44 protein-coding genes and 1 tRNA gene (2 of these 45 running past the window's edge) are annotated in these 57,671 nt (G+C 42.2%); 36 read left to right on the forward strand and 9 right to left on the reverse strand.

Going from position 1 to position 57,671, the window contains the following annotated elements; translation table 11 throughout:
- The 27 genes from CDH51_RS15180 to CDH51_RS15310 all read left to right on the forward strand — a co-directional run.
- Positions 1-471, forward strand: partial view of a DUF3341 domain-containing protein gene (locus tag CDH51_RS15180; protein ID WP_026947002.1) — the 3' portion only. 63 nt of this gene lie to the left of the window's left edge; the window shows 471 of its 534 coding nt (coding positions 64-534); the start codon falls outside the window, past its left edge; the stop codon is at positions 469-471.
- Positions 472-482: 11 nt separating this feature from the next.
- Positions 483-1,109, forward strand: a complete 627-nt coding sequence (locus CDH51_RS15185; protein ID WP_100629315.1) for a c-type cytochrome — start codon at positions 483-485, stop codon at positions 1,107-1,109.
- A 2-nt stretch (positions 1,110-1,111) separates the two neighbouring features.
- A complete protein-coding gene (locus CDH51_RS15190; protein ID WP_100629316.1) occupies positions 1,112-2,407 on the forward strand; it encodes a quinol:cytochrome C oxidoreductase in 1,296 nt (431 codons plus the stop codon).
- A gap of 23 nt (positions 2,408-2,430) precedes the next feature.
- Positions 2,431-3,450 (forward strand): cytochrome c oxidase subunit II, encoded by a 1,020-nt coding sequence (locus CDH51_RS15195; RefSeq protein WP_100629317.1) that lies wholly within the window; start codon positions 2,431-2,433, stop codon positions 3,448-3,450.
- Between the two features lie 24 nt (positions 3,451-3,474).
- Positions 3,475-5,361 (forward strand): cytochrome c oxidase subunit I, encoded by a 1,887-nt coding sequence (locus CDH51_RS15200; RefSeq protein WP_100629318.1) that lies wholly within the window; start codon positions 3,475-3,477, stop codon positions 5,359-5,361.
- Positions 5,342-6,424 carry a COX15/CtaA family protein gene (locus CDH51_RS15205; protein WP_100629319.1) on the forward strand — a complete coding sequence of 361 codons (1,083 nt, stop codon included), beginning with the start codon at positions 5,342-5,344 and terminating at the stop codon, positions 6,422-6,424. Before CDH51_RS15200 ends, CDH51_RS15205 begins: the two co-directional genes overlap by 20 nt.
- Positions 6,421-7,326, forward strand: a complete 906-nt coding sequence (cyoE, locus tag CDH51_RS15210) for a heme o synthase (protein WP_100629320.1) — start codon at positions 6,421-6,423, stop codon at positions 7,324-7,326. Before CDH51_RS15205 ends, cyoE begins: the two co-directional genes overlap by 4 nt.
- Position 7,327: 1 nt before the next feature.
- Positions 7,328-7,909, forward strand: coding sequence for a cytochrome c oxidase subunit 3 (locus CDH51_RS15215; RefSeq protein WP_100629321.1), 582 nt, complete (start codon positions 7,328-7,330; stop codon positions 7,907-7,909).
- 25 nt (positions 7,910-7,934) lie between these two features.
- Positions 7,935-8,711 (forward strand): cytochrome c oxidase subunit 3, encoded by a 777-nt coding sequence (locus tag CDH51_RS15220; RefSeq protein WP_026946994.1) that lies wholly within the window; start codon positions 7,935-7,937, stop codon positions 8,709-8,711.
- Between the two features lie 18 nt (positions 8,712-8,729).
- Entirely contained in the window at positions 8,730-9,059 is a 330-nt protein-coding gene (locus CDH51_RS15225) for a cytochrome C oxidase subunit IV family protein (RefSeq protein ID WP_100629322.1), read from the forward strand.
- A 72-nt stretch (positions 9,060-9,131) separates the two neighbouring features.
- Positions 9,132-9,800, forward strand: coding sequence for an SCO family protein (locus CDH51_RS15230; RefSeq protein WP_100629323.1), 669 nt, complete (start codon positions 9,132-9,134; stop codon positions 9,798-9,800).
- Positions 9,787-10,338: a DUF420 domain-containing protein gene (locus tag CDH51_RS15235; protein ID WP_024283453.1), complete on the forward strand. Its 552-nt coding sequence runs from the start codon at positions 9,787-9,789 to the stop codon at positions 10,336-10,338. Before CDH51_RS15230 ends, CDH51_RS15235 begins: the two co-directional genes overlap by 14 nt.
- A 20-nt stretch (positions 10,339-10,358) precedes the next feature.
- On the forward strand, positions 10,359-10,604 hold the full coding sequence (locus CDH51_RS15240) for a hypothetical protein (protein ID WP_024283452.1): 246 nt from the start codon (positions 10,359-10,361) through the stop codon (positions 10,602-10,604).
- Positions 10,605-10,658: 54 nt separating this feature from the next.
- Entirely contained in the window at positions 10,659-14,363 is a 3,705-nt protein-coding gene (locus CDH51_RS15245) for an ATP-binding protein (protein ID WP_100629324.1), read from the forward strand.
- A 39-nt stretch (positions 14,364-14,402) separates the two neighbouring features.
- On the forward strand, positions 14,403-17,867 hold the full coding sequence (locus CDH51_RS15250) for a hypothetical protein (RefSeq protein ID WP_232724824.1): 3,465 nt from the start codon (positions 14,403-14,405) through the stop codon (positions 17,865-17,867).
- A 66-nt stretch (positions 17,868-17,933) separates the two neighbouring features.
- Positions 17,934-18,638 (forward strand): SDR family oxidoreductase, encoded by a 705-nt coding sequence (locus tag CDH51_RS15255; RefSeq protein WP_100629325.1) that lies wholly within the window; start codon positions 17,934-17,936, stop codon positions 18,636-18,638.
- 4 nt (positions 18,639-18,642) lie between these two features.
- Entirely contained in the window at positions 18,643-20,625 is a 1,983-nt protein-coding gene (ispG, locus tag CDH51_RS15260; protein ID WP_100629326.1) for a (E)-4-hydroxy-3-methylbut-2-enyl-diphosphate synthase, read from the forward strand.
- A gap of 70 nt (positions 20,626-20,695) precedes the next feature.
- Positions 20,696-20,890 (forward strand): DUF6728 family protein, encoded by a 195-nt coding sequence (locus CDH51_RS15265; protein ID WP_100629473.1) that lies wholly within the window; start codon positions 20,696-20,698, stop codon positions 20,888-20,890.
- A 280-nt stretch (positions 20,891-21,170) separates the two neighbouring features.
- The gene (locus tag CDH51_RS15270) at positions 21,171-22,586 is read left to right on the forward strand and encodes a sulfatase (protein ID WP_100629327.1); all 1,416 of its coding nucleotides are present in this window, start codon (positions 21,171-21,173) and stop codon (positions 22,584-22,586) included.
- A gap of 473 nt (positions 22,587-23,059) precedes the next feature.
- Positions 23,060-23,809, forward strand: a complete 750-nt coding sequence (locus tag CDH51_RS15275) for a MotA/TolQ/ExbB proton channel family protein (protein ID WP_026946985.1) — start codon at positions 23,060-23,062, stop codon at positions 23,807-23,809.
- 127 nt (positions 23,810-23,936) lie between these two features.
- Positions 23,937-24,194, forward strand: coding sequence for a hypothetical protein (locus tag CDH51_RS15280; RefSeq protein ID WP_317045954.1), 258 nt, complete (start codon positions 23,937-23,939; stop codon positions 24,192-24,194).
- Positions 24,195-24,196: 2 nt separating this feature from the next.
- Positions 24,197-24,829, forward strand: a complete 633-nt coding sequence (locus CDH51_RS15285) for an ExbD/TolR family protein (RefSeq protein ID WP_100629329.1) — start codon at positions 24,197-24,199, stop codon at positions 24,827-24,829.
- Position 24,830: 1 nt separating this feature from the next.
- A complete protein-coding gene (locus CDH51_RS15290) occupies positions 24,831-25,295 on the forward strand; it encodes an ExbD/TolR family protein (RefSeq protein ID WP_024283440.1) in 465 nt (154 codons plus the stop codon).
- Between the two features lie 58 nt (positions 25,296-25,353).
- Entirely contained in the window at positions 25,354-26,676 is a 1,323-nt protein-coding gene (locus CDH51_RS15295) for an MFS transporter (protein ID WP_100629330.1), read from the forward strand.
- The gene (locus CDH51_RS15300; RefSeq protein WP_100629331.1) at positions 26,673-28,145 is read left to right on the forward strand and encodes an NAD(P)H-hydrate dehydratase; all 1,473 of its coding nucleotides are present in this window, start codon (positions 26,673-26,675) and stop codon (positions 28,143-28,145) included. Before CDH51_RS15295 ends, CDH51_RS15300 begins: the two co-directional genes overlap by 4 nt.
- A gap of 61 nt (positions 28,146-28,206) precedes the next feature.
- Entirely contained in the window at positions 28,207-29,394 is a 1,188-nt protein-coding gene (locus tag CDH51_RS15305; RefSeq protein ID WP_100629332.1) for an MFS transporter, read from the forward strand.
- Between the two features lie 67 nt (positions 29,395-29,461).
- The gene (locus CDH51_RS15310) at positions 29,462-30,304 is read left to right on the forward strand and encodes a DUF3667 domain-containing protein (protein ID WP_100629333.1); all 843 of its coding nucleotides are present in this window, start codon (positions 29,462-29,464) and stop codon (positions 30,302-30,304) included.
- A 58-nt stretch (positions 30,305-30,362) separates the two neighbouring features.
- On the opposite strand, the gene asnS is transcribed toward CDH51_RS15310, so the two are convergent.
- Positions 30,363-31,814 carry an asparagine--tRNA ligase gene (asnS, locus tag CDH51_RS15315; RefSeq protein ID WP_100629334.1) on the reverse strand — a complete coding sequence of 484 codons (1,452 nt, stop codon included), beginning with the start codon at positions 31,812-31,814 and terminating at the stop codon, positions 30,363-30,365.
- Between the two features lie 176 nt (positions 31,815-31,990).
- Here asnS and rpoN point away from each other — a divergent pair, with 176 nt between their 5' ends.
- Positions 31,991-33,448, forward strand: coding sequence for an RNA polymerase factor sigma-54 (rpoN, locus tag CDH51_RS15320; protein WP_024283433.1), 1,458 nt, complete (start codon positions 31,991-31,993; stop codon positions 33,446-33,448).
- Positions 33,448-34,068, forward strand: coding sequence for a PA-phosphatase (locus tag CDH51_RS15325; RefSeq protein WP_100629335.1), 621 nt, complete (start codon positions 33,448-33,450; stop codon positions 34,066-34,068). The genes rpoN and CDH51_RS15325 overlap by 1 nt, the downstream gene beginning before the upstream one ends.
- 27 nt (positions 34,069-34,095) lie before the next feature.
- On the opposite strand, the gene CDH51_RS15330 is transcribed toward CDH51_RS15325, so the two are convergent.
- Positions 34,096-34,839, reverse strand: a complete 744-nt coding sequence (locus CDH51_RS15330; protein ID WP_100629336.1) for a porin family protein — start codon at positions 34,837-34,839, stop codon at positions 34,096-34,098.
- Positions 34,840-35,017: 178 nt separating this feature from the next.
- Between CDH51_RS15330 and CDH51_RS15335 the strand changes: the two genes are divergently transcribed.
- Together CDH51_RS15335 and CDH51_RS15340 are read left to right on the forward strand one after the other, a co-directional pair.
- A tRNA-Arg gene (locus tag CDH51_RS15335) sits at positions 35,018-35,091 on the forward strand.
- Between the two features lie 89 nt (positions 35,092-35,180).
- The gene (locus CDH51_RS15340) at positions 35,181-35,504 is read left to right on the forward strand and encodes a hypothetical protein (RefSeq protein ID WP_100629337.1); all 324 of its coding nucleotides are present in this window, start codon (positions 35,181-35,183) and stop codon (positions 35,502-35,504) included.
- Positions 35,505-35,534: 30 nt separating this feature from the next.
- On the opposite strand, the gene CDH51_RS15345 is transcribed toward CDH51_RS15340, so the two are convergent.
- The 5 genes from CDH51_RS15345 to CDH51_RS15365 form a co-directional block, all read right to left on the reverse strand.
- Positions 35,535-36,767: an MFS transporter gene (locus tag CDH51_RS15345; RefSeq protein ID WP_026946974.1), complete on the reverse strand. Its 1,233-nt coding sequence runs from the start codon at positions 36,765-36,767 to the stop codon at positions 35,535-35,537.
- A 105-nt stretch (positions 36,768-36,872) separates the two neighbouring features.
- On the reverse strand, positions 36,873-39,614 hold the full coding sequence (locus CDH51_RS15350; protein ID WP_100629338.1) for a hypothetical protein: 2,742 nt from the start codon (positions 39,612-39,614) through the stop codon (positions 36,873-36,875).
- Between the two features lie 110 nt (positions 39,615-39,724).
- Positions 39,725-43,159, reverse strand: coding sequence for a T9SS type B sorting domain-containing protein (locus CDH51_RS15355; protein WP_100629339.1), 3,435 nt, complete (start codon positions 43,157-43,159; stop codon positions 39,725-39,727).
- A 143-nt stretch (positions 43,160-43,302) separates the two neighbouring features.
- Positions 43,303-44,055, reverse strand: a complete 753-nt coding sequence (yaaA, locus tag CDH51_RS15360) for a peroxide stress protein YaaA (protein WP_100629340.1) — start codon at positions 44,053-44,055, stop codon at positions 43,303-43,305.
- Between the two features lies 1 nt (position 44,056).
- Positions 44,057-49,564: a T9SS type B sorting domain-containing protein gene (locus tag CDH51_RS15365; RefSeq protein WP_100629341.1), complete on the reverse strand. Its 5,508-nt coding sequence runs from the start codon at positions 49,562-49,564 to the stop codon at positions 44,057-44,059.
- Between the two features lie 83 nt (positions 49,565-49,647).
- On the opposite strand from CDH51_RS15365, the gene CDH51_RS15370 reads away from it, so the two are divergent.
- The 4 genes from CDH51_RS15370 (at position 49,648) to CDH51_RS15385 (ending at position 54,302) form a co-directional block, all read left to right on the forward strand.
- The gene (locus tag CDH51_RS15370; protein WP_026946969.1) at positions 49,648-50,694 is read left to right on the forward strand and encodes a PorP/SprF family type IX secretion system membrane protein; all 1,047 of its coding nucleotides are present in this window, start codon (positions 49,648-49,650) and stop codon (positions 50,692-50,694) included.
- Positions 50,695-50,703: 9 nt separating this feature from the next.
- Positions 50,704-51,933, forward strand: a complete 1,230-nt coding sequence (locus CDH51_RS15375; protein ID WP_100629342.1) for a M48 family metallopeptidase — start codon at positions 50,704-50,706, stop codon at positions 51,931-51,933.
- A gap of 195 nt (positions 51,934-52,128) precedes the next feature.
- Positions 52,129-53,307 carry a 6-bladed beta-propeller gene (locus CDH51_RS15380; RefSeq protein ID WP_100629343.1) on the forward strand — a complete coding sequence of 393 codons (1,179 nt, stop codon included), beginning with the start codon at positions 52,129-52,131 and terminating at the stop codon, positions 53,305-53,307.
- 110 nt (positions 53,308-53,417) lie between these two features.
- The gene (locus CDH51_RS15385) at positions 53,418-54,302 is read left to right on the forward strand and encodes a phytanoyl-CoA dioxygenase family protein (RefSeq protein ID WP_100629344.1); all 885 of its coding nucleotides are present in this window, start codon (positions 53,418-53,420) and stop codon (positions 54,300-54,302) included.
- Here CDH51_RS15385 and CDH51_RS15390 read toward each other — a convergent pair.
- Together CDH51_RS15390 and CDH51_RS15395 are read right to left on the reverse strand one after the other, a co-directional pair.
- Positions 54,299-55,375, reverse strand: coding sequence for an Ldh family oxidoreductase (locus CDH51_RS15390; protein WP_100629345.1), 1,077 nt, complete (start codon positions 55,373-55,375; stop codon positions 54,299-54,301). The genes CDH51_RS15385 and CDH51_RS15390 overlap by 4 nt on opposite strands.
- Before the next feature lie 54 nt (positions 55,376-55,429).
- Entirely contained in the window at positions 55,430-56,374 is a 945-nt protein-coding gene (locus tag CDH51_RS15395; RefSeq protein ID WP_100629346.1) for a Ppx/GppA phosphatase family protein, read from the reverse strand.
- A gap of 181 nt (positions 56,375-56,555) precedes the next feature.
- On the opposite strand from CDH51_RS15395, the gene CDH51_RS15400 reads away from it, so the two are divergent.
- Positions 56,556-57,671, forward strand: partial view of an acyl-CoA carboxylase subunit beta gene (locus CDH51_RS15400; RefSeq protein ID WP_024283416.1) — the 5' portion only. Its footprint extends 468 nt past the window's final position; 1,116 of the gene's 1,584 nt are visible here — the first part of the coding sequence; the start codon lies at positions 56,556-56,558; its stop codon lies off the right edge, out of view.

The raw sequence follows: 57,671 nt of genomic DNA on the forward strand, positions 1-57,671 counted from the left end.
GTAAAACAAGTAAGATCCAGTGGTGTGAAAATCCATGAGGTGTATTCCCCTTATCCTGTTCACGGCCTGGAGCATGTACTTGGTTATAAGAGAAGTAGACTTCCTATTGCAGCCTTCCTTTTTGGAATGCTGGGTACTTCCCTTGCTTTGACGATGCAGTTTTACATGATGAAATTTGACTGGCCAATGATCATTGGTGGAAAGGATTACGCAGCCTTCCCGGATTTCATTCCAGTTTCCTTTGAGATGACTGTATTGCTTGCTGCTTTTGGTATGGTAGGAGTTTTCATGGTGAGTTCTAATTTGAAGCCTTGGGCACAGCCACGAATCTTCGATGTAAGAATCACCGATGATAAGCACGTAATGGCAATTGACATTGCAAACAATAGCGCTATGGATCAGGAAAAAATCAAAGAGATTTTGAAGTCTTCCGGTGCTACTGAAGTGAATAATAAAAGTTTTGACGAGTAATTCCCGATAAAATGACGATAAAGAACACACTAGGAATCTTGGGAATGGCAGTTGTAGGAGCTGTGTTTGCTGGCTGTAGTGCCGGTGAAGACAATCCTGGATTGGAATATGCTCCACAGATGTACCATTCTGTAGCCTACGAACCACTTACTCAGATTAAGGATGAAAGTCAAGGCTCTTGGCTTTCCAATCGAGAAGATGGTAAAGGGGAGTTTTTCAACAGTAACGTACACAATCCCAATGGGATGAACATGCGCGAGCCTGTCGAAGGTACAGTGCCTCGAAATAAATATGATATGCTTCCGTACAGATTGAAGGCATTTGAATTGGAGGAAGCTGCTCTTATTGAAAATCCTTTGACTGTGGATGATGCAATTGTAAAAGAGGGAGAAACTCTTTACATCCAATACTGCTCATCTTGTCACGGAAAAGGAGGAGAAGGTGATGGAAAAGTAGGTGAAATCATCGGTGGTGTTGCTAACCTTAAAGGTGGAGCGTATATCAATTTGCCAGAAGGTCACATTTTCCATGTAATCACAAAAGGAAAAGGACGAATGGGAGCTCATGGTTCTCAGATCACTCCAGAAAATCGCTGGAAGATCGTTTCCTATGTTAAACAAGTAATTCAGAAGCAATAATCATGGCTCACGAAGTTCAAAATTTCAACCTTGATCAAAAATTTGATTTCACCCCAGGAATCAAAAAATCCATCATGACAGTCCTTTTGATAGGGGCTGCCTTGTTGGTTGTGGGAATTGTATTAGCTATGATGGGTGGTGGTCATGCAGAAGAAGGTGCTGAGGCTGGAGGACATGCATTCCACTGGTATCAGCGCTTGTATGCTAATATTTGGATCAACAATGTCTATTTCACAGGTATTGCCATTGTAGGTGTATTCTTCTTTGCTATTCAATATGCTGCTCAAGCAGGTTGGTCAGCACCAATCACCCGAGTGATGTTAGCGTTTGGAAACTGGTTACCAATCGCTGCAGTTTTGATGATCGTGACTTTCTTCGTAGCTGGTCATGATTTGTTCCACTGGTGGCATGCCGAATTATTTGATAAGAGTTCTCCTGAGTACGATAAAATCATCGATGGAAAAGGCGCATTCTTCTATTGGCCTATGGAAAAGGGTACTTTCCCTATTTTCTATATCGTCAGAATGGTTGTGTTCTTTGGATTCTGGGTTTTCTTCTTCTCAAAATTCAAAAAAATTGCAGCTGCTGAAGATCAATTAGGAGGAACATCACATTGGTTTAAGATGAGAAGCTGGTCAGCTTACTTTTTAGTATTCTTTGCAGTTTCCTCTTCTATTTCAGCCTGGGACTGGGTGATGTCAATTGACACGCACTGGTTCTCTACGCTATTTGGATGGTACGTATTCTCTTCTTGGTTTGTAGCAGGTCTTTCTGCGATCACACTTGCAGTGATCTTCTTGAAAGGTAAAGGCTATCTTGAAATGGTGAATGAAAACCATGTTCATGACCTTGGAAAGTTTGTATTTGGCTTCTCTATCTTCTGGACTTACCTGTGGTTTTCACAGTTCCTTTTGATCTATTATGCCAATATACCTGAAGAAACAGTTTATTTTGTTGAGAGACTTACTTCTGACGTGTATGGAGGGTTCATTTTCGTAAACATAGCGATGAACTTTGTCCTGCCGTTCTTAGTTTTAATGACAAGAGATGCAAAAAGACATGGAGTATTCTTAAAACTCGTTTGTACGCTTCTAATCGTAGGTCACTGGGTGGATTTCTTCTTGATGGTTCAGCCAGGTACCCTAGGTCATAATGGAGGTGTAGGATTGATGGAAGTAGGAATGTTCCTTGTTTATGGCTCAGCGGTGGCGTTGGTTGTGCTTGGAGGCTTAGCTAAAGGAAATCTAATCCCTAAGAATCACCCGATGCTTGAAGAAAGCTATCAACATCACATTTAAATCAAACCCGAAAAAGTAAAAATATGTACGGATTTCTAATTGCAGTAGGGGTTGTTCTCCTTTTATCAATTGTTTGGATGGTATACCGAATCCAGACATTGGTATCTGTTGTAAAAGGTTCTGACAAGAAAATCGCATCCGGAAGTAATAAGGTTAATGCCTTCTTGTTCCTGGTGTTTTTGGTGGCTGTTGGAGGATTAATGTTCTGGTATTCAATCAAGGAGTTTGATAACTACCAGTTACCAATTGCTTCAGAGCATGGAGTAGTTACAGATCGTTTGTTCTGGATCACGATGGCAGTGACAGGAGTGATCTTCATCATCACTCACATTTTGCTTTTCATTTTCCCTTACAAGTATCAATACAGAGAAGATCGTAAAGCATCCTTCTATCCAGAAAACAACAAGCTTGAGGTAATTTGGACTACAGTTCCTGCCTTGGTTTTGACTGTACTGGTTATTACTGGTTGGATGGCATGGTCTGATATTACAGCTCCTGCTCCTGAGAATGCTCACGTAGTCGAATTGATGGGTTATCAGTTCGCTTGGGATATTCGTTATCCTGGTCAAGATAAAGTATTGGGAGATAATGATTATCGATTGACTTCTGCAATCAATCCTATGGGAATCGATTTCACAGATCAAAAGTCTGTTGATGATTTTCCTTCTCCAAAAGTAGTAATTCCAAAAGGCGAACCGGTATTATTCAAAATTCGTGCACGTGATGTATTGCACTCTGTTTTTGCTCCGCATATGAGATTGAAAATGGATGCAGTACCAGGGATGCCTACTCGATTCTGGTTTGTACCAAATAAAACTACTGCTGAAATGCGGGCAGAGTTGAAGAATCCGGATTTCAATTTTGAGATTGCATGTACGGAGATTTGCGGTAGAGGTCACAATGCAATGCGAAGAGTGATCGAGGTGGTCGAGCCTGCTGAATATCAGAAATGGCTGACTGAGCAGAAGACTTTCCTTCAAATGAATCCTGCCTTGGCTGAAGGGATAGAAGTAGAAGTAAAAGAAGTGGCAGAAATTCAATAAGAAAACAACACAAAATAATTAATTATGGCTACAGCATCTGTTGCGACACATGACACCGCCCATGATCATCACGATCATGAGCATCATGATAATTTTGTGACCAAATATATTTTCAGTACCGATCATAAAATGATCGGAAAGCAATTCTTGATTACTGGTATATTCTGGGCACTTATAGGTGGTCTTTTGTCTGTACTTTTCAGACTTCAGTTGGGTTTCCCTGAAATGAATCTGGAGTGGTTGAGACCACTATTAGGAGGATGGATTACCGAAACAGGTCAATTGGATCAAACATTCTATCTGGCCCTAGTGACTATGCACGGTACCATCATGGTATTCTTCGTATTGACTGCAGGTCTTAGTGGTACTTTCTCCAATTTCCTGATTCCCTTGCAAATTGGAGCCCGTGACATGGCTTCAGGCTTTATGAATATGCTTTCATACTGGTTCTTCTTTGTATCCAGTGTGATCATGTTTATTTCCTTATTCATTAAAACCGGACCTGCCGGCGGTGGTTGGGTAGTTTACCCACCATTATCTGCGCTTGAGCAGGCTATTCCTGGTTCAGGATTGGGAATGACCTTGTGGTTGGTAGCAATGACTTTCTTTATTGCTTCATCACTACTTGGTGGTATTAACTATATCACTACTGTCATTAACCTTAGAACAAAAGGTATGTCTTTCTCAAGACTTCCTTTGACGATTTGGGCTTTCTTCTTGACAGCTGTAATTGGATTGTTGTCCTTCCCTGTGTTGTTTGCGGCAGCTCTTCTTTTGGTTTTTGATAGAAGCTTTGGTACATCCTTCTATTTGTCGGATATCTACATTGGGGGTGAAGCACTTCCAAATACCGGTGGTAGCCCAGTATTGTATCAGCACTTGTTCTGGTTCCTTGGTCACCCTGAGGTTTACATCGTATTGCTTCCAGCATTGGGTATTACCTCTGAGGTAATCGCAACCAATTCACGAAAGCCAATTTTCGGATACAAGGCGATGATTATTTCCATGTTGGGTATTACTATCCTTTCATTTATCGTGTGGGCTCACCACATGTTTGTGTCAGGTATGAATCCATTCTTGGGATCCATCTTTATGTTCCTGACTTTGATCATTGCGATTCCTTCTGCTGTGAAGGTATTCAACTACCTCACTACGCTATGGAGAGGTAACTTGATCTTTACGCCTGCGATGCTATTCTCTATCGGTCTAGTATCCTTCTTTATCTCTGGTGGTTTGACTGGTATTTTCCTAGGAAACTCAGCCATTGATATTCAGTTGCACGATACATATTTTGTAGTAGCCCACTTCCACTTGGTAATGGGTTCTGCTTCCTTCTTCGGTCTAGTGGCTGGTGTTTACCACTGGTTCCCTAAGATGTTTGGTAGAATGATGGATGCTCGTCTTGGATATGTTCACTTCTGGTTGACATTCGTAGGAGTTTATATGGTATTCTTCCCAATGCACTACATCGGTATTGCAGGATTCCCAAGAAGATACTATTCATGGACTGGGTTTGAATTCTCAAACATGTACACTGATTTGAATATGTTTGTATCCGTAGCTGCAATCATCACTTTTGCTGCTCAGTTTATCTTCCTATTCAATTTCTTCTATTCTATGTATCGTGGAAGAAAAGCATCTTCCAACCCATGGAGATCTACTACTTTGGAGTGGACAACTCCAATTGTCCCTGGACATGGCAACTGGCCTGGAGAAATTCCAACTGTTTATCGTTGGCCATATGACTACTCCAAGCCTGGAGCAGAAGAAGACTTCATCCCTCAGACCGTTCCACTTTCCGCTACGCCTGAATCTAACCTGCCACATGAGCAGGAGCAAGTGAAGACTGAAATGGAAATTATTAAAGACGAATCTGAGGCTCTAGTCGCCAATGAAGCAAAAGAATCTTAAAAACTTAAACAGCTTTCGCCGAACCGGTTTGGTGACGGTGATTGCTGTTTACTTTCTCATACTGGTTGGAGGCATTGTCCGGAGCACTGGTTCTGGAATGGGATGTCCCGATTGGCCAAAATGTTTTGGGAGCTTGGTTCCGCCTACCAGTGTGGATCAGCTCCCAAAAAATTATCAAGAAATTTATCTTGAAAAGAGGCTGGCTAAAAACGAAAGGTTTGTAGCTACACTTGACAAGCTTGGATTCGACAAAGCGGCTGAAAGAATCGCAAATGATAAGACAATCCTGATCGAGGAGGAGTTTAATGCTACCAAAACCTGGATCGAGTACATTAATCGATTGATTGGAGTAGTCATCGGATTCCTTATCATACTCACAGTCTGGAAATCTCTGAAGCTTTGGAACACAGATCGGACGATTCCGATTTTATCCATCGCATTATTAGTCTTGGTGTTATTTCAAGGATGGATAGGCTCTATTGTCGTGTCTACCAATCTCTTGGATTGGATGATCACCTTTCATATGATTCTTGCCTTGTTACTAGTTGTTTTGTTACTGTATATCAACCACAGGGCATTTCTCGTAAAGTATGAGAATCATAAAGAGGATCAGGTTCCAAGTAAAGTCAAATGGTTACTTGTTATTGGAACGGCCTTAATGGTGGTACAAATAGTATTTGGTACACAGGTGAGAGAGGAATTAGATCAAATTTCCTTTGCAATGGGAGGAATGATGCGAGATACTTGGATTGATCAGATAGGTATGACCTTCTTGATACATCGCTCGTTTTCTCTAGTGCTTCTGGGAATTCATCTACTCTATTTCTTCTGGGCATTTAAGTATACCCGAAGGAAATCGCCTGTCAATAAATGGTCTCAAGCCTTATTGCTTGTGATCGTCATGGAAATAGCAACAGGTATCGGAATGGCTTATTTTGCCATCCCTGCTTTCTTGCAGCCTGTTCATTTATTATTGGGTTCTTTAATCATTGGAGTGCAATTCGTATTGCTATTCCAACTTAGAACTCAAGAAGATGTGAATCTTATTACAAATCCCTCATGAGGACCGTTGGTATTTCGGAGTTAAGCTTTACAGAAGGACTTTTAGTCCGTGTTAAAGCATATGCAGATTTAATCAAATTGAGACTTTCCGCTTTGGTTACCTTTTCTGCTGTGTTTGGCTATATATTGGGTGATTCTGGTGTAAGCTTTGGATGGACTGGCTTCATCGGATTAGCTTTGGGAGGTTTCTTAATCTCCGGAGCATCAGGAGCTGCTAATGAAATCATGGAAAGAGACTTGGACAAGCTTATGAAGCGAACCCAAAACAGACCTCTTCCCCTTCAATTGATTAGTCTGAGAGAAGCCTACTGGTTTACTGTAGCTGTAGCCATTCTTGGTATCTCTTTACTTTGGATCTTTACGAATCCACTGACGACCTGGCTTGGAATCCTTAGTATGGTTCTGTACGCTTTTGTTTATACTCCTTTGAAGAGAGTAGGGCCAATTGCTGTATTTGTTGGAGCTATTCCTGGAGCAATGCCTCCGCTATTGGGGTGGACTGCAGCGACTGGTATGATTGGCTACGAAGCACTGATCATCTTTGGAATTCAGTTTATCTGGCAATTCCCACACTTTTGGGCTATTGCCTGGGTAAGTGATGAAGACTATAAGCGAGCTGGGTTCAAGCTACTTCCAAGTGGTGGTGGACAGGATTTGAATACTGCTATCCAAATTATGATATACACTCTGTTTCTGCTTCCTTTAGGATTGTTGCCTTCCTATTTTGGATTGACAGGGTTAAACTCCGGTATTGTTGCTACTGTATGTGGAGTACTCTTTTTGGCACAAACTTTCTCCTTGATGCGTGATTGCTCTAGGAAGTCTGCCTTGAAAATTATGTTCGGTTCCTTTTTGTATTTGCCTATCGTGCAAATAGCTTACCTTCTTGATAAGATACCTTAAAATGGAAAAAGAACTAAAATATATTGATTTGGTAGAGCAGCCCATCTCTATGCATCCCAAGAAGTTTGCCTTATGGCTCTTCATGGTGACTGTGGTGATGATCTTCGCTGCCTTGACAAGTGCTTATATAGTCCGTCAAGCAGAGGGGAATTGGCTTGAGTACGATTTGCCTCAAGTCTTTTGGTTTACTTCAGGCGTAGTGGTACTAAGTTCCCTGTTTCTTCATTGGGCTTATATCTCTGCTAAAAAAGACAACCTTTCTCAGCTTCGAATCGGAATGAGTATGGCTGTCTTATTGGGAATTGTCTTTTTGGTGGGACAATGGTACAGTTGGGTTGCCTTGGTAGACCGACAAGTATTCTTTGTGGGTAATCCATCGGGCTCATTTCTCTATGTTTTCACTGGATTGCACGCTGTTCACCTGATCAGCGGTGTGATATTTCTGATTATTGTATTAATTTCGTCCTTTAGATATAAGGTCCACTCTCAGGCCATGAACACTATGGAAATGGCCACCTCATATTGGCATTTCCTTGGAGGCTTGTGGATCTATCTATTTATGTTTTTGCTATTGAATCATTAATTTACCTGGTACAAATAAATAATCTATGTCTGCGCATTCTACTGCTATTGGAGTAAGCCCAAAGAGGGGCACCTGGGGAGGAGGAAATGAACCTCTCAAGGCCAGTTATGGAAAACTCATGATGTGGTTTTTCCTACTCTCTGATATCTTCACCTTTGCTGCTTTTTTGATCAGCTACTTGGCTATTCGCGTCAGTTATCCTGCCTACGCAGGACCTGCCGAGACATTCGTTGGATCCAATGAATACTGGCCTATTCCCGAACTTGTATTTGAGGCTGTACCTTTCCTTCATGGATTTCATGCTCCTCTAGTATTCGTAGGTATCATGACCTTCATTTTGATCTCGAGTAGTGTAACCATGGTACTTGCTGTGGAAGCTGGACATCGAAATGATAGAAATGATGTGGTAAAATGGATGCTTTGGACCATGCTAGGTGGTATCACTTTCTTAGGTTGTCAAGCTTGGGAATGGTCTCACTTTATCCATGGTACGGACAGTGGTTCAGTGCTGACCTACATTGATTCTTTGAGTAGAGAAGTTACCGAAACGGTATTTGGAGCCAATCTTGTAGTCAACGAATATGGGCCTCCTGCATTTGCACAGTTGTTCTTCTTCATTACTGGATTCCATGGATTCCACGTGACGATAGGTGTTGTATTGCTATTCTTGGCATTCTACCAGGCAGCTGTTGGTGTCTACGATCGTAGAGGTCACTATGAGATGATCGAGAAGATTGGTTTATACTGGCACTTTGTAGACCTTGTTTGGGTATTTGTATTTACCTTATTCTACCTGATCTAAAGCTAAAAATATTCAATTATGGAAGTTCAAGACATTAAATCTACGCTACAAGTAGTTCCTAGAAATAACGAGAAGATCAAGAAAATCTGGAAAACCGCAGGTATTCTTCTCGCACTTACCGTTGCCGAATTTATCATGGCTTTTACGATGGACAGAGGCATCCTACTTTATGCACTCTTTATCATCCTGACGATCTGGAAGGCAAAATATATCATGATGGAATTCATGCACCTCGGTGATGAAGTGAAGCCATTATTCTATTCGATCATCGTTCCGCTTATTTTCCTGATATGGTTATTGATCGCCTTGGCCAAGGAAGGTTCGGATATCTTTATGATGCGTTGGTAGGATTTAAAATTTAAATAAAAAAAGTAGGTTGGGGTGTGACACTTCAACCTACTTTTTTGTTATGAAGCCACGATGAGAAGTTTACGAATATTACAAGGTTTAGTATTGGTTTGTATTCTACTGATTCCTGTTTTGATTATTATGTTTCTCAGGAATTTTGGAGAAAACCAATACGATCTCCCGGTGTTTTATGAAAATGGTGTAAGCAACCCTTTCATGGAATGCCCACCCAATGACAGTACCCAACATTACATTCCTGAGTTTACCTTCACCAACCAAGATGGTGAAGCGGTAGGACGAACTGAAATGGAAGGAAAAATCACCATCGTGGATTTTTTCTTTACTTCTTGTCCTAGTATCTGCCCCATTATGTCCAAAGAAATGGAGCGAGTGAATGATATGTTCAGGGATGAGCCGGCCGTGCAAATCATGTCTATCAGTATTGATCCAACTTATGATACACCTGAGGTCTTGAAGGAGTATGCCGAAAAACATGGGGCCATCCCGGGTAAGTGGCATTTTCTTACTGGACCACCTGAAGAAACCTATCAGTTAGCGAAGTGTGGATTTGTGCTGCCTACAGTCGACGGGATGGGAAATCCGGATGATTTTATCCACAGTGATAAGTTTGCTCTGATAGATGAACAGGGTAGAATCCGCGGTTACTACAGCGGGACAAACAGAGAGGATGTAGATTTGTTAATACTTGAGACAAAAGTGCTTTTACATGGAAAAAGTTAATTCATTACTAGAAAATGAATCCAAAGTAAAATCTTGGATCATCATCATTTCCATTCTGATTCCGGTGGTGGTAGCTATTCTGTTATTCATGCCATCCAAAATTAATGTGGGTGCAGAATGGGTTTACTTCCTACCTCATTTAAATGCAGTGATTAATTCTGCAGCTAGTGTTGCACTCATTGTTGCTTTGATTTTCGTCAAGCAAAAGAAATACGCCTATCATGGTGCGACTATGTCCGTTGCGATGGCACTAGGCGCGATCTTCCTAGTTTCCTATGTGATCTACCATGGTTCTGCTGAGAGCACATCTTTCGGTGGAGAGGGTTGGATTCGTCCGGTATATTACTTCTTGCTCATTACACACATTGTTTTTGCAGCTGTGGCACTTTTTCCAATTCTTTTCGCTTATTACTATGGGTATACAGATCAGCGGGCTAAACATCGGAAGGTTGTCAAATTTGCTTATCCGATTTGGCTGTATGTTTCTGTCACAGGGGTAATTGTTTATTTGATGATTTCTCCGTACTATATTCAGTAACTTATTAAAAGTAAGGAACAATGAGATTGAAAATCACCCTATTTACATTACTATTCTTCGGATTCCAATTAGCTACCTGGGCTCAGTGTGCTATGTGTCGAGCTTCTGTAGAGAATAACGTCAGTAATGGAGATACCTCTATTGGTGCAGGATTGAATACGGGGATTCTATATTTATTCGCTATGCCTTATACCATTGCCTTGGTAATTGGCATACTTTGGTATCGGGCGGCGAAAAAACGGAAAAATAAACTGGCTATTCGATAGTCTGATGGAAAGCAAAGTTTGATACAAGACTTTGCTTTTTTTATTTTTAGGGAAATGCTTCAAAAATTCAAACGGCTGATCATACTTGTCAGCGCCTTCTTGCTCCTTGCAGTATTGATACTGAATTTCTTTTTCTTTCAGAAAAGTGAGGAAGAGGCTTTTTTTGAAGATGTACAGGAGGAAATCTATGAGATCGATCGGGAGTTCGACATGGATTTCGTACAAATTCTCATGGAAGTAAGGCCTGATGAGGCATTGAGTTTTGAGAATATTTCTTCTAAAAGCTCCATCCACCCATTTTTCATTCTTGATGAGTCAAAGAAGCTTTTGTATTGGTCAGATTTCTCAGTGAGCTTCAATTTGGATGCGCTTATCCCAAATCAGGAATATCAATTCATAGAGGATCCATATGGTACTTTTCTGACCAAGAGCCGAAAGTTTACCAGAAATGGGAACAGTTATTACGTAGTCCATGCATTTAGGCTTTTTTGGCCAGGATCCATTCAAAATGACTATCTGCGAACCGGTGCGAACCGTCGAGTATTTGGGAACGATGCAATTCAGCTCAACGATCCAGATAGCCAAAGCCCTTTCTTGGTAAGTAATGCAGCTGGCATTCCGCTATTCGGAGTAGCTTTTGAATATGGATACCAGTCATCAGGTCGGCTTTCCAATCCAGCCATTCTCATCTTTTTCACTTCGGTTTTCCTATTGTATTTCCTACTGAGCTCAGATTTTGTAATTCGGAAATGGAAACAAGGAAGAAGATGGCAAGCGATTGGATACGGGAGCTTAGTACTTCTAGCCTTTAGGTTGGTCATGTTGGTATTAGGTTTTCCAGGTTCTTATTTCAACCTGCCATTATTTGATCCATCCAACTTCGCCTCTTCCTGGCTGAACTCCAGTTTAGGTGACTTATTGATCAATACCCTATTTGGAGTGGCTATTGGAGGAATGATCGTTTTTCAATTTGCCTCTCCATTACTTCATCGAAAGATTAAGATTTTAAAAACATCCCAAGAGCAGCGGGCGTTTTTTGGATTTTTTGTTTTTCTCAGCTCATTGGCCTTTTTCCTGGTCTGGGTGCTACCTAAGAATCTTATACTCAATTCTCAATGGGCAATGGATATTTCCATTATCCCCACTTTTGGGTGGTTTGAAGGGATCAGTTTTCTGATCGTGTTTTTGTGGGCTTCAGTTTATGTGATGCTCAATCTTACCTTGATCAGCTTACTATTTGAACTAGCGATCAAGAGGAGTATTTTGATCCGATACCTTTACATAGTTGCTGTACCCATAGGACTTGTTTTGGGTTTTATTTCGATTTGGTTGGCAATAGCGTGGACTGTCCATATCCTTTTTCTTACTGCAATTATTCGCTTCAGGCTATTTCAAAATATTTTCCGCTTAGGTCTTAATACCTTTTTGACGTTCTTCTTTGCGAGTTTTATCTGTGCCGTGATAGCCGGTATCGCAACTTTCCAAACTGAGAAGGAAGAACTGATTCAATCTAAGATTCGATTCGCCAATCAAAATTTAATTGAAGGTGATGTGATGACCGAGTTTTTCCTCGGTGAAGTTTTTGGGAGGATTCAGTCTGATTTATTTATTCAAAATCGTCTTGCTGATCCTTTGCTTTCCAAAGAACCTATCGAGACAAAGATCAGAAGGATTTACCTGGATAATTATTTTGATCAGTTTGAAGTCAATATTCGGGTTTTTTCTTCCAGAGGTCAGGATTTGATCAATACGCAGGATGAACGAAGCCTGAGCGAATTGCGAGATCTTTACATCAAATCTGATTACCTGACGAGTCAGCGAGGATTGTATTTTATTCGGGGAAAGGAGTCCAATCCCAAGAATCAGTTTGTGGCTTTTGTGCCGGTCATTCGGGATCAGAATAGCGTTGGAACGGTTTTTCTTGAGCTTCGGCAGCTCCGGGTTCAGCCGGGTTCGGTTTACCCGCGATTGCTATTGGATAAAGAATACAATGAGCGCTTGGATCCCGTCCAGTATGATTATGCGGTTTATCGCGATGAAGAGCTAATCCGTAATTTCGGGTCATTCAATTATGTGAATCCGGAGCTAAAGTCCAGGTTAACGGAGAGCAAGTTGTTTCAGAGTGGCATTCATGTCGCAGGCTATCACCATCTAGGTTTGGTCAATGGTTCAGAATTGATTTTGATCTCATCACCCAATAGACCTTACTCGTACTTTTTGGGAAATATTTCGCTCTACTTTGTCATTTTCATCATCTTGACATTTTTAACGATTCTGGCAAATTCCTTATTCAAAGGGTTTAAAAATCTGGAAATCAATTATTCCACTAAGCTTCAATTGTATCTGAATTTTGCCTTTTTCTTTCCAATTATCATCATTTCTATCATCACTATTGGTCTGCTGGCCAATAGCTATCGGGAAGATTTGGATGAGCAATATTTACAGAAGGCTTTCTTGATCAGGAGTAATCTGGTCAATTTTCTTAATGACCGCTCTCCATCAGAGATCAATCCAGAATCTCTGGAAGAGGAAATAGTGAATTTGGCAAATACGGTAGCTGCCGATCTGCATCTATATGAAGCTAGTGGTAAATTAATTGCAACGAATCGGCCTAATATTTTTGATAAGAAGCTTCTCTCTAGACTCATCAATCCTGTCGCTATGGCAGGAATTGTAGAGAATAACCAGATTCAGCTGCTAGTGGATGAAAGACTTGGGTCCTTGAGCTATAAATCCGTTTATCTAGCCATCTTGCCACCTTCCGATCAGGAAGAAGTAGCGATTTTGTCTGTTCCATTTTTTGAATCTGAGTCGGAGTTGAACTCATTGATCGCAGATGTGATGAGTAATATCTTCAACGCTTTTGTGGTGATATTTATCCTGTTCTTGATCGTGTCTTATTTTGTTTCGCAGAATTTGACTTTCCCTTTCCGACTGCTGACGCAAAAACTCAAAACCACTAATCTTGAAAATAATGAACCGATGCGTTGGGATACAAAGGATGAAATTGGGATGCTGGTCAATGAATACAACAACATGCTTTTCAAGCTAGAGGCAAGTAAGAAGGTATTAGCTTCTACTGAGAAGGAATCTGCCTGGAGGGAAATGGCTAAACAGGTGGCTCATGAGATCAAAAACCCACTCACCCCTATGAAGCTGACGCTTCAGCATCTGCTCAGACTACAGCAACAAGATCGGCTTGAAGACTCTTCGAAGTTGAAAGAATCTTTCGAAACGCTGATTCATCAGGTGGATGCCTTGAGTGGAATAGCCAGTTCATTTTCCACTTTTGCCAAAATGCCACTTCCGAAAAACGAACGGATGAACTTTAAGTCCGTGCTAATGAAAGTGCTGGACTTGTTCAAAAATGACGAGCGGCTGGATTTGATATTCAAAGACGATTCATTCACAAATGAAATACCCATCCAAGGCGATGACAAGCTTTTTGGTAGGGTGATTTCAAATCTGATAATTAATGGAGTGCAAGCGGTAGAAGGGAATAAACGGCCCGTCATCAATGTATGGCTTTGGATGACTGAGCAAGATGTCTTTCTAGAGATATCGGATAATGGCAAAGGAATACCCGAAGAACTGCGTGATAAGATCTTTATCCCGAATTTCAGTACCAAGTCCACAGGCTCAGGCTTGGGCCTCGCCATAGCAAGAAGCGGTGTAGAGACAGCGGGTGGAAAGATATGGTTTGAGACGAAGATAGGAGAGGGGACGACTTTTTATCTAACTTTCCCCCTCACACAATAGGTAGTAATTGCTACCTTGGTCTCTAGGACTGGATTGGCTATGAGGACTTTGATACTTCTTTTCCTGATCTTCGGCTTTTCGCTTTCGGCAGTGAAGGCACAGGAGAAGTGCAGGGATTATCAGGTAGTCCTTCTGGAGCAAGGCTTAGAGTTAGACTCCCTTTCTGTCATTGAGGAAAGTATCCGAATAGTAGGAGATGGGTTCGATTCTCTGAATTGGTCTTTTGATCTGAATACCAATCAAATACAGATTATTTTTCCTGATGATTTTGAAAGTTCCAGCATCCGTATTTGCTTTCGCACCTTCCCATTTCGCTGGGATCAAGCAGTAGCTCGTAGAAGCCTCCGAGTTGATTATGATTCGGCTGCTCGTTTTTATGATAATCGGGTAGTCGATTCAGAGATTTTTGACTTTCGAGAAGAGCTTTTTCCCACCACTAATCTCTATAAATCCGGTAGCCTGACACGCGGGATATCGGTGGGGAATACACAGAATGTCTTTGTCAATTCTGCTTTGAATCTGCAATTGGAAGGAGAAATAGCTGAAAATCTACGCATTCGTGCCAGTATCACCGATCAGAATGTTCCTTTCCAGCCAGAAGGGAATACGCAACAGCTGCAGGATTTTGATAATGTATTGATAGAGTTGTACAATGAAAATTTCAACCTTTCGGCTGGAGATGTGGTCCTTCAGCAGCGAGAATCGGAGTTTTTGCGATACTATAAAAATGTACAGGGCTTGCGGTTTACTTCGGAGTACCAAGCGAATGGATGGAAGGCCAGTACACAGGCTTTTGCTTCTGTCGCCAAAGGGAAATTCGCTTCCATCAATGTGCCTCCTCTTGAAGGGGTTTTAGGGCCCTACCGACTTACCGGGCCGAATAATGAGCGGTTCATTATTGTCATGGCCAATTCAGAACGGGTTTTTCTTGACGGGAAATTACTGCAGCGAGGTTTCAATGCTGATTATGTCATTGATTACAATCAGGCTGAAATCACTTTTACACCCTCCGTTTTGATCACTCAGTTTTCTCGAATACGCGTTGACTTTGAATATGCAGAGCGGAATTTTTCCAGATCCATAATCGGAGCCAATCATCTCCAAAGTAAGGGCAATGTCGACCTCTATTTCAATTATTATCAGGAGAGAGATAACCGAAACAGGCCATTATTCACAGAGTTTTCTCAGGAAGAGTTGAGTCTACTGAGTAGTGTGGGAGATCAGGTTCAGAATGCCGTCATCCCGAGAATAGATTCGGTAGCTTATGATCCAAGCAAGATCCTCTATGAGCGAATCACGGAATTGGATGGTGCCGGAGTTCCTTTTACTTATTATCGCTACAGCACCGATCCAGCTGAAGCACATTTTGAACTTGCTTTCTCCTTGGTGGGGAATGGGAATGGAGATTATCGGCGTGTCAATCAATTGGCGAATGGGACCGTGTTCGAATATGTGCCTCGTGTAAATGGTCAGCCGCAGGGGGATTATTCCATTTTGACCCAGCTTCCTGCGCCTGATAGCCGGCGAATGCTCACGGCAGGTACCCGAATAAAACTTGGGGAAAAGGAGAAAATCTATTCCGAGCTAGCTTGGTCTTCCCGTGATAGAAATTTATTCTCTGAAATAGACGATGAGAATAATCAGGGACTCGGCTGGAAAGTCGGTTTAAGTTCGGAAGGAAGAAAGTTGAATTTTCTCCCAGAATATACGTTGCGGTCGGGTGCAGAATTCGAGTACAATTCCACCAACTTTAATTTCATTGATCGTTTCCGATATATTGAATTTGATCGGGATTGGGGCATAGATCCGGCGGTTGTGAACGCTACGGCTGCTGCTGAGCGGCTTTTTAGAGCAGATGTCAGTTTGGAAAAGGATGGATTCAATCGCTTTGACTATCAGCTTTACCTTCGAAATAGGGCCGAGATGCTTAGCGGACAACAACACAAGGCCAACTGGAATACGGAGATTGGGAATAGAATTCGGCTTCGAAATGAGTTTTTTCTACTTAAAAGTGATCAGGATAGCATCCGCTCAGATTGGAAACGATACCTCGGAGAGATTACTTACAAGTCCAAAGCGCTTGTCCCGGGATATCGCTATTCCTTGGATAGAAATGCAGTGATTGCGGTCGAGAGTGATTCGGTTTTGGGTACTGCGATGAATTTTCAGGAGCACTTAATTTTCCTGCAGAATCAGGATAGCTTAAAAACGAAATTCCAACTCGATGCTGCCTGGCGAGAAGATAAAGCGCCTTTTGAGGGAGAGCTCGAGACCGATACCCGGGCTTTCACTGCCAATGCAAGATTTCAAAAGCAATGGCAAAATCACAGTCTCCAGTCGACTTTCACCTATAGGACTATCGAATACATTCGAAGAGATCTGCCGGAGGAATTGACCGTCATGGGCAAAGTTGACTACTTGGGGGCTATTGCAAAAAATCTGATTCGAAGTGAGCTGAGTTATGCCCTAGGAAACGGCAGGGAGCTTCAGCGAGAGTATATTTTTATACCGGCTCCGAATGGAGATGGGACGCATACTTGGCGGGATGATAATGGCGATGGGATTCAGCAATTGAATGAATTCTACCTAGCGATCAATCCAGAAGAAAAGCTGTATGTAAAAATCTTTGTTCCGACTGATACCTATGTTCAAGCTTACACTACCCTGCTCAATTATAGACTCCAGGCAAAGTTTCCAGCCAGTTGGCAGGAAGAAGGTGGTCTGAAAGCTTGGCTAGCTAAATTTTCTAATACATCAAGTCTAAGTGTTGAGAAAAAGGTGAGTTCAAATAATTTTTTGGATCGAATAAATCCTTTCATCGGCTCGGTGAATCGGGAGGACATCCTGTCACTCAGACAGGTGCTACGGTCCAGTTTCTTCTTTAATCGTGCCTCGGCTAAATACGGGTTGGATCTTTCGTACTTTGATTCTCAAATCAAACAATTATTGGCCGGAGGCTTTGAAGATCAAATCCAAAAGGATTGGCGAATTAATTCCCGGGTCAATTTCGGTGGTTTGCTTACTTTGCGATGGGTAGGTAGCATCGGAGAGAAGGCTGCTAGTTCTGACTTTTTGGATAATCGAAACTTCATAATCAAGCAATTGAATACAGGGCCTGAATTGGCATGGCAGCCCAGCCCTTCTTTTAGGGCTACGGCAACCTATTCGTATACCCAAAAGCAAAATACCTCCAACTTGGAATTGGATGAAAGAGCCATGCTTCATCAGACTGGAATGGATTTTCGACTTGCAAAAGCCATTAAGACGACTTTGACCGCGAATCTTAAATGGATCGAGATAGACTACAATGGCGTGGTTAATTCTCCGGTCGGTTATGAAATGCTACAAGCCTTGACACCGGGTACCAATATCACTTGGTCCCTCAATTGGCTTCAGAAAATCGGGGAGGGACTTCAAATGAATTTGGTCTACGAAGGCCGGAATTCTCAGGGGCTTGATCGAGTAGTTCACGTTGGAAGGATGCAGGTTTCCGCACTCTTTTGATAAAAAAATGTAACTTTGCCAATGCTAGATAGTTGTCATACTAACTATTAAAACACGAACAATCTCATGGGAAAATGTATCCTCGTCACAGGCGGAACAAAAGGCATCGGAAGGGCTATTTGTCTCCGGTTTGCAAAAGAAGGATTTGATATAATTACCTGCGCCAGAAACGCTGATGACTTACAAACCTTAGAGAAAGAGCTTCAAGCTATCAATTCAGATGTAAAAGCACTGACTGTTCAAGCTGATCTTTCCAAAAAGGAAGAAGTAATGAATTTGGCACAAAAAGCCAATGAATTTTCTAAGGTAGATATCTTGGTAAATAACACAGGGGTATTTCTTCCAGGAGCCATTCATGAAGAGCCAGAAGGCAATTTTGAACTCATGATGGAGACGAATTTATATTCAGCTTATTACCTCGTACGAGCCATTCTTCCTCAAATGATGGAGAGCAAATCAGGGCATGTATTTAGTATGGGATCAATAGCTGGGACTACTGCCTATCCTAATGGAGGTAGTTATGCAATATCCAAATGGGCCATGTTGGGAATGACCAAGTGTCTGCGGGAAGAAATGAAACCATTTGGAATCAAGGTGACATCTATCCTTCCAGGAGCGACCTTTACTGCGAGCTGGGAGGGAGTGGATCTACCCATTGAGCGTTTTATGAAAGCCGAGGATGTAGCTGATACCGTTTGGGCAGCTTATAACCTTTCTCCTGCCTCGGTTGTTGAGGAAATTACCATTCGACCACAACTCGGAGATATCTGATACTATGAACCCAACCATTCAAACTGCGGAGCTAAACTATTGCGACAGCCTCACATCCTACAGTAGACGAAAGACTATTCCGGTACGTGTAGGAGATGTCATCATCGGTGGAGATAATCCCATCGTGGTCCAATCCATGACCACTGTAGATACTATGGATACCATGGGCTCTGTGGAGCAATGCATCCGAATGATCGAAAGTGGATGTCAACTAATCCGCATTACAGCACCTAGTATCAAGGAAGCTAAAAATCTTAGAAATATTCGAGATGAACTTAGAAAGCGCGGATATAACACTCCTCTGGTAGCAGATATTCACTTTACTCCAAATGCTGCAGAAATTGCTGCTGGTATTGTGGAGAAAGTCCGGATCAATCCGGGAAATTATGCGGACAAGAAGAAGTTTGAGGTAATCGAATATACCGATGAAAGTTACCAAGAAGAGCTAGCGCGAATCCGAGAACGTTTTTTGCCTTTGGTGAAAATTTGCAAAGAGAATGGTACAGCCATGCGAATCGGGACTAATCATGGCTCGCTTTCAGATCGGATTATGAGCCGCTATGGCGACACCCCATTGGGGATGGTTGAATCGGCTTTGGAGTTTTTGAGGATCTGTGAGGATGAAAATTATCATGACATCGTGATCTCGATGAAGTCCTCCAATACTCAGGTTATGGTGCAGGCTTATCGACTGCTTGTGCAAAAGCTAAATGAAGGAGGATTTAAGCCTTATCCACTTCATTTGGGGGTAACCGAAGCAGGAGAGGCTGAAGATGGCCGGATCAAATCGGCCGTGGGAATCGGTACCCTGCTAGAAGATGGTCTGGGCGATACAGTACGAGTTTCCCTGACGGAAGATCCGGAGTTTGAAGCTCCTGTTGCTAAGGCACTCATTGACCGATACATTTCAAGATTGCCTCATGCTACTATCGATCCAATTGAGAAGTATCCAATCACGCCTTTTGAGCATACCAAACGTGAGTCAGCTGAGATTTACAATTTTGGTGGGCAGAATGTACCTCGGGTGATCACAGATATTTCCCGTATTGACGGAATCACGGAGAAGGAAATGAAGGCAGTTGGTCATTTTTATTTACCCGAACTGGATAAATGGAAAATGAATGATCTCGGATGCGATTTTGTGTATTCAGGAGATCATCCCATTCCTTTTATGTTGCCAAATGGCATGCGGGAGATCCAAAATTTTGCCACTTGGGAAAAGAGTCAAACTAGGGAAAATATCTATCCTAGGTACACCTTTGAAGAGTTTCAATCTGCCCAAGACTTTCATCCTCAATTGAATTTCCTTGAAGTTTTTGATACGCAAGTATCCGAGGTTATTCCATCAATTCGAAACCGCAAGGATCTGGTACTGATTTTAAAGACATCCAATGCTCACGGTATGCCGGCACTCAGAAGGGCTTTTGTATCCTTGATGGATCAGCAAATTCAGGTCCCTGTTGTGGTCAAAGTGAGTTATCCAGACCAAACAGCCGATCAGACCATGCTGTATGCAGCGACTGATGTAGGTGGGCTTTTGGTAGATGGAATGGGAGACGGGATTCTAATTTCCTTAGAGAAGGAAAAAGCACATACCAGAGAAGAGGTTTTAGAGCAAATAAAGCTACACAACAATGTATCTTTTGGCGTACTTCAAGCAGCTAGAACCCGAATGTCCAAGACCGAATATATTTCCTGTCCATCTTGTGGTAGAACGCTTTTTGACCTTCAGGAAACAACAGCTATGATCAGAAAACGCACCGACCATCTAAAAGGCGTGAAAATCGGAATCATGGGTTGCATCGTCAATGGTCCTGGTGAAATGGCAGATGCGGATTATGGCTACGTGGGTTCAGGAAAAGGAAAGATCACTTTGTACAAAGGGAAAGAAGTGATCAAGCGTTCGGTGCCATCGGAAAAGGCTGTTGATGAGCTGATTGAGATCATCCGGGAAGATGGGATGTGGTCCGAACCTGAGGCTATTTAAAAACCTTTGATTTTAGCCGAAATTGTAAACTATTCTGAATCTGGACCTGTTCTAAGACAAAATGGAAAAAATGGCTGAAAAAAATAAAGTAAAGGAGTTTTTTAAGCTTGGTGAAGTGGGTAATTACTTCATTCGGGTTTTTAAAAAACCAGATCCTAATCAAAAATCTAATTTCAACTTGAGAATGATGCATGGAATCAATAAGATTTCTATCCTCATTTTCCTCTTCGCAATCATCTTCTGGACGATCAAGCGACTGATGTAAGTTGTTTATTTAAATTCAAAAAACTTAAATCAAAAGCCCCCAATTAGTAGCTAATACTTCTTGGGGGCTATTTATTTAACCTGCAACTAAACTCGCGATTGGTGCAGAGGCCGGGAGGGTAAAAATTACCACTCCCGAATTCCTCTGACTTGAAGAAACTAAACTGAATTTACCAGCACTCGAAAATCAAATCAATTCTATTTACGGGAGCTGACTTAGCAAAAGCTGAAATTTTTAATGAAAAGATTTTATCTTATCCATAAGATTCAATCTAGAAAATATGCGAGTGCTACAAATAGTTGCTTTTTTGGCTTTAATGCTGGTTTTTGAGCAGTCGATTGCTCAGAAAAAAGACTTAAATATTTTAATTATTCATGTCGATGATCTGGGTGCTTCAGATTTAGGTGTTTATGGAAGTGATTTCTACGAGACTCCGAATTTAGATCGATTGGCTGCTGAAGGGATGCTTTTTACTCAGTCCTACGCTGCAGCAGCTATTTGCTCCCCAACCCGAGCGGCTTTACTGACAGGCAAATACCCGGCGAGATTGGGAATTACAGATTGGATCCGCGCAAAATTCCAAGGTTACTCGACTTCTGGTAAGGAGGGAGAATATGAGATTTTCGAAGATAGACCCATGAAGACTCCAAAGATACAGGGCTACTTGCCACTTGAGGAAGTGACTCTTCCTGAGCGTTTACAATCAATGGGGTATCGTACGTTGCATGTAGGGAAGTGGCATTTGGGAGAAGAAGGATTTCATCCGGAGGACCAAGGCTTTGATATTAATATTGGCGGAAATGATTTGGGGCAGCCTCCCAGTTACTTCGATCCCTATATTTCATCACATCCAAATCCGGATTATGTGATTAAAAACTTGCCGGCAAGACAGGAAGGGGAGTTTTTGACCGATCGAGAAGGAAGTGAGATCATCAATTTCATCCAAAATCAAGAAAATAGATTTTTTATTCACTGGGCTCCTTATGCGGTTCATACGCCCATAATGGGGCCAGAAGATTTGGTGAAGAAATATCAAAATAAACAACCCGGCATACAGCGAAACCCAACTTACGCGGCTTTGATCGAAAACTTGGATCAAAATGTAGGGAAAGTGATAAGCAAGCTAGACCAATTGGGCCTTCGTGAAAGCACGCTCATTATTTTCACTTCAGATAATGGAGGTCTGGTAGGTAACCCGGATAATCCCGTCACGGTCAATCTTGGCCTTCGGTCATTTAAGGGATATCCATATGAAGGAGGGATTAGGGTTCCTACTATCGTTTCCCTACCAGGTCAAATTCCTGGTGGGGCATCCTCAGATATCCCAATAATCACCATGGATTGGCTTCCTACTATTTTGGATTTTCTGGAAACGGATTCTAATGTGGGAGATGGCCAGTCGCTTAAATCGATTTTGCTTAATCAAGGTCAATTGCCAGAGCGGGATTTCTTTTGGCATTTCCCTCATTATCGAGGGGCTGATGTCTTACCCTATTCCATTATTCGCTCAGGTAATTACAAAATGATTTATTATTTCGATGGAGAAGGAGTGGAGCTTTTTGATTTAGTTTCAGATCCACAAGAAAAAGAAAATCTAGCCAATCAGTTACCGTTTTTAGTTTCAGAGATGAAGAGTAAGTTGGAGGGATGGTGGGAGAAGACAAATTCAAGATTGCCGGTTTTGAAGGAGAATTGATCAGAGGTTTGGTTTTGAAGAAGGCCTAAAAGGAATAATGATTTTTGAGCAAAGAATAAATACTCTGATTTGAAGTGGCGGACTGCGAAAAGTACTATTGATTGTCCTGTAGGCACTTTTTGGCTTAGAACTTTACCCAATCAATAGTTTACTGATGAATCCATAAAGAGGTGATTTGATGGATTTATGATAATTATTGACTTGAATTTTAGGAATCTTAGCATGAATAATTTTTTGTTTCAGGAAAAAAATGAAATTTTAGCATCGAGTTAGAGAGTTATTGGGATTTTAGAAAATGGAATATTCCTTCCGCTCGTGTAAAAATTGACGAATTCGAGTCAAAAAGCCTGAATATTTCACAAAAATCTAAAAGACCCCATTGTTTTTTGAATTCAAAAAATGATAACTTTAAAACTCGATTTTAGTCTAGAAACCATTTAACCTTTATCAAAAGTCTATTTAAAAATCACATTATGAGAAAGTTAATCGCTTTGTTCATGCTTGCAGGAATCCTGTTCGCACCTGTATTCGCAATCGCACAAGATTCTCCCACTGTAGTTGACGACGAGATCGTAGCTGAGGAGCAGAGTTTCCACCAAGTCGTTAAAGAGAAGTTTATCGAAGGAGACCCTGTCTTTATGACGCCAGTTTTGGTTTGTCTTATTTTGGGACTTGCTGTAGCGTTAGAAAGAATCATTACCCTCAATCTATCTACTACTAACACCAAGAAGCTTTTGGCAAAGGTAGAAGATGCGCTAGCTTCGGGAGGAATTGAAGCAGCCAAGGATGTTACTAAGAGCACCAAAGGTCCGGTTGCTTCAATCTTTACTCAAGGTCTGATGAGATACTCAGAAGGCATCGAGATGGTGGAGAAGTCAATCATCGCCTACGGTTCTGTAGAAATGGGTCGTTTGGAAAAAGGTCTAGTATGGATCTCCCTATTCATCTCCTTGGCTCCAATGCTTGGTTTCATGGGTACGGTAATTGGTATGATTGGTGCATTCGACTCTATCGAAGCAGCCGGTGATATCTCTCCATCCCTTGTAGCAGGTGGTATTAAAATCGCCCTTTTGACAACCGTAGCAGGTTTGATCGTTGCGATTATCCTTCAGCTATTCTACAACTATTGCGTTGCAAAAATCGATTCTTTGGTGAACGATATGGAAGATGCATCCATCTCTTTGGTGGACATGCTTGTAAAGCACAAATTGACTGGTAAGTAATCCGTCTTTTGTAGCATTTCCTTATTAAATTCTAAAACCCCAAAGAAGAAACATTATGGATACTTATGACATTTTCCTTTATGCTGGATACGGTCTAGTAATTGCTGGGGCTTTCTTTGCGATCGTTATGCCGCTTATTAAGTCTCTGGACAATCCAAAATCTTTGCTAAAAACAGTGGTTGGCATCATCGGAATCGTAGTATTGTTCTTTATCGCATACTCGATCTCCAGTAATGAAGTACTTCCTAAGTTTGAAGCAGATCCGTTCAACCTAACTCCGTCAGGTTCGCAGTTCGTAGGTGGTATGTTGATTACCACATATGTATTAGCGATTGTAGCATTGGTAGGAATTGTATTTACGGAACTCAATAAAGCTATCAAATAATTATGGCTAAAAGTAAAAGCAGAATGAGTCAGGAAGTCAATGCAGGTTCGATGGCAGATATTGCCTTCCTACTATTGATTTTCTTTCTCGTGACCACGACGATCGCTTCGGACAAAGGTATCTTAAACGTACTGCCTCCGAAGTTGGATCCGAATAATCCACCGCCAGAAATTGATAAAAACGAACGAAACATCTTTACCATTCTTGTCAATGCAAATGATGACTTACTGGTAGAAGGTGAATATCGTGAATCTGCGGATGGATTGGATGAAGATATCAAAGCCTTCGTTTTGAATTTCGGAGCTCCAGATGAAGATGCACAAGCATTATTCAACTCGCTTCCACAGTCACTACGAGCCCAAGCTAAACGTGACCCAGAATCTTCTGATCATCCGGGAGAAGCTGTAGTCTCTATCAAAACTAACCGAGGAACCTCTTATGAGAAGTACTTGGAAGTATTTGACTTGGCAAAGAAAGCTTACTTTGACATCTATGCAGAGCGTGTAAATCTCGAAACCGCCGAATATCGAACACTTCCTGGAAATGACGATGCTGAAAAAGCGCTCATCGACAAAGGAAAAGAAGGTATTCCAATGGCGATTTCTATTGCAGAACCTGATAAAATCGGAAGTTGATATGGGAAAGTTTAAGAAAAAAACCAAAACATCGGAGAACATCCCTACTTCAGCCCTTCCTGATATTATCTTCATGCTGTTGTTCTTCTTCATGGTGACGACAGTATTGAGAGAGCAGGAAATCTTGGTAGAGCAAAAGATCCCTCAGGCTACACAGCTTCAGAAGCTTCAGAAGAAAACTCTTATCTCATACGTGTATATTGGTAAGCCAAAAAACACAGCCTTGTATGGTTCTGAGCCAAGAGTGCAAGCTAATGATGCTCTTTTGACCCCAGCAGATATTGTACAGTGGGTTAACAGAGAGCGTGATGCCTTGCCAGAAGCAGATAGAGGAATGATTACAATCTCTATGAAAGTAGATAAGGACGTGAAAATGGGTCCAATCTCTGATGTTCAGACAGAACTCAGAGAAGCGGATGCAAGACGAGTTCTTTACGCTTCGGTAGGAAAAGTTGTGAATAATTAATTTAGAAATACTTTAAAAATTAAAGCTATCTCCCCAAAGAGATAGCTTTTTTTCTATAATGGCAGTCCTGATAAAAAATAAGCGGCAAGTTCAAAATGCCTGGGCCATGTATGATTGGGCAAATTCGGTATATAGCCTAGTCATTACATCTACCATTTTTCCAGTTTATTACAATTCCGTTACTAAAGGAATTGACGGATCAGAACTTGTTTCATTTTTTGGATTTGAAATCATCAATACGGTTCTGTATTCGTATTCTATATCTTTTTCCTTTCTAGTTATAGCTTTGATCTCTCCCATATTATCTGGTATAGCCGATAGTAGTGGGAAGAAACTCGAATTCATGAAGTTTTTTGCCTATCTAGGTTCTGTTGCCTGTGTAGGTCTTTTCTTTTTTGAGGGAGATAATTTGGAATGGGGAATTATCTGTAGCGTAATAGCAAGTGTTGGTTATGCGGGAAGTATTGTGTTTTATAATGCTTTTCTTCCTGAGATATCAAAAGAGGATGAATATGATTTATTGAGTGCAAAAGGTTTTGCTCTCGGATATATTGGAAGTGTGGTTCTCTTGGTAGTGAACCTTTTAATGATTCAAATGCCTCATCTTTTTGGTATTCCTGAAGGCGGAATGGCGGCCAGGATTTCCTTTTTGATTACTGGGATCTGGTGGGCTGGTTTCTCCCAAATCACCTTCAGATACCTTCCTAAAAATCCTTACAATAAAAGAATAAAGAGGGAATTGTTGTTTTCTGGTTATCAGGAAATAAGGAAAGTTTTTGGTTTGATCAAACAGATGCCCTTTACAAAGCGGTTTCTAGCTTCTTTTTTCTTCTACTCCATGGGGGTGCAGACCGTGATGTATCTAGCCGCTACCTTTGGAGATAAAGAACTTGGGCTTCCTGGCGATCAATTGATTATTACCATTCTCATTATCCAATTCGTGGCTATTATTGGTAGTTATCTTTTTGCTTTCATCTCAAAGAAATTTGGGAACAAAACCAGCCTTATCATCATGGTTCTAATTTGGACGATGATTTGTGCTGCAGCATACTATGTTTACAATGTGTATGAGTTTTTTGCTTTGGCCTTTGTGGTCGGTCTTGTGATGGGGGGGATCCAGTCTCTTTCTAGGTCTACCTATTCCAAATTGATTCCTCAAAACACGACAGATCATGCCAGCTTCTTCAGTTTCTATGATGTCACTGAAAAAATGGCGATTGTCATCGGTACCTTTTCCTACGGTGCAATCGAACAACTAACGGGGAGTATGCGAAATTCAGCGCTTTCACTTGGAATTTTCTTTCTTGTAGGCTTAGGGTTTTTATTTTTAGTTTCTATTCCAAAACGTGAATTAGCTGTAAAAACAGAGGAGGTTTTATGATACGGATTCTTAAAGGAGACGCCGTCAGTAAACTGGACCAGATGCATTGCAAAAGAAGTGGGCAGTCAAGCTATGAACTGATGGAAACAGCAGTTCAAGGCTTTATCCATTGGTTTGAAGAACAGGAATTTACGGGTCAAGAAATTTTCATCTATGTGGGCGGTGGAAATAATGGAGGAGATGGTCTTGGTATTGCCAGGCATTTACAGCAAAGAAACTATCAGGTAACGGTAGTACTTTGTTTCAATGATGAAGCTGATCTTTCTGCTGATTCCAAAATAAATTTTGACAGATTACCAGAAGGCGTAAGCAAAATAAGCTTTGAAGATTTTGACTTGCCCTCCAAAGGTATATTTATAGACGCTTTCTTAGGAGTTGGCCTGAAAGGTAAGTTGAGAGACTCGGCTCGTCCGATAGTTGATTCTTGGAATAAACAACAAGGGGTAAAAATAGCTGTCGATATTCCCAGCGGTCTTTTATCAGAAGGAATCGCAGAAGAAAAGACCTCGGTTGCAGGTGCGGATTATACGGTCACATTTGCCTTTCCAAAGCTTGCCCTATTATTTCCCGAAAACGCCCATGTCGTTGGTGAGTTAGTGCTGGTAGATATTGGAATAGCCGATAGTTTATTCAAAGAGTTTGAATCTGATTTATTTTATATCCAAAAAAAGGATATCCCAGAGAGACACAAACGGTTTCACCGATTCTCGCACAAGGGGGATTTTGGGAGAATATTGCTGGTAGGGGGAAGTTTGGGGAAAATGGGCGCCGTTGTCTTATCCGCAAAAAGTGCACTCCGGACTGGTGCGGGTCTTGTGACTTGTCAAATTGAGGAATCAGAACGTTTTATCATACAAGCCTCCGTTCCTGAAGCCATGGTTATTGGGAAAGATTTAAAAGATTTGGATGACTTTGATGCGATCGGTGTGGGGCCTGGCTGGGGTGTAGAAAATCGGGAAAAGCAACTGGAGTTTTTGTTTAAATCCTTTTCAAAGCCGATGGTCTTAGATGCTGATGCTTTGAATGTGTTGTCACAAAAGCCGGAATTGATGTCACTTCTTCCAAAAAACTCAATTCTTACTCCTCATTTGGGAGAGTTTGAGCGGCTAGTTGGGAGTTGCGTTAATCATCCTGATCGGATGAGGAAAGCTTCAGAACTTGCAAAGAAGTATCAGATTATTCTTGTGCTGAAAGGAGCAAATACGTTGATAAGCCTTCCTGATGGAAGACAGCTTTTCAATAGTACTGGGACCCATTTTATGGCTACTGGCGGGGCTGGAGATGTCTTGACAGGAATAATCACCGCTTTTTTGGGAATGGGCTATAGTCCTGAAAATGCAGCTATCTGCGGAGTTTTTCATCATGGACTGGCAGGTGAATATGCAGGAAAAATCAGATTTCAGGGAACGATAGCCTCAGATATTATTGAGCAAATCCCCCGTACTTTTGAATTCGTTGAGAATTCTTAAATATTATTCTCTCAAAGCAAACTAACCTGGAAATGGATGGGTTTTCGGATAAAGGATTTTTATGAACCGTGAAAAATTGCTGCTTTGGACTTTAGCAGCTATCAATTTTATCCACATTGTGGATTTCATGATCTTGATGCCATTGGGGCCTCAATTGATGAGGCTATTTGAGATATCTCCTAGTGAATTTGGTTTACTGGTATCATCTTACACCTTCAGTGCAGGGATTTCCAGTTTTTTTGGAGCATTTTTTTTAGATCGATTTGATCGTAAGAAAATCCTTTTTTGGGTTTATGTAGGCTTTACGGTAGCGACTTTGGGCTGCGCACTTTCTCCTAGCTATGGAATCCTACTTTTAGCCAGGATCTTGTCCGGATTGTTTGGAGGATTGACTTCGGCCTTGATCTTAGCGATAATAGGTGATGTGATTCCTGATGCCAGACGGGGAAGAGCCATGGGATTGGTCATGGCGGCCTTCTCGGTAGCTTCTGTGCTTGGGGTTCCGCTTGGACTGTTTTTGGCGGGGCTATCTGATTGGCATACGCCTTTTTTCATCTTGACAGGACTCTCTTTAGTCAGCTTAGGGATGATATTTCGATTCATTCCCAATATTGCCGATCATCTTGGGCAGGAAGTTCAAAGACCCCATCCGCTCGAAGTAGTAAAAAGAGTGACAAGCAATTCTAATCAAATGCGTGCCATTACTTTGTCGGTTATGATGATGTTTGGTCAGTTTATGATTATTCCATTTTTGAGCCCTTACACGGTGGCTAATGTAGGTTTCACTGAATTGCAATTGACTTATATCTACATGGCCGGAGGCGCTTTCACCATCTTTACTTCACCTTGGGTAGGGAAGATGTCTGATAAATACGGAAAGCTGAAAGTCTTTACCATTTTTATGTTTCTAAACGTCATCCCCATCGCAGTGATCACCAATCTAGGAGTAACTCCTATCCCTTTTGTATTGATGATTTCGACGATGTTCTTTGTGACTTCCAATGGACGCTATGTGCCTGCTGCCGCGATTATCACGGGTACGGCAAGACCTGAGAATAGAGGTAGTTTTCTGAGTTTCAATTCTGCAGTGCAGCAACTTGCCACCGGTCTAGCTTCCCTAATTGCAGGAATGATTATCGGTGAAAATGCCCTTGGCCAGCTTACAAACTTTAACCTAGTGGGTTATATCGCGATTTTCTTCAGTCTCCTTTGTATTCCTCTTGCCCGAAGGGTGAAAGTAGTAAGTTGAAAAAACTCGATTGTTTGAATTGATACAATTATTCGAGATATTAATCTTCTCGGAAATTGTTTCATCGATGGTTGACCAAAGGAATGTTTGCGTAAGATGTGGTGAAGAGCTAAAAGGCGTGTTTTGCTACTCCTGCGGAGAAAAAAAACTCGAAAAGCAAGATAAAAAGCTCAGTCATTTTTTTGAAGAATTGATTGCCTCTGTCTTTGTCGCCGATGGAAAGTTTCTTTCAACGATCAAATTATTGATTACTCGGCCAGGAGAGCTCACTCGGAATTTTGTCATAGGGATTAGGAGAAAATACCTCTCACCACTCCAACTCTTCTTTTTTGCTAACCTCATCTATTTCATATTCCCCATTATCTCTACATTCAACACTTCTCTGGAAGTTCAGATGTATCAATTGCCCTATAGCAGCCAAATTGAAAGGGTAGTAAACACACATCTAGAGAAGAGTGGCGAGAATAAAGAGCTGTTTAAAACGAATTATGAACGAGTTTCAAACTCCAATGGGAAACTCTTACTAATTATTCTAGTGGTATTGCAAGGACTGTTTTTGAAGCTACTATTCTTCAAAAGAGAGGATTTGTACTTGATTGATTTTTTTGCAGGTTCAGCCTATTTCTATGGCTTTTATATTCTATTCGCTTTAGTGTTATTTCCTGCGTTATTTAATCTGGGAGTTGGCTTGTTTTCATTTTCCATCGGAGGGATGATGAATGAGGCGACTTTATCGATCATTTTATTGGCTGTTGTGATCGTTTATATGTACGCTTTAATTAAAGGTGGATACAATACATCAAAAGGAGGAGCAATTTGGAGAAGTTTGCTTCTAGGTGTGTTTCTGATTCCAAGCTTTATCATCTACCGATACGTGCTTTTTTGGGTCACTTTTTGGATGGTGGCCTAATCCTTTTCAAAAAAAATCCCCAACCATTCGGTCGGGGATCTTTGCTTGATTGATTTTCTTAAAATTCAGCATTTCCTGGTGTCCTTGGGAAGGCAATGACATCCCGGATATTTCCCATTCCAGTGACAAATTGAACCATTCGCTCAAAGCCCAAACCAAAGCCTGCGTGTGGAGTAGAACCGAATCTTCGTGTATCCAAAAACCACCACATTTCATCAGTCGGAATTCCAAGCTCCTCCATTCGGCTGACCAAAAGGTCCATTCGCTCTTCACGCTGAGAACCTCCCACGATTTCTCCTATCCCTGGGAATAGAATGTCCATTGCTGCTACGGTTTTGCCATCTTCATTCTGTCGCATGTAGAAAGACTTGATCTCTTTTGGGTAGTCGGTGAGAATCACCGGCTTTTTGAAGTGCTTTTCTACTAAATAGCGCTCATGCTCCGATTGCAAGTCAGCTCCCCATTCATCAATTAGATATTGGAATTTTTTCTTTTGATTAGGCTTAGATCGCTTCAGAATGTCAATAGCCTCAGTGTAGGTGATTCTTACGAAATCATTTTCAGCTACAAACTTCAGCTTTTCGATCAAGCCCATCTCCGAACGCTGATCAGCTGGCTTGGACTTCTCCTCATCCAAGAGGCGACTTTCCAAAAATTTAAGATCCTCTTGGCAATTATCCAGTGCGTAGTTGATCAAATATTTCAAGAAATCTTCTGCCAAATCAGCATTGTCTTCTGCGTCATAGAAAGCCATCTCCGGCTCAATCATCCAAAACTCCGCTAAATGTCGGGTGGTATTGGAGTTTTCGGCTCGGAAAGTAGGTCCGAAAGTATATATCTCAGAAAGTGCCAATGCAGCCAATTCTCCTTCAAGCTGCCCAGACACCGTCAGGTTTGCTTCTCTTTCGAAGAAATCCTGCTTGAAATCTACAGACCCATCTTCAGTTTTTGGTGGATTACCAATATCCAGGGTAGTGACCTTGAAAGTCTCACCGGCCCCTTCCGCATCAGAAGCTGTAATAATCGGGGTATGGATGTAGAAGAATCCTTTATCATTAAAGTACTGATGCACGGCAAAAGCCAAAGCATGTCTCACTCGAAAAACAGCCCCAAAAGTATTGGTGCGCATTCTCAGGTGGGCGATCTCTCTTAGAAACTCCAAGGAATGCTTTTTCGGTTGAAGGGGATATTTTTCCGGATCTGCTTCCCCGAGCACTTCAATGCTGTTTGCATGAAGTTCAGAAGTCTGTCCCGAACCTTGGGACTCGACCACGGTACCCGATATTTTCAGACATGCACCTGTCGCACATTTTTTTAATATTTCCTCCGAAATCTGATTTGGATCTGCTACTACCTGATAATTGGTGATGATGGATCCATCATTCAGAGCGATGAAAGACACATTTTTATTGCTTCTTCGGGTACGTACCCAGCCCATGATTGTGACTGATTCTCCGATCGGACTCTGCTCCAATAAGGTTTTGATTTTGACCCGTTTGTTGAATGCCATGTTTGTGAATTTTGAGTTTTTACTTAAAAAGTGAAGCCCTTTTAAGTGGTTTGCAAAAAAACGATTAAATAAGCTTTTTATCAAAAATTTGCTCCTTTTTCCTAACTTTGAATTCAAGGCTTTTTCACTTGAAAAGGCTTTTTTTAGACCCAGATAAAAGGTTTTAGTCCGTTCAAATGCAGAAGTTACACCTCAGTCAGTCACTCTCTCAGAAGCTTTCACCGCAGCAGATTCAATTTATCAAACTGCTACAGGTACCTACTGCCGAACTCGATGCTCGTATCGAGGAGGAGTTGGAGATCAATCCTGCCCTGGAAGAGGGGAAGGAAGAAAAGGAGGATGCAGCTGCTGATGAGGATTTTGAGGACTCTTATGAAGAGGATCTCGGTGTGGATGATCGGGACATCAACTTGGATGATTACCTCGATGATGAGTACAGTGGGTATAAAATGCAGGGAGATGGAAATTACAATCCAGATGAAGAGGATCGGGAAATGCCGATTTCATCCCAATCTTCCCTTCATGAGCAATTAATTCAACAACTGAACTTCCTCAGACTAGATGATAGACAGCGAATCATTGGTCAGCAATTGATAGGAAGCATCGAGAATGACGGATATATCCGTCGCGACTTAGAGGCGATCATCAATGACCTTGCTTTCAGTCAGAATATTGAAACCGATATCGATGAACTGGAAGAAATATTGATAAAAATTCAAAATTTTGATCCTGCTGGAATTGCTGCCCGCAACCTTCAAGAGTGTTTGCTGATTCAGTTGGAGCGTAAGGAGCATCCCGATGACCCGGTGGTGCAGCATGCTATTCGGATTTTGCATGATTGCTTCGATGAGTTTACCAAGAAACATTACTCCAAAATCCAACGGAAATGTGATCTCACTGAGGAGGAAACAAAAGAAGCGGTACATCTAATCACACACCTAAACCCCAAACCCGGAGGAACTTCGGATGGTTTGGTAAGGACTCAATACATTATTCCTGATTTCATATTAGTCAATAATGGCGGGAAACTTGAAGTCAGTCTCAATTCTAAAAATGCTCCTGAGCTTCGAATATCCCGGTCTTATGCCGAGATGTTTGACGCTTATGATAAGTCCGACAAAAAGGATAAAAAGCTAAAAGAAACGGTCTCTTTTGTCAAGCAGAAACTGGATGCAGCGAAGTGGTTTATAGATGCGATTAAGCAGCGTCAAAATACGCTTCTTCGGACCATGCATGCGATTATTGACTATCAAAAGGAGTTTTTTGTTGATGGTGACGAAACAAATCTGCGTCCAATGATTTTAAAGGATATAGCAGAGCGAATTGATATGGATATTTCTACAGTTTCCCGAGTAGCGAACAGCAAGGCTGTCCAGACAGAATTTGGGGTATATCCATTGAAGTACTTTTTCTCCGAAGGGATATCGACAGACAGTGGGGAAGATGTCAGCAATCGGGAGGTGAAGTCAGTCCTTCAGACCATGGTGGATGAGGAAGATAAGCGAAAGCCGCTTTCCGACGACAAGTTGGTCAAAATGCTGAATCAAAAAGGCTATAATATTGCCAGAAGAACCGTAGCGAAGTATCGAGAGCAGCTGCAAATCCCTGTGGCCAGACTTAGAAAAGAATTGTAGTGGAGAGAGCGATAGCCCTGGTCATTTCCATCGTATTTCAACCTTTGATTGTACCTACTCTAGTTTTTGGGTTGATCTTATTTGGAGTGCCTGAGGCGAGCAGTGTCCCTGCCTCCTTCAAGTTGAGGATTTTTTACTTGATTGTCTTGTCCACCTTGGTGATTCCTATGCTGACCATTTTTGGGTTGAGGCTTAGCGGAACAGTCAAAAGTTTGCACATGCATACGATAAAAGATCGTGCGATTCCTTTTTCAGTTACCACCGTCTATTTTTTAATGACCGTCTATTTCATGTTCAAAATCAATGAACTGGATCCAATTCTTTGGCAGTCACTTGGTGTGATCGCCTTAGTAGTATTGGTTTTGACCGTAGTTACATTTTTCTGGAAAATGTCTGCTCATATGACCGGTATTGGAGGCTTGGTAGCGATAGTGGTCGTGCTAGGTTTGAAGTTCGCTAACTTCCAAGTGCTATACCCGTTGCTGCTATCTTTGCTTTTGTCGGGGGTTGTAGGGTCTTCGAGACTGTACTTGGATGCTCATAAGCCTGTCGAAATTTACACGGGATTTATTTTTGGCTTCTTAGCCTGTTTTGTAGGATTTCTGTGGGTATGGGCATAAAAAAACCGGGCTAAACCCGGTTTGAAATTAGAAAAGATTGACGGCGACTCCGAAGCTTATTTGTTGTGCTTCGTTATTGCCTGGACCTTGATTTTGTTGGAACATTCGGTTTAGGCCAAAATAACTCCATGCATAAAAGCCAGGTGAACCAGCCTTCAGCGTAATTCCATACCTGATTTGTTCGAATCCGTAGTTTTGTGAGTCTTTTACCTTTCTGGTGAGTCCGTTCTCGTCTTCATAGGTGATTTTGCTGTGTGCATTGTAAAGAATTCCGACTTTACCTCCGACCGATACGCGAAAGCCTCTTGAGTAATTTGCTTTGTTGAAATGGTAGGTGAAATCAAGAGGAACATCAAAGTAACTTAGAGCAAAAGTGTTTTTGTTGACTTGGATGTTTTCTCCATAGACTTCGGTCAAATCTAAAAGTTGACTTGACTCAGGTCCTTTTTCAGGGTCATTAAACAGGTTTCTATCATTTTGAAAGGCTAATTTGTCTGTGCCAATACCAAAACCAGGATTGAAAGTGACTCCAGAATTTTCCCCGAAAATGCGAAAAGGGTGCTGATAGTAAATGTTGAATGTCTTAGAACCAAAAAACCGGGTGCTCAAATCAGCAGGTCGATTGTTTAGCAGGTTAAATCCAAACTCAAGAACAAGATCAGAAGGAATATTCGGCCTTCCCCCAATCGGGACTTTAGGGCCTGTTTTTTCTTGTGCCTGTGCGGTAAAGATTAGTGATAGGGCGAATAATAATCCGAGTATTTTTTTCATCAAAATGCTATTATAATCATACTAGTGCGGGCAAAAATAGAAAATCCCTAAGGATTAATCCTGATTTTGTCCTTAATAATTCTTAAGTATCGCTGAAGATAAGTTGAGATATTTTTAAAAAACCTCGATCATGTTGTTTGGATAAAATCCATTTACTCGTACCTTTGCATTCGCTTTCGGCCTCGTAGCTCAACTGAATAGAGCACCTGATTACGGCTCAGGAGGTTTCAGGTTTGAATCCTGACGAGGTCACTACCAAGCTCAATCATTTAGGTTGAGCTTTTTTTATTTAAAAAAGCTTCTTTTCTGAAAGTGAAGCTATATCAAAGAATCTGATTCTTTTGAGAGCAGCTTTTTTTTTGGTGATGATTGAGTTACTTTGGATTCGAAATAGAGACCCAATGAAAGTCGGTAGAATTTTAGCAGGTGTATTCGTTGTTGTTGTACTCAACTCATGCGAGAGCTGGTTTCAGGATATTGGTTTGAAAGACATCAAAAGGGTAGATGGACCATGTACCATTACCCTGAAAGATGGAACCGTAATTGAAACACCGTATAGCTTGGAAATAAGCATTCGAACTGAGGCGATTACCTATCGGGATGAAGACCGGAAACTATGGACGGTCTTCCGAGAGGAATATGAAAGCTACGCTTGTCAGGAATAAAAAAAGCAGCCCGAAGGCTGCTTTAATTTTTTAATGGGCTCCTGCGGCGCTGACTGCAGGTTTGCTTCCTTTTTGCCAGATAAATAGGATGATAAATAGGACTATCAAAATTGCTGGGAACATGGTGAGTTTCAGCAGCGTTTCTTGACCTGTCGCAAGTTCAAGTTGTGCTCCAGTTAGGCCCTCAGCAAGATTGGATGCTCTGGCAGAGTCAATCCAGCCTCCAATAATGGGTTGCCAAATAGCTGTAGAAAACATTCCTACACCGCCGATGATTGACATACCTAGAGCTCCACTTAATGGGACACGCTGAGCAACTGCTCCAACCATCACAGGCCAGAAGTAACCTACTCCTAAGGCAAAAACGATAGCTGCGACATAGGCGACTGGTCCTGTAACCACGCTGAACATGTAAGTTCCAATGGTAGCTAGAATAGCCCCACCCAAAAGAACCCCGGTCTGTCCAAGTTTACCTACCACTGGCCCTGCAAAGAATCTAGCAACAGCCATTACACCAGTTGTCAAGGCTAGGATAAGCATTCCGCTAGCTCCTGAACTGTCCAATACTACATTTGCCCATTGCTGAGTACCAAATTCTGTGATAGCAGTAATAGACATACAAATAAACAGGAATATGTAAAGCGGGCTGATCATTGCTTTGACATTGCTTGAGATAGAAGTAACTCCTTCTACAGAAGGCTTTGGAAATGCTTTTCCAAAGAAAAGAACCGCATAGGCGATGGTTGGGATCATCATTACCCAGATCTGTGGCTGCCAGCCAAGACCAGCGTCCGTCATGAATTTTGAAATCAATGATCCTAAAACGATTCCTCCAGGGAACCACATGTGGAATCGATTGAGCATTTTATTCATTTTCACACCGGTGTACATATCCGCTATCATTGGATTACAAGCAGCTTCAGTACAGCCATTTCCAAATCCGATAAATAGGGTGGAAATCAGTAATGTCGTATATCCCCCAGCAAACAGGGTCATTAGAATTCCTAGGGTGTGGGTAACAAAAGCGATATTCATGATCATTTTTGGCCCCACTTTATGATAAAAAAGCCCCCCTAAGATCATGGATATCGGGAAGCCTAAGAACCACATGGAATTGATAAAGCCCAGTTGCTCAGCACTAAGCCCAAAGTCTTCACCCAGTTGGGGGAGAATTCCAGCTCGGATAGCAAAGGTAAATGCCGTGGTAATCAAAGCCAGGCAGCTGGCATTGAAAAGCGCAGTTCGGTTAATTGCTTGTGACATAGAAATAGGTTTTTTGGATTAAGGTTGATAATGCATTCGATTGCAGGCCATCAAAATAGGAAAAATATCGGACTCGAACTTTTCCGATAATAAAAAAAATCCTTCCTATTCAATCACAAGTAGGGAGCCTATTAGCTTTTCTTCAAACCCGTAAATGGGATTTCGAAGGAATAAGACTACAGTAAGGGTTCCGATAGAAACTTTTTCTCCTCGTATAGTTGTCCCAGACCAATTGAAAAATGGGGATTCTACAGGGATTTCTTTCGACTCTTCATGGTAGATGAGCTCTCCAATTCTATTGTAAATGAAAAGCTCTGCTTCCGTAACGCCTTCACTTACTAGTACTCTGAAATCCCGATTTGAATCACCAAGAACCATAGCATTGGGCATGATCACACTGAAGTTGCAGGCATCAAAGGTTCTGAATTCCCCGACAAATAGGCAACCATCAATAGTCACAACTTCAAGTTGATAAGTTCCCACTTGAGTAGGCTTGTAGATTGGAGCTGTGGAAACTAGATCACCTTCAAAATACCAGGCATATTCTTCGAAAGAACCGGGGTTGATACCAGGAAGTGTATTTTCCTTTGAACAGATAGCATAAGTGTCTTCCAGCTCAGGTCCGGAGATTAAAGTGGATACGCTTACTTCAATGAAGTTTCTTCCTATTTCGCAGCCAATATCATTAAATACAACAGCCTCATAGCTTCCCGCTCGATCCACTGTCAATTCGTAAAGACCACTGTACTGAGGCAAATCCTCACGATTGTCATTTAAGTCGAAGAAAATCCATTCAATCCGGTCGACCTCATCCTCATCGGTTGATAGAGTAATCACCGCTGTGGCCGGGTCAGGACAAATTTTGGTGGCCTCCAATTCTACTGGAACTGAAAGTACAGGGGGTTCTACACTAAATGGGATTGGTTCGATTTCACAAAATCCACTTGCTAGTGGTTGGACAGATAAGGTGTAATTACCTACCGCAGTTGGATAGAACAATTCGCCTCGACCCACGATTTCTCCATCCTCATTGAGCCAACGGATAGAGGTCTGAGCAATATCCAGATCTTCGACTGTAGCTCTATATACCTGATTTCCAAAACAATCCTCCTCGAAAAGCTCCAAGTCAAAATTGATTTTTTGATTAAGGCTTGCCTCGAAAGTCACCTCTCTTGGACAGTTTCCATTATTTTGATTTGACTCGCCTAAGAGGGTATAAGTCCCGGATTTGTTTAGTAGAAATGATTCCCCTGAGCCTGCTGTAAAAATATTACCCTCCGGATCCTGAAGTGTAAAAATCAAATCCTCCGAGGTTTCCGGCGAAAATTCAAATTCCTCGCAAATAGCAATTGTACCAGGATTACTGAAGGATACCTGAGGCTGACGATCAATAGTGATTTGCTCGACTGGATAGGTACAGCCGTCTACCTTTAGCTCCACTAGATAGGTTCCGCTGGATAGATCGAGCTCTAGGCTGGATTGATCTTGAATTTCTCCTGCGGCAACTTCACCAGTACCAAGTGCCATAATTCTAAAGTCCCCATTTACTTCACCTTGGGCAAATTCGAGTCTAAGTTTGCCAGGGATAACTCCTCTCTCTCCGCAACTCTCGGGCTCGACTTGATAGCTTGGCTCCTGAATAGTAGGTGTATTTCCATCTATAATAGGAGGCTCTTTGGTTTCGAGGTTTAGAAGTGTACTAAACTTGCAACCATTGCTGTAGGCAAGTATGGTGTAGATTTGAGGATCAAGATTGCTCAAAATAAAGGAAGACCCTGAGGAAAGACCTACATTGAGATAGTCTCTTTCTACCACCCGAATCGAATCAAGGTCACTAAGAGCTGTAATTTCAAATGATCCGTTTGGTTCGACACAATTATCAGGTTTTTCTAGCACAGTTGCTTCCAGCTCCGGGGCTTCCCTTACTTCGAAACTTATTCTTCGCTCTGATCTACAATCAGGGTATCGCTCATCAATTGCTGAGAAAATTGCCGTATAAATGCCGGGTTCCTCTATTTCGCTTGACGGCAATGAAACCTCAAAGGCAGAGCCCAAGGCTTCAGGATTAGAACCTCCAGGCTTGATCAAAAACCAATCACCAGGAAGAGGGGTGTCTGTAGATAGTGTCTGGGACTCTCCTTGACAAAGTGAACTCTTGCCAAGTTGGAGCTCGAAATCCAATGAAGGCCCCACATATGTTGAACCATTAATCAAACATTCAGCTGCGCCTGTGCTTGAAACTTGGAAAAGCTCTACTTTATAAAACCCCTCCTGGCTTACTAAAATGGTGTTTTGATTGCCAATGATATTATCTCCCAAATCCCTCCAAATAAAAGTGAACTCACTTAGATTAGGTGTTTCAGGATCAATAGCGGTAAGCTCGACTGGATTATTTCCACAAATGAGATAGTCGGGGAGCAATGCCAATTCAGGTCCTTTCTGAACAACCACAGCCTGACTTTCCTCATAAATAATTTGTGTGGCACGCCGAACCCGAAGGGATACTCGATGGGTTCCGGTTTGATTGAAAGCGATTTTTACCGTCTCAAAAGCTGCTCCACCTCCCGTGCGATTAAAAATTTCATTCCCACTTGGATCAGTAGCTATCCAAGTATACACATCTCCAGGATCTCCACCAGCGCTGAAAGTGCCTATCACCCCTCCAAATACAATGCATAGTGTCTCAGGACCAATCAGTTGAGGGTCAGCAAATTCAGAATAGGGTAAGGGAGAATTTGGATCGAGGTTTTTATTTTGGCCAAAAGGAGAAAAGGCCAAAAACAAAATGATCGTTCCAAGTATTCGGTTCCCAATCTTCCAAAGAGGAAATTGAGCCTTGGCTTGCACGGATAATCTTTTTAGGGTGAGGGGCAAAATTAGGGCCTTTTGCCGGATCTAAGTATAGATTACTTTCCAATTCAAAAAATGCGCTAAGTCTTTCATTTTTTTGATGATATTCAGTCGATTACCATCAATGAGCCTAATTGAGTTTTATTGATATTTTTTTCATAATTCACCAGATTGATTCGAATACTATAAGCACCATTCGGTATTTTTTCTCCTCTGTAAGTTCCGTCCCAAAGACAGGTTGACTCCTCGGTGATCAATTGGTCATTTTTACAATGAAAAATTAATTCTCCCCACTGATTGAAAATCCATAGTTCCAATTCATCCACCAAATAATTCGTGTAGATCAAAAATGGTTTTTGATTGTCCTGAGGGGTGATTGCCGTGGGAAATTGTACTCGAAGTTCACACTCTTCTTCTGTTTCGAAGCTCGCCGAATAAGTGCATCCTTCAAGACTAGTTACGATCAAATCAAAATTTCCTATCTGAAGTGGTTTGAAAGTTGGGGATGTGGAGACTAATTGATCCTCAAAATACCATTCGTAGGAAGCGAAATTTCCCGGATTTATTTCAGGAGCTATTTCCAAGCTTGGACATATTTGGTAAACGGAGTCCACATCTGGCCTTACCTCGTCTTGACTCCTTAAGATTAATATTTCCTCTCTTCCCAAGAGACAGGGTATGTCGTTGAATACCCGGGCTTCATAGCTTCCTTCCAAGCTGGCGGAAATTTCCCGTTCATTAGTAAGGTCGTTCAGTTGTCTCTGATTCCCATCAGGATCGGTAAACCACCATTCTATGGTAGTGATTTGCTCAAAATCGCTCTGAACGGTAACTAGTGCACTACTTGCATCGGGGCAGAAAGGCTCACTCGTCAACGAAACATCTACTGATAAAACTGGCTCAGCAACCTCAAATGCGATGGGCGAAATTTCACAAGGAGTAGACCCTGCAGGCTGGACTTCCAAAGAGTATGAACCAGGGTTTGTGATTGTTAAGGTTTGGGCTTGTCCTAGGAGATTTCCGGTATTATCCCTCCAAAAGAAGACCACATCCTCTGAGGAATAGTTCTGTAATTCGGCTGAGTACAAACTGCTGCCATCACAAAACTCTTCTACCAAAACTGGCTCATAGACGACCGGCTGTACTCGGCTGACCAAGATTTCCTTTTGTTCAGGGCAGAATGGAGTTGGACTATTTTGGTCAAAAGCCAAAAAGGTATAAACCCCTGTTTGATCTAGGACTATTGATTCTCCGGTCGAAATCTCACTTATCGAACCTGAAGGGGAGGTAATAAAAAAGTCGAGCTCTTGATTGGTGTCTGGTGTCAATTCAAATCTTTCACAAATTGTCAATTCGGAAGGGATGTCAAAAGCCACTTTATCAGGCGTTAGATCAAGCTGTACTGTGGCTCGTCCAAGTTCGCATTCCTCCACACTGATGCCGGGTATGAAGCGGAAAACAGCCACTTCATAGGTTCCACCTACTCTTGTTTGTATTTCGTTGAGGTCATTGAATTGGGGTAATTCGACGATTTCTCCAGCCTCATTAAATCGTCTCCAACGGATGTCAGTTACCTCATCCGGAAAAGTAGTTTCCAAATTGACAATAGCTTCAGGACCAAATTCACAGAGTTTGGTTGTAGTGAGGGATATGTCAACGCTCAATACTGGCTCCCTTACCTCAAAAGGAATAGGGTCATTGGAGCATGCGGTACTATTAGAAGGCTGCACATCAAGTCTGTATGTGCCATTGGAAACTGGGTTTAGGAATTGTCCCGTACCTACCAAATCTTCATTTTCATCAAACCAAAAGAAGTCTACCGTAGCGGGATCTCTTCCAAAAATATTCGCTTCAAAAGTTCGGTTGCCAAAACAATCTTCACTGATCAAAACCGGCTCAAAAGTAACTGGTTCGACTTTTTCTACTTGAATTTCTCGTGTAACCGGACAGATGACAGATTGGCCCGGAATTCTTCCAACTAGCGTGTAGGTTCCTTCATCCAAAATGGTAAAACTTTCACCGCTTTGCTGAATTTCTTCGGAGCCATCTGGATACGTAAGTGCGAATTCCAGATTTTGGGAAGTTTGTGGGGTGAGTTCATATTCATCACAAATGGACAAAAAAGTCGGGGATGTGTAGGAAACTAAGTTGAGGCTTTCTATTTCAATCTTTTCGGATTGAGGAAGATTACATAGGGATTCGTCAAAAAGCTCAAAAAAGTAATTGCCTCCGGGAACGGTGAGAGTAAATTCATCAGTTCCTGGGAGGGAGCTTTCAATTATAATTGCTCCACGTTCATTAAAGAGCCGGTATCCACCATTTGTGCCTGTGTTTTCCAGTTTTACAGTAAAACTACCCTCAAGTTTTCCTTCCTCTGTACAGGTTTCTCCAATTTCATCAATGATTTCAAATTCTAGTTGATCTGGCGGATTATTTAAAGGAACAATTGCAGTTAGCGTATTAAAACAGTTTCCTAACTGTCCAAAAATGGAATAAGCCCCGGACTTTAAGTTTGGGATTTCAATGGTCTTACCTGCAGGAATAGACATTTCTGAAAATCCTAAGCCTTCCACGGTGAGTAGGTCGATGGGAGTGAGTGCTCGGATAAACAGTTTACCATCTGTTCCCGAACACCCGTCGGCACTTTCTGCACTGACGAATTCAATTTGAGGTTCTGGGTTAAAAGTAAAAGGCCGGAAGGTTTCGATTTTACAACTGGGATTGTTGGGATCGGTGAGTTCAAAATATACCAAGTAGTCTCCATCACCATTTAATGCTGAATTGGGATTGATAGTAATTTCCTCACCCGAAGTGAAAAAAACCTTTCCCGGATCCCCTATTTTTTCAAAAAACCAATCGCCTGAAATAGGTGGGTCTGACGAAAAGGAGATCAATTCTGTTGGGCATATTTCCGATTTATCAGATAAAATACTGAAAGCCCCGGTATCTAAAATCTCAGTGGAAATGGTAGTCTCGCACTCTAGGTTTCCTTCAGAATCTAAAAGAAAAAACCGGACAGAGAAAAAACCAGGAGTTGATACACTGATCGTATTTTGATCACCAATCACATTATTGTCCTCATCTAGCCACTCAAATTGATATTCCTCAAAATCTGGGCTTTCAGGGTCCAGGGCAACTAAATCTAGGCTTTCTCCTGCGCAGAGAAAATTATTTTCTTCAAGTAGAATATCCGGACTGGGAACCAATTCAACCTCTTTGAGTTCGGAACCTATAGATAATCCTCCTCGGAGAATTTCTAATTGTACTTGGTAAATTCCGACATCTGAAAAAGTAAAGGAAATGGTCTGAAAGCCTCCTGTGCGATCGAACTCAACTTCTCCTGAAGGAGATGTTATCTGCCAGCTATAAACATCAGTTTCGGGAACTCCACCTCCGGAGAAAGATCCAATCACGGTACCGAAATAGTTGCAAATCCGATCAGGACCAAAAATTAAGGTTTCATTGATGGTTTTGTAGGTAGGCTCTTGTGATTTTTTTTCAATAGGGGAAATATTACTCCAGTCCATTTGAAGGAAGAGCATAAAAAAGGTAATCCATAAAACCGGAACTGAAGACCTCAAGGGGATTAAATTAAAAAGCGTTGAAAATCAGATCTTAAAGATACAAAAATGTATTTGGGCCAAAAAAAAACCCGGGTTAAATTAATTAACCCGGGCTCAGGATATTATCTCACAAATACCCAATCCTGATCCGAACTTAGTGGTTCGGAAAATTCATAGCCTTCCAGATTGAAGGTTTTTAATTTTTCTGGATCGGTGAACTTATTTTTTATGGTAAAGTCTGTCATCATTCCTCTTGCTTGCTTTGCAAAAAGTCCAATGACTTTATACTTACCATCACGATGTTCTTTGAAGTGAATGTTGATTACAGGCGATTTTAAGGCTTTAAGATCTACCGCTTTAAAGTATTCTTGGGAGGCAAGGTTTACAATCGGACTACCTTCAGCAACAGCATTAATAGCTTTGGCAATTTTGCTTCCCCAATATTCATATAGATTGTTGCCTTTTTTTGTTTCTAGACGCGTTCCCATTTCCAATCGATAGGGCTGAATAAGGTCTAGCGGCTTCAATAAACCATACAAACCGGAAAGGATTCGAAGATGGTCCTGAGCAAAATTGAATTCATCCTCGGTATAATTATCTACATCGATTTTGGTGTAAACATCTCCTTTGAAAGCCAGAAGTGCTTGTTTGGAGTTGTCTTGAGTAAATTCTTTTTGAAAAGTCTTGTATCGCTCCTCATTCAGGTTTGCCAAATTTTCGCTGACAGACATCAAGTCTGCGATTTCTTTGGCAGACTTTTTCTTCATCACTCCTACAAGTGATTTGATATCTGAAGTAAAATCCGGTTTTGAATATTTTTCGAAATGGGGAGTGCTGTAATCTAGAGTTTTTGCGGGTGAAATTAGGATAATCATATTATTGAATAATCGTAATGGCTCGTGTAATTTGTTCTGTTTTGTTTTGATCTCTACTAGTAAACTTAACTACGACTGCATATGTTCCGTTTGGCACCAATTCTCCGTTGGCTGTTCCGTCCCAAGGGCAGAAGGCTTGAGCAGGCTCTAGATTTTCATGATCACAATAGAAAATCAATTCTCCCCATCGATTAAAGACAAATACCTCTGCCTCATCAATAAATTCATTGGCATAGACAACGAAATTTCGATTGGGGTCATTCAATACTACGCCTGTTGGGAAACTCACCTTGAGAGCACAATCCTCCAATACTTCAAAGGTTTCTACATATTCACAGCCTAAATTATCCGAAACACGTAATTCGTAAATTCCCGGTAGGGTTGGAGTGAAGATAGCCTCTGTGGATACTTCTTCTCCGTTCAAATTCCATGAGTAATTGTCATAATCTCCCGGGTCAATACTAGTCGTAACCCCTTCTGCCGCACAAATCGTGAAGCCAGATGGAACTATCGGTGGAATAATCGTAGATCTAACCACTATTCCGCTAGCTCTTCCGATATCACAGCCTGCAGCACTTCTTAGTAATACTTCATAAGTGCCTTCCTGACTCACTTCTACTACTGGAGCATCGTCAAATTCAGGAATTCGTGTGCGCGTTCCTCCCTGTACTCGATACCACTCGATATTTGCCACAGTGGTCAAATCAGCGAGTACTACCAAATTGGTGGTTTCTAGGTCACCACAGAAAGGAGTTACATCGAGTTCCACATCCACATCTTCTTCCAAAACAATCGCCGTAAATGCCACTTGATTGGGTGGGCATTGGGATCCCGAAATAGGCTGTACCTCTAAGAAATAATCGCCAGCACTTGGTGGAGTAAATCGCTGTTGTCTTCCTACGATAGTTCCCAAATCGTCTTTCCAAAGAAAAATCACATCGGCAGGGGAAGCATTATTTAAGATGGCTTCATAGAAAACCCCAGACTGACAATCGATGATCGGTGCACTGACCCCGAAGTCAATTGGGGAGTTGATAGTTGCCTCAATTTGGATTTCTCTAGGGCAGTCAGTCCCTGTAGGATCTTCGCCTCGAATGGTATATGTTCCAGTTTGAGTGATGGTGAAATTCCCATCTGCATCTGGAAGGGTAGTAGCTCCTGATGGCTCAAAAAGGGTGAAATTTAAATTCCCTGATGGCTCAGGTGCGAAGGTAAATTCCTCACAAGCGGTAAAATTAGTGGGCACTGAAAACTCTACCGCAAATCGCTCTGCGACAGGATACAATTGATCATCCGGAATGCTACAATTGGTGGGGTCTAGAACTTCCACCGCATACTCACCATTAGGTACAGCGACGTTGATTGTCGCTTGATCGATGGTGCCGGTAAACTCCAAGCCATCACCTTGCCTGGTGATAACGTATGTTCTGCCTGCAGGTGCTCCATTGGTAAAGTTGATGCTGATTGTGCCGTCTTCTACTCCATCAGGTCCGCAAGTTTCATCTGAGGAGGTGACAGTAAATTCATAGCCAACAGGAGGATTACTATTCTCAACAGTCACCGTAGCGATGTAAATACAGCCAAATTGATTTTCTGCTTCGATCGTATAAATCCCGGGAAGGAGATTTGGAATTGGAAATACATTTCCTGAAAGCACATTTGTAAATGTTTCTCCAGTCTCTTGAATCAAGACACTTACTGCATTGGCCTGCATGCTGATTTCAAATCCTCCATCAGCGGTGGCACAGTCAGTAGCCGGGTTGGTTTGGACTGCAGCAAAGAGCGGAAGCTCATTGACGATTAAATCAACACGCTTTTCAACAGTACAGCCATCCAGTATCGGATCCTGAGTGATGAAAATAATTTCATAATTTCCAGCGCCAGGTAGCGTACTTACGTCTAAGGCCAATTCAAAAAACTCGCCGATTAATACAGGAGTGCCATTTTGATCCCGTTCATAATACCATTCGCCAGTGACTGGGGTGTCAGGTGCAAAAGTGACCACGACATCTTCATAACAGACTTCTTGAGCATCCTGATTGATGTCAAACTCGAATGCCGGTCCTACAAATACTTCGGCTGTAGCTGGACAAGTTTCAAAAAGTGCCGCCTCTTCTGTTGACAATCCATCCGGTACTCGGAATGAGACTTCTACGGTGTAAATACTTTCCTCATCAACTGTAATACTATTTGAATTTTCATCTCCGAAAACTTGACCAGCTGCATTTGTCCAAAGGAAGTCATAAGTGCCATCTGCAGGATCATAGCCATCGATAGCCGTTAAAGTCACCGGATTGCCAGAGCAAAGTGTAGCATCGGCTTCAAGTGTCAGAGTCGGAGGAGCATCTACTTGAATCTCCAGGCTGGCATCATAATAATCCGGCGTGGCGCAACGAGTGACATTCAAATTGACAGTATAAAGTCCCGGCTCCGTAAATACTTGATCGAGTGTTTGAAATTGATCACCCGGTCCTCCAAAATTATCCAAAATCACCGTGCCATCATCTCGGGTAATGGTCCAGAAATAGGAATCAATATCTGGCTCTCCGCCTCCTTCAAGCGTAGCTGTAGCTCCCTCATCAGGATCCAAGCATAATCGGGCCGGACCTGCAAGGGCTGGCTCAGGGATAGAACTGCCTCCTAGTTGCGCAAAAGAAGGAAGTCCAAGATTGGTAGTACCAGGCATCGGTCCTACCGAACTTTGATTGAATGAACTTGTCGAATTACATCCTGCTCCAACTAATATTTGACCGATTTGATTGGAGCCTACAACAGCTAGGTAGACATTTCCATCAGGCCCAATTTGCAAGGCTCCTAAATCTAATCCGGAAGTTCCAGAAACTTGATTTCTGGTGGAAAGTACGCAAGACTCCACCTGTGGTCGAGTAGTCGCATTTCCAAAGCAAGTCGGACAAGTAGGCGCATCTGGATTATCATTTTCTACCGGTTTGATGGTGAATTCCTCCACACCCGGTCCTCCATTTCGATAGGAGACAAAGACTTTTTCCCCGCTATCTGAAAACTCCAGGCCATATACTTCTCCGTCGCATCCCAAATCAAGTAAGGCGTATTCTGTCAGCTCTCCAGTATCGGCATCAAAATCAAATATTTCTAATCGATTACAGCCACCTTCAGAAATGGTTACTGCGACTTTGTCTCCATCCGGGCTGAATTTCATAGCTCCCACACCAGAATTGAAACCATGGTTGCTCCCCACCGAACTGAAGACTGGCTGGCCAATACCTTCGGAAGAAACTGGGTATGCCCGGAATGTATTGTTGCCCAATTCATGGAAAAGTACCCAAGTAGTATCTCCATTTACAAGTGCGGCAGATTGCTCCGTAGAGGGACTGAATAGGAAATTATCTTTGGTGACTACATTGCCAACACCGGAGGGGTTTTCGGCTTTGATATCAACCAAAGAGAATTTGACTTCGTTGCTTCCATTTGCACTCGCTTGGGTAGTAAAAAGATAATAGAGTGTGGGTTCTTGTGGAACTGCTACGGCAATAACAGATTGAGAGGAAGTATTGTCTCCACCAATATCATTTCCATTTTCCATCAAATCCCCGTTCAGATCCCAAACCGATTCCCCGTCTGTGTAGAAAAGCACTTCACCACTAGAGTCCGTAATAGTGGTAGTACCAGCAGGTATGCTTCGAGGATGTGGAGATTCGATGGGCCTTGGTGTCGGTGCATTGGGGTCATCGGGGTCGGGATTAAAATTCAGACCCGCACCATCTCCAAAATACCAGATTCCATTACTTTGATCCTGAAGATCCCAGACTTTTACATCGATTTCAGCATAAGCATAGCAGCTGGAGCCTGGCTCGCGCACCAGCACCCAATAAGTGCCGGGTAGGCAGACTTCATTTTCTTGTCTTGAGGTCCAGCCTTCATCCTTAAAGTTGGACCAGAAGTATTCATAATTGTCACCCCCTCCGCCAGGAGGTGCTTCACCGCCTTGTTGGCCTTCTGTACTCTGAGCCTCAAGTAACGCACCGATATCTACACATTGGCCTTCGCAAATGGTGGTATCTGATGGAGTGAAGTTCGCCTCCAGATTATTTTCGGTGAGTGTGATGCTTTTTGTGACCGGAATGGTCTGTCCATCCGCAAAAGTCACCGTCAAAGTTACCGTGATGGATTGCTCCTGAGTAGCATCCGCTGGAATCAGAAAATGCTCCTCGGTGTACTCACCTGGCAGTGCATTGCCTGTCGAATCGGTCAATGGCGGATCAAACTCCCAATTGAAAGAAATGGGTTGGTAGTTTTCGGGAAATATTTCACTGGTTAGTTGGACAGGATTATTCGCGCAGGGTTCATCCGGTGTCCAGGTAAAATCCACCGTCGGACTGATGTCTGCGTTAGGCCCAAAAACCGGGAAAATTGTACCGCAGAAATCGGTTCCTGCGAAGGGATCTATTTCTACAGTCAATGCCGTCAAATCTGCCTCATCCGGATTTTCAATCTTTCCCATAAATTGTGGGCCTCCATCGGATTCTTCATAGAGAAAGTACAGTTCTCCATCGGGCCCAACTTTCAAATCATAAACAGAGCTTGGTTGTGGATCTAATGGAATTTCCTCTGGGCTAGCTGAAAGATCTGAAGTAGGCACTCGGAAAAGCTGACTACCTCGGGAGAAATAAATAAATTCTCCATCGGGTGAAAAAGTCGCGCCTTCGATAGGATCTGTTCCTCCGCTTTCAGATATGGGTTCAGGAGTCCCAAAATTCCCACTTCCTGTATTGAAGTTCAAAACCAAAATATCCTCTCCGGGATTTTCAGGAATCAGAATTAATTGCTCGCGACCCGCATCAAAAACAATGGCTTTTGGAGTAAAGGGTATGGCTTCCGTATCGGTTTGGGTGAAATCTCCAGCAGTATTCTCTAGCCTTCGAGCCACTAGATTTCCTCCATCGAAGCTGATCAGGAAGGATGGGGAAGCGGGCGTTTTGACAACCAAAATAGCTCCTTGAGCATTGCCGATTAATTGATTTTGTTCAATTACTGCTCCTAAAGGTCGTTCATTTCCAATTGCTGCTCCATTGTCGTTCATGTCAATTAAGCTGTAAAGCAACTGTCCGGCAGGAGAAACATAAAACAGATAAAAAAGCTTATCACCTTCAGGTTCGTAACTTAAGAACCCGGTTGCAACTTGTTGCCTCACATCAATTGGCCCATTTAACCCCACTATTCCCTGCATCACATCTCCGTTATTATTGTACACAAGAGTGCCATTAGAATAAAAAAGCGGTTGACCAGTGATGGGGTCAATGGCAAGTGCATTGCTAAAGCGATCAACAATTACCGATCCCGGTAAAGTCTGAACGCTTGGGCTTGTTCCTTTGCCGAAGGATAAATAGCTATTTTCTGAATTTGGACCACAATACCCAAAAATCCATTCATTGTCGTTGAATCCCTGCGCAGAGCTTGACTGAACAAGCCCAAGACAGGTTATCAAGGTTAAAAAAAGCGCGATATGTATGGAATGCGGTTTGCTTTTCATATTTTTCCAACTGCTATCTAAAACAAGCGACAGCAAGAAACGTTTTAGTAGCGGACTGAATATTCAAATAAACGAACAAATCCTTGTTACGGTCTTCTTTGCTACGTGTTTTTTTTGGTTTTTTAGGGCTTTTGGCTTGGACAAGTGCTTTGGCACAAGATCCACAGTATAGCCAATACTATGCCGCACCCCTTTATCTCAACCCTGCGATGGCTGGGGGTGAGCTGACAGGGCGGGTGGGTTTTAACTATCGAAACCAATGGCCAAGCATTGATGCGCAGTTTACCACTTTCTCGGCTTTCTATGACACCTATCTCCCCAATCAAAATGTGGGTGTCGGTGTTCATGTCATGCAGGATACCGAAGGAGCAGCCAAATTGCGATCGACCTCTATTTCAGGGTTAGTATCTTATGAATTGAAGCTGGGTGAGAATTCCTATTTCAGACCTGGTTTTCAGGCAACCTACATTCGAAGACAGATAGGGTTTTTTGAAAATTTGGTTTTTGCCAATGAAATCAATCCAAACGACCCTTTCGGGCCTTTGCTTCCGGGAAATGATATTCCTGGTTTGGGAGATCCGGTAAATATGCTTTCCCTAGGTGTAGGAGGATTGTTTTTTACAGAAAACTTCTGGCTTGGTCTCGCTGCGCACCACGTGAATCAGCCCAATCAATCATTTATCGACGGTGTAAGTCCGCTTCCTGCCAAATTCTCCTTGCACGGTGGATATCGAATTTCACTCGGTGAGGGAAGTATGCGTGGAGATTTTACCCACATGCGGAAGCAGCGCTATCTGACCCCAACATTCAACTACAAGCGACAAGGGCCTTTTGAGCAATTGGACGTAGGAGCATATTTTTATGTAGAGCCAATCGTATTTGGATTGTGGTATAGAGGACTGCCATACAAGCCGGTGAATAACCAAAGCAACCGCGATGCAGTTGTCATGATGGTTGGTGTGAATTTGCTGAGTGGTCTGAACATTGGTTATAGCTTTGACTACACGGTTTCCCAATTGGGAATTCAATCAGGAGGCGCGCATGAGTTAAGCGTCTCTTGGACCCTACCAAACAGTTATCAAGGCAAGCCTTCCCGACGGGATACCATCTTGCCTTGTCCCAAGTTTTAATCGAATTGCATGAGTCCGGAGTCTTTGAAATACCTCTTACTGGGGGTGCTGATTTTTGGTGTCTTGGTGGAAAAGCTGCTAAGCTATCTGAATGTGAAGCAGCCTGTTCCACAGGTGCCACCCACTTTGACCGAATATCTTGATGGTAAGAAATTAGAAGAGTCAAAAGCATATCAGCGAGAGTATTTTCGATTCGGGCTTTTTTCTGGCTTGTTTTCCTTCATCTTGACTTTTCTTTTTATCTGGAATGGCTGGTTTGGAGCCATTGATATGTGGATTGGCTCCTTCGTGCCCAATCCCTTGATCCAGTCTGTTCTGTTTTTCGCCCTAATTTTTATTGGGTCGGATGTCATCAGTCTTCCTTTTGATTATTATGGGACTTTTGTGATCGAAGAGAAGTTCGGGTTCAACAAAACTACTGTCCAAACCTTCTTCACAGATAAATTGAAAGGTTATTTGCTGAGTATTTTAGTCGGTGGAGGGCTTTTGCTGGTTTTTCTTTGGCTGATTCATCAGATGGGGCCTCACTTTTGGTGGATATTCTGGATCATCGCAGCGGTGTTTATGGTGGTAGTCAATCTTTTCTATACAGCATGGATTCTGCCGCTTTTCAATAAACTCACCCCTCTAGAAGATGGTGAGCTCAAACATCGAATTATTCACTACGCTAGGTCGGTCGGTTTTCCTTTAGACAACATCCTGGTCATGGATGGGAGCAAACGCTCTGCGAAAGCAAATGCTTTTTTCTCAGGGTTTGGAAAACGAAAGAAAGTAGTGCTCTACGATACGCTCTTGGAGCAACATCCGCCCGATGAATTAGTGGCAGTATTGGCGCATGAAGTCGGACATTATAAAAAAAAGCACATTGTTTTGGGGATGATTAGCTCGGTGCTTCAGATTGGTTTGCTTCTATTTTTGCTTTCGCAATTTATCTTCAGTGAAACTATGAGTTTTGCCTTGGGAGGAGAAGCTTGGTCCGCCCAATTGAATATTATTGGCTTTACGATGCTGTTTTCTCCGATTTCTATGATTATTGGGATGTGTATGAACTGGCTGAGCAGAAAGCATGAATTTGAAGCAGATGCTTTTGCAAAGGATACTTTTGCAGGAAAGCCGTTGGCTGAGGCGCTTAAAACCTTATCGGTCAAAACACTCAGCAATATCAATCCACACCCTTGGTATGTGTTTGTGAATTACTCACACCCGCCATTACTAGAACGATTGGAAAAACTCGAATAGGTTTTCATCTTATCCCTCACTAGATAAAATCAAGAGGTTTTGGATTTAAGTTCAAAGTTCTACTTTTTGCATAAAAAATTTAAACTATCGGTTATTTTTTACTAGCTTCGGATATGTTTCACTTTAAAATCAAAATGTTATGAGAAAAAAGATAATGTATTTATCTGGCTTTCTTGGGCTTATTTAATTTTAAACATGAGAAATATTCTATTTTTAATAATCAGTTCTTTTTTATTTTTTGCCTGTGCTAAGCAATCTGAGAAAGATGATATTGGTTTTTATACCGTAGAAGTTGACGATGAAGCAGAGACATTGAAGATGTCTTCTATTATCGATACTGTAAAAGTCATTCCCTTAGATAATCGAGAAATAGTTGGATCTGTCGATGAAATTATCTGGGCTCCAGACAGAATAATTGTTTTAGATAGTAAGCGAACCAAAAAAATATTTATTTATTCGCAAGAGGGTCAATTGATTACTTCAATTGAATCCGGCTCAGGAGAGCCGGGGAAGTTTGTTTGGCCTTATGCACCAACACTGAGTCTTGATAAAGAAAGCTTTTATGTAGTTAGTGATAGGACAAAGCGGCTATTGCACTATGATTTGGATGGGGTTTTATTGGAGGATTTTGATATCGGTCATTTAGGTCAAGTAAATGATATGATCGTCACGAAAAAGGGCTTCGCCTTTTCCACTAAACCGGATTCACAGGTAGCTTCTAATATCATTTTTACAGATTTTAAGTTGCAAATTTCCGGAGAAATAAGGGCTTCAGAATTTTATGAGCAACTGCCATTTGTGTCCGGAATAGCGACTAATTCATTTTACCAAGGGGAAGAAGTTGGACATTTTTACTACCAAGAAATAATGACTAACATGATCCTTGAAGTCAAAGATGAAAAGGTAATCAGGGTAATTGAAATCGACTTACCAGATTCCTATGAGGTGGATTATGCTAAAGTAGGCAGGTCAATTCCGGAGGTAGTCCAGTACGCAAGAGAAAATGGCCTGTTGAAACTCAACGAAAATCATATTTATTTTGGATCCAAATTTTTAATTGATTTGAGTAATTCCGGTAGAGGAGCATTGGGCTTTTTAGATCTTGAAAATTACCAAATGAAGTTTATTTCAAATCTAAAAAACGATCTTTCCATCTTAATCGATGTAAATGCAGTTTGGGGAGCCTACAATAACGAGAAAGGAAAGTTGGTTACAGTGTTGGAAGCTCCTATTATGACAAGACTTCTTCAGAGTGTGGATTATAGTCAATCCGCTTATGCTTCAATTTTTGATTCACTTTCTGTAAAGGATGATGATAATCCAACCATCTTTGTTTATGAGTTGAAAAAGGATTTTGCTTGGCATTTTGATTAAACTTTAGAGCTTTTTAAAATTTTCAGTTATTTCTAATAAAAGCCAAATACCGATCACATTGGTTTGTAATCGGTACTTTTTTATCTTTTGAGGAATAAATTCAATGTTCTATGCAAGATCTAGCCGATTTCCACCATCCGATAAGTGACCTTTTTCCTCAACCCAAATCTGCGTCGGATTGGGATCAATACCGTCTCAGTGCGGAGCAAATAGGATTTTTTCACGAAAATGGCTATTTGGCTGGGATCAAGCTTTTGGATGAAAAGCAAATCGAAACCCTAAAAAAAGCGCTCGATGAGGTCATGGATCCCAAGCATCCGCTTCATCATCTGTTTCATGAATTCCACAGCAATGAATCCGGGGATCCGAATAAGGTTCTTTTCCACTCCTTGGGGCATTGGCGAATCGCTGAGGCTTTTCACGATGTGATCTGGAACCCAGCTTTTCGCATGGTCGCTTCCCAATTATTGGGCGATAGAGCTGTTCGCTTTTGGCATGATCAGCTTTTTTGCAAACCTGCCCATCATGGTGGGAATGTCGCCTGGCATCAGGATTACAGCTACTGGACCCGGACAATCGAGATGCAGCACTTGACCTGCTGGTGTGGCTTGGATGATGCCACAGAAGAAAACGGTTGTCTCCAGTATGTACCTGGCTCGCATCGATGGGGACTTTTAGAAAAACCTGCACTGGCAGGAGAAATGGATGGCTTGATGCAAATGATGACCGAAGCCCAAAAAGCCGACTTCAAGCCAGTGGCCATTCCCCTGAAAGCTGGATATGCAGCTTTTCATCATCCACTTTTGGTGCATGGGAGTTTTGCCAATTACTCTGATAGGTCCCGGAAAGCCTTTGTATTGAATGTCTTTGCAGATGGGACGATTTCGAATACCGACGAACCCTTGCTAGAAGGAGTTCCCGTGATCCGAAAAGGAGAGAAAATGGAAGGGAAGTTTTTTCCTTTGATTTTTGATCCAAATGATCTTGAGTCTTAAAGTAGTCGAATCCCAAACTTTTCTCCCAAACTCGTCAAATCTTCCACGACAGGATCAAGAAGGGGGATTCCTTCCTTTGCACGGATTGCTTCCAATTCACGCTCAGGGTCACCGGGGATGAGTACGCGATTATTCCCAGGCGTGGTTTCAGCAGAGCGGAATCGCTTGATCCAATTATCCATGTGGGATTTGAATTCATCGGCTGGTCGGAAAGCATCCACTCGCATAGCTCCAAAGAAGTGGCCAATTCCTTCTCCTACAGGATTGGGGTCTGGCTCCAAAAATGCTACGAAAGGTGGAACCCATGGGCCATAATTTGCCCCGGAAAGCACTGCGGAGAAAATATCTACAATGGATCCCAAAGCATAGCCTTTGTGTGAGCCATGCTCCCGATCTCCACCTAATGGCAACAATGCTCCTCCATCCTTTACTCCATTGGATGAGTTGGTAGGTTTTCCTTCTTTGTCCTGAACCCATCCCATCGGTGCTGGATTGCCTTTCCGTTGCAGGATTTCCAATTTCCCATTGGCTGCGGTGGTAGTCGCCATGTCAGCCACAAATGGAGGCTCTTCCTTTGCAGGGATGGCTACTGATATCGGATTGGTTCCTAGGAGTCTTTCCTTCGAAAAAGTAGGGCTAACAAGCGGACTGGCATTGGTCAAAGAAATGCCTATCATATCATGCTCCAAAGCCATCATGGCATGGTAGCCTGCTATTCCATAGTGATTGGAATTTTTGACACTCACCCAGCCGGTTCCGGCTTTACTCGCTTTTTCGATCGCCACATTCATAGCATAGGGTGCTACCACCAGCCCAAGACCGCCATCTCCATCGACTACAGCGGTGGAGGGAGTTTCGTGTGTGATCCGAATATTGGGATTGCTGTTGATGCGTCCCTTTTCCCACAGTCGGACATAGCCAGAAAGCCGCGCCACCCCATGGCTGTCCACTCCCCGCATATCTGCAGAAAGCAGGACTTCCGCTCCTTGCTGGGCGTGAAGTTCGCTACATCCGATTTTCAGAAGAATGTTTTTGGTGAAATCAAAAAGCTGTTGGTAGGAAAAGTTTTGCATGATCTAAGCTTTGTTTCAGGCAAAGATACGAGATCATTTTGCCAGCAGAAAAAATCAATTGGTTTCTACTTCAGTTTTGAGCACGGTAGCAATTGCTCCCTCTTTAAGCGCATAGTGCGAGCAGGTGATACTTTCGACTGCGATATGCTTGAGAATAAAATCAATCAATGAGGAAGCGACCACGATCATGTCTACCCGCATGGGGATCATTCCCGGGATTTGAAGGCGTTCTTCCCGATTTTTGGTGAGAAGGAGTTGGTAGATTCGATGAAATTCACTGACCGGAAGCTCGAAGGCATGTTGACCAGTAAGCTTGCACTGAAGCATGGACTCGTAGTAGATGTCTGTCAGCGTATCAAAAGTACCCGATGCGCCCACCAAGCTCGTAGGCTGGTAGGTTTGAATAGCCTGAAGGAGTGATTGAAGCTTTTCTTCCAAGTATCCGTGCAAGTGATGAATCTCAGCTGTCAGAATAGGGTCATGATGGTGGAAAAGTTCCAAGAGACGCTGTCCTCCGATTTCGAAGCTTCCTTTCCAAAAAACCTCCTGAGAAGTACCAATGATAAATTCTACTGAACCGCCTCCGATATCCATCATGAGTTCGGTTTGCCCATTTAATGATCCCGAAAGCTTGATGCCTTCATAAATCAACAAGGCTTCTTCCTCACCGCTTATTACTTTGATATCGATCCCGATTCGGGATTTTACTTCCTGGACAAAGTCCTGTCCGTTTTTAGCATTTCGTACGGCGCTCGTAGCAAAAGCAAAAATCCGATCGATTTGCTCTCCGTCTATGAGGTTTTTGAAATGTTGGAGGGTGTGGTATGCGCGTTTGAGAGCCTCAGGAGCAATTTGATCTTGGTTGATTCCTCCCTGTCCGAGTTTTACCGGTACTTTTTCTTTGTAGATGACATTGAATCCATCTCGAATCAATTCTACCAATACCAAGTGAAATGTATTGGTGCCCATGTCTATCACCGCTGCCTTCCGGGTACGCATACTGCCAATTTTTTTGGATGGGCGAATATAGAAAGTTATTGGAAAATCAATCAGTTAAGCTTCTCTTAATTCTGTATTAATTTTTTTCGGTTGCTTTATCCGTTCTGCTCACCTTTGGTCTCATTAAGTTTTCCCTACTACCCAAAGCCTACTATATTTGGCTTTTGCAAAAACCAATCCTATGGAAAAACAGAATAAACCCATTTATACCGCTCCATCAAATCAGGAAAAAATCGAATTGCTTCAAAAAAAGAATGCTGAAGCGATGCTTGGAGGAGGTGAAGCGCGAATTGCCTCTCAACATAAAAAAGGTAAACTCACCGCGAGGGAACGCATCGAATTACTTTTGGATGAAGGGACTTTTGAGGAGATTGATCGCTTTGTCATGCACCGAGCCAAGGATTTTGGTTTGGACAAGGAGCACTATCTCGGTGATGGCGTCGTCACTGGATATGGTGAGGTCAATGGCCGATTAGTTTATGTCTTTTCCCAAGATTTTACGGTTTTTGGAGGTTCGCTTTCAGAAACTCACGCAGAGAAAATCTGTAAAATCATGGATATGGCCATGAAGAACGGAGCTCCCGTCATCGGGCTAAATGACTCCGGTGGTGCTCGGATTCAGGAAGGGGTAAATTCTCTGGGAGGCTATGCGGATATTTTTTACCGAAACACCTTGGCTTCTGGAGTAGTCCCTCAGATTTCTGCGATTATGGGACCATGCGCAGGTGGGGCAGTTTATTCACCGGCAATCACGGATTTTATTCTCATGGTCGAGAATACCTCATACATGTTTGTCACAGGACCAAATGTCGTGAAGACTGTCACTCAGGAGACTGTTACGGCAGAGGAACTCGGAGGAGCATCTGCCCATAGTACCAAGTCCGGTGTGACTCACTTTTCTTGTAAAAATGAATTGGAATGTATCCGCCATATCAAGTCTTTGCTGAGCTACATTCCTCAAAACTGCGAAGAAATCGCTCCAGTCTATCCTTATGAGCAAAAGGCAGACGAAACTCGAAAGGAGCTTAACGATATTGTGCCTGAAAACCCGAATCATCCTTATGATATTCGAGATGTGGTTAGTGGCATTGTAGACTCGGATTCTTTCTTGGAGGTTCATGAAAACTATGCAGACAATATCGTAGTCGGATTTGCGCGAATCGCCGGTCGAAGCATTGGAATTGTTGGGAATCAACCTCAATCCATGGCAGGCGTTTTGGACAATCAGGCATCGATCAAAGCGGCACGTTTTGTAAGGTTCTGCGATAGCTTCAATGTACCGCTTCTTGTTTTGGTG

The sequence above is a fragment of the Algoriphagus formosus genome (assembly GCF_002807035.1).
Taxonomy (GTDB): domain Bacteria; phylum Bacteroidota; class Bacteroidia; order Cytophagales; family Cyclobacteriaceae; genus Algoriphagus; species Algoriphagus formosus.

Coding starts and splice junctions, on each gene's coding strand:
- CDH51_RS15185 (WP_100629315.1), top strand. CDS start 483: ATGACGATAAAGAACACACTAGGAATCTTGGGAATGGCAGTTGTAGGA.
- CDH51_RS15355 (WP_100629339.1), bottom strand. CDS start 43,159: ATGCTCTTCCTTCAAATGGACTGGAGTAATATTTCCCCTATTGAAAAA.
- CDH51_RS15280 (WP_317045954.1), top strand. CDS start 23,937: ATGCCGCTTATTAAGTCTCTGGACAATCCAAAATCTTTGCTAAAAACA.
- CDH51_RS15265 (WP_100629473.1), top strand. CDS start 20,696: ATGGCTGAAAAAAATAAAGTAAAGGAGTTTTTTAAGCTTGGTGAAGTG.
- CDH51_RS15230 (WP_100629323.1), top strand. CDS start 9,132: ATGAGAAGTTTACGAATATTACAAGGTTTAGTATTGGTTTGTATTCTA.
- CDH51_RS15220 (WP_026946994.1), top strand. CDS start 7,935: ATGTCTGCGCATTCTACTGCTATTGGAGTAAGCCCAAAGAGGGGCACC.
- CDH51_RS15390 (WP_100629345.1), bottom strand. CDS start 55,375: ATGCAAAACTTTTCCTACCAACAGCTTTTTGATTTCACCAAAAACATT.
- CDH51_RS15225 (WP_100629322.1), top strand. CDS start 8,730: ATGGAAGTTCAAGACATTAAATCTACGCTACAAGTAGTTCCTAGAAAT.
- CDH51_RS15365 (WP_100629341.1), bottom strand. CDS start 49,564: ATGAAAAGCAAACCGCATTCCATACATATCGCGCTTTTTTTAACCTTG.
- CDH51_RS15295 (WP_100629330.1), top strand. CDS start 25,354: ATGGCAGTCCTGATAAAAAATAAGCGGCAAGTTCAAAATGCCTGGGCC.
- CDH51_RS15270 (WP_100629327.1), top strand. CDS start 21,171: ATGCGAGTGCTACAAATAGTTGCTTTTTTGGCTTTAATGCTGGTTTTT.
- CDH51_RS15395 (WP_100629346.1), bottom strand. CDS start 56,374: ATGCGTACCCGGAAGGCAGCGGTGATAGACATGGGCACCAATACATTT.
- CDH51_RS15245 (WP_100629324.1), top strand. CDS start 10,659: ATGCTTCAAAAATTCAAACGGCTGATCATACTTGTCAGCGCCTTCTTG.
- CDH51_RS15300 (WP_100629331.1), top strand. CDS start 26,673: ATGATACGGATTCTTAAAGGAGACGCCGTCAGTAAACTGGACCAGATG.
- CDH51_RS15250 (WP_232724824.1), top strand. CDS start 14,403: ATGAGGACTTTGATACTTCTTTTCCTGATCTTCGGCTTTTCGCTTTCG.
- CDH51_RS15240 (WP_024283452.1), top strand. CDS start 10,359: ATGAGATTGAAAATCACCCTATTTACATTACTATTCTTCGGATTCCAA.
- CDH51_RS15275 (WP_026946985.1), top strand. CDS start 23,060: ATGAGAAAGTTAATCGCTTTGTTCATGCTTGCAGGAATCCTGTTCGCA.
- CDH51_RS15195 (WP_100629317.1), top strand. CDS start 2,431: ATGTACGGATTTCTAATTGCAGTAGGGGTTGTTCTCCTTTTATCAATT.
- CDH51_RS15205 (WP_100629319.1), top strand. CDS start 5,342: ATGAAGCAAAAGAATCTTAAAAACTTAAACAGCTTTCGCCGAACCGGT.
- CDH51_RS15310 (WP_100629333.1), top strand. CDS start 29,462: ATGGTTGACCAAAGGAATGTTTGCGTAAGATGTGGTGAAGAGCTAAAA.
- CDH51_RS15200 (WP_100629318.1), top strand. CDS start 3,475: ATGGCTACAGCATCTGTTGCGACACATGACACCGCCCATGATCATCAC.
- CDH51_RS15215 (WP_100629321.1), top strand. CDS start 7,328: ATGGAAAAAGAACTAAAATATATTGATTTGGTAGAGCAGCCCATCTCT.
- CDH51_RS15190 (WP_100629316.1), top strand. CDS start 1,112: ATGGCTCACGAAGTTCAAAATTTCAACCTTGATCAAAAATTTGATTTC.
- CDH51_RS15330 (WP_100629336.1), bottom strand. CDS start 34,839: ATGAAAAAAATACTCGGATTATTATTCGCCCTATCACTAATCTTTACC.
- CDH51_RS15255 (WP_100629325.1), top strand. CDS start 17,934: ATGGGAAAATGTATCCTCGTCACAGGCGGAACAAAAGGCATCGGAAGG.
- CDH51_RS15380 (WP_100629343.1), top strand. CDS start 52,129: ATGAGAAATATTCTATTTTTAATAATCAGTTCTTTTTTATTTTTTGCC.
- yaaA (WP_100629340.1), bottom strand. CDS start 44,055: ATGATTATCCTAATTTCACCCGCAAAAACTCTAGATTACAGCACTCCC.
- CDH51_RS15375 (WP_100629342.1), top strand. CDS start 50,704: ATGAGTCCGGAGTCTTTGAAATACCTCTTACTGGGGGTGCTGATTTTT.
- CDH51_RS15290 (WP_024283440.1), top strand. CDS start 24,831: ATGGGAAAGTTTAAGAAAAAAACCAAAACATCGGAGAACATCCCTACT.
- CDH51_RS15345 (WP_026946974.1), bottom strand. CDS start 36,767: ATGTCACAAGCAATTAACCGAACTGCGCTTTTCAATGCCAGCTGCCTG.
- CDH51_RS15235 (WP_024283453.1), top strand. CDS start 9,787: ATGGAAAAAGTTAATTCATTACTAGAAAATGAATCCAAAGTAAAATCT.
- asnS (WP_100629334.1), bottom strand. CDS start 31,814: ATGGCATTCAACAAACGGGTCAAAATCAAAACCTTATTGGAGCAGAGT.
- CDH51_RS15385 (WP_100629344.1), top strand. CDS start 53,418: ATGCAAGATCTAGCCGATTTCCACCATCCGATAAGTGACCTTTTTCCT.
- cyoE (WP_100629320.1), top strand. CDS start 6,421: ATGAGGACCGTTGGTATTTCGGAGTTAAGCTTTACAGAAGGACTTTTA.
- rpoN (WP_024283433.1), top strand. CDS start 31,991: ATGCAGAAGTTACACCTCAGTCAGTCACTCTCTCAGAAGCTTTCACCG.
- ispG (WP_100629326.1), top strand. CDS start 18,643: ATGAACCCAACCATTCAAACTGCGGAGCTAAACTATTGCGACAGCCTC.
- CDH51_RS15305 (WP_100629332.1), top strand. CDS start 28,207: ATGAACCGTGAAAAATTGCTGCTTTGGACTTTAGCAGCTATCAATTTT.
- CDH51_RS15285 (WP_100629329.1), top strand. CDS start 24,197: ATGGCTAAAAGTAAAAGCAGAATGAGTCAGGAAGTCAATGCAGGTTCG.